This window comes from Subdoligranulum variabile (assembly GCF_025152575.1).
Classification (GTDB): Bacteria; Bacillota; Clostridia; order Oscillospirales; family Ruminococcaceae; genus Gemmiger; species Gemmiger variabilis.
Genome location: NZ_CP102293.1, coordinates 1,706,418 through 1,761,880, shown reverse-complemented (window position 1 = coordinate 1,761,880; position 55,463 = coordinate 1,706,418). Strand labels below are relative to the sequence as shown.

Genomic DNA, 55,463 nt, shown 5'->3' with positions numbered 1-55,463 from the left:
CTCTTTGACTACATCTGCCGGGTACGCCAGGGCAACGGCACCATGCCCCAGGACCCCGTGGCGGTGACCACCATCGTTTCCACCGACATGGCCACCCCCATCGCCGCCAAGTACGGCGTGGAGCTGCGCCGCACTCTGACCGGCTTCAAGTTCATCGGGGAGCAGATCGGCCTGCTGGAGGCGGAAGGCCATGTGGAGCGGTACATCTTCGGCTTCGAGGAGAGTTACGGCTATCTGTCGGGCGGCCACGTGCGGGACAAGGACGGCGTCAACGCCGTCATGCTGGCCTGCGAGGCGGCGGCTTACTACGCCGCCCAGGGCATGAGCCTGCTGGACGCCGTGAACGCGCTCTACGCCGAGTACGGCTGGTACCGCAACGCCCTGCACAGCTTCACCTTTGAGGGCGAGACCGGCATGCACACCATGCAGGGCATCATGGCCCGGCTGCGGGCCCAAGCCCCCGCCGAGATCGCGGGCTATGCCGTCACCGGTGTCACCGACTACGAGGCGGACGGCACCGGGCTGCCAAAAGCCGATGTGCTGGAATACCGGCTGGAAAACGGCGCCAAGCTGATGGTGCGCCCCTCCGGCACCGAACCCAAGGTCAAGGTGTACCTGTCCGCCGTGGCGGAGAGCGCCGAGGCCGCCGATGCCATCAACGCAAAACTGGCCGAGGCAGCCGCCGCCTGGATGCACTGAGCCTTCTGCCCAAAACATAACAGCCCCCGCCGGGGATGACCGGCGGGGGCTGTTTTGGGTTGGTACTCAGACTTTTTTGCGGGGATAACTGCGGCGGCGGCGCGGCGGTTCCTGCCCCGGTTTGGGGGAGTAGGCGTTGTAGTTCAGCAGATACCGCTGGTGGGTGGGCGTGCCGTAGAAGGCCTGCTTGATCCGCTCCAGCAGGGCGGCGTTCTGCCCCGGGGCGCCGCAGACCAGCACCGCGTACTGGGTGTCGCTGTAGCGGGCGGCCACGTCACAGCTGCGCAGGCAGCTGCGCAGCAGTTCCTGGAGCACCTGCATCATCCGCTCGGTCTCGGCGTCGTCCTGTGCCTGCACCGGCACCACCGTCACCAGCAGCAGGAAGACCGGCACGTGATACTGGGCCTGGATGCCCCGCTGCATGCGGTAGATCTGGCCGAAGGTCTCGAAGGAGCAGATCATGGCGCCCCCGGCGTTCTGGGGCGGCAGAGCGGCCATCAGCCGGTTCATGTCGTTTTCCATGTTGCGGTCGGCCTGCCGGGCCTGGCGCCACATGGCGCCCACCCGCCCCGGCTCCGCCGCGTGGTGCAGGCAGCCCACCGAAAGCCCCTGCTGCAGCACCTGCCGGGCTTCCTCCGGGCGGCCCAGGGTCTCCAGGGCCACCACCAGTTCCAGGTAGAGCCGCTCGGCCCGGGGATTCTTCTCGATGGCGCTGCGGCACAGGGTCACCAGCCGCTCGTTCTCGCCGTTCTTCTTGTAGTGCTCCAGCACGTGGATCATCGCGGCCCGGTAGAGCACATGCAGCCGCACGGCGCTGCTCTCCACCCAGGGCTCGTCCGCCGACAGCGGCAGCAGCCGCCCCCGGTAGACCTCCACGATCCGCTCCTCAATGGCCAGGCGCTTGCCGGGGTCCTTCTCCTGCCCGGCCTGCATGACCAGGTCCTCCATGGTGAAGACGTCCACCTCACAGGGCAGGTCGGGGTTCCACTGGTAGCAGCCCCGGCTGGTCAGGATACAATCCTCCAGCACCGTCAGATGCTCCTGGGCGATCATGGTGCGGAACCGGTGCAGGATGGCCCGCAGGGCCATGTCGGGGTTGGCGCTGCGCTCCCCGCCCCACAGGGCGTTGGTCAGCGTGGCATGGGGCACCCGCTCCCCCCGCTGCAGCACCAGATACTGCACCAGCGATGTCGCCTTGCGGGACTGGGCCAGCGCCGCCAGTACCGGCTGCCCGTCCACACGGATCTCAAAGTCGCCCAACATCCGGATCTCTACCTTTGCCATCTGTCCCCTTCACGCCTTCCCGGGCGGACGGAGCACGGGGCCCCACCGCTCATCCTTTTTTTGTGTGGTTCTGTGTATGGGTAAAGTATACCAAGGGATGGCCCGCTTGTCCAGCAAAGGGAGCATGCCGCGGCTCCTTTTTTCGGGGATCAGCTCATATTTATACAAAATATTACTTTTTGTGCAGTTTACCTTTCCGCCGACTGCCGGCCCGCGGCCAGCAGTTTGGTGAGCCAGGCGGGCACCGGGGCGCCCATGGCGGTGGCGTTCTCGGCGATGGAGCCCAGCTCGGTGAAGATGTACCACACCAGGGTGACCGGCAGCACCAGCACGGTGTAGTCCAGCCCCAGCATGGGCAGATGTTCCACCGCCACCCCCAGCACGCAGTCCGCCACGGAGGCCACGATGACCACCAGGATCATGCCGCCCTTGTGCCAGATGCCCGCCCGGGCCACGGCGCTGGACCAGCTGCCTTTGGCGGCTGCGGCGGCGCTGCCGCTGAGCCAGTCCAGCACCATGCAGCCCACCCAGGCCAGGATGAGCCAGCCCAGCCAGCCGAAGGCCGCGCCGAACGCCCCGGCCGCCGTGACCAGCCCGGCCTTGAGCCAGAGAAAGATGTTGTTGTTTTCCAAGGGTTCACCTCCCATCAGACATATTCGCTGCGGTAGAGCCCGGCGTCGGTGAGGCCCAGGGTCCGGCAGTCCCGCAGCAGCGTCCAGGCATCCCCCGAGGACACCGGCCCGATGGTCAGGGTCTGGGTGGTGTGGGCGTCGTCGGCCCAGGCGCTGCGGTAGAGCCCCGCGTCGGTGAGGCCCAGGGTCCGGCAGCGCTGGAGCAGCGTCCAGGCATCCCCCGAGGACACCGGCCCGATGGTCAGCCGCTGGCAGCGGGTCTCCGGCGGGGCGGTCTGGGCCGGGGCAAAGCCGTTGCGCCCCGCCGCCCGGATGAGGGCCGGGTAATCCTTGTAGAGCCGGTTGCAGTCCAGCGAGCTGCCGAAGCCCGGGATGCCCAGGGCATTCCGGCTGCTGTACTGCCAGATGCCGTAGGGCAGCGGGCAGGTGCAGGCGCTGCCGTACTGGGCGGCCCAGACGTCGTAGCAGGCCAGCTCCCGCCAGTTCAGCCGGTTGCGGATGAAGTCGGTGCTGGCGTAGAGGATGCCGTAGTACCCGGCGTCCTCCACCGCCCCCAGGAAGGCCTTGACCAGCGCCGTGCGGCCGGCGTTGTCCAGGGCCAGGATGCCCGGCTCATACTCGATGTCGTAGGCCACCGGCAGTTCGGGGCGCAGGCCGGCCAGCTGCTGCAGGCAGCGGGCGGCCTCCTGGCGGGCGGCGGCGGGGGTGGTGGCGTAGCTGTACCAGTAGGCGCCCCAGTGGACGCCGTGGAGCTCGCAGTTTGCCACGTTGCGTTTGAACTGGGGATCGGTGCCGGCGGTGCCGTAGCCCGCCCGCAGCATGGCGTGGCTGACGCCGGCGTTTTTCACCGCCGCCCAGTCCACCGTCCCCTGCCATTTGCTTACATCAATGGCGGATTCCATACGATTCCTCCCTTCTTATCGCGGACTGGTGGTGAAGCGGTAGGAGAGATAGTTGACCTCCCCCACGTTGATCTTGACCACCAGATGCTGCCCGCTCTGGGCGTAGATGGCGAAGGCGCTGGCGGCAAGGCCGCCCAGCACATCCCCCGACTGGGTCCGGGCGAGGGCGATGCGGGTGGTGCCGCCGTAGGTGAAGGCCACCTCCAGGCCGTCCTTGTCCTGGGGGACGTCCACCGACAGGTAGGCGTAGCTGCCGGTGGGCACCACCCGGGTGGAGGCCTCGTTGGCGGCGGGCGGCGAGGTGGGCAGCTCCGCGCGGTAGAGGACGGTCCATTCGTCGCTGCCGGCGGGGATCTGGGCCACCAGGGCGCCGTAGCCGTCCAGGGTGGCGGTGTCGGGGACGGTGACCCCCTTCTCCTCCAGGGCGGTGCGCAGCGAGGCCTTGGCGGTTTCCAGCCGTTGGATCTGTGTCTGTACACTCATGGGCGTTCCTCCTCAGATGGCGGCCAGGGCTTCCTCGATCTCCCCGCCCAGGGCCACCGTGCCCCCCGAGGTATACCCCGCCGGGATGACCTTGCTGGTGACGGTCAGGCCATCCAGGGAGGCATCCATGGCGCCGTTGTCCGGCATGGTGCCGGTGACCTTGCTGCCCTGCACATAGGCGGTGCGGCCGGCCAGCAGGTCGGCGGCGGCAGCATCGGCGTCGGCGGTGGTGATGTAGTCGTCGGGGATGGGCTCCACCGTGACGGCGGTGAGCACCTTGCCGGCGGTGGGCTGGACGGTCTGCCGGGCCTTGGTGGGGGTGGCGGATTTGGTTTCGGGCACCAGGGACACCGTGCCGCTGCCGCTGTGGAAGCCCTGGGGGATGGTGTAGGAGGGCGCGGAGGCGTCCAGCGTCCTGGACACGGTGCCGTTGTTGGGCATGGTGCCGGTGCGGACGGTGCCGGTGCTGTCCACAAAGACCTTGGCCGCCAGCACGTCGGCCTCGGCGGCGGTGACGGCGGTGACGTCCTGGTAGGCGTCGGGGATGGCCTGCACCGTCACGTCGGACAGACCGTAGTAGCCCTCGTCGGCGGTGACGGCCTGGGGTTTCCGGGTGGGGGTGACGGTCTTGCTCTGGAGGGTGTAGCTGCCGCCCCCCGCCACCCCCGACACCGTGCCGGTGCCGTCGTGGTAGCCCTGGGGGATGGTGTAGGTCTCCCCCTCCCTGACCTGGGCCGATACCGACCCCTGGTTGAGGATGCCGTCAAAATCGGCGGCCAGCTCGTCCAGCCGCTCGGTGCCGGCCGAGATCTTCAGCTCTGCGGCCTTGGTCCGCAGGGTGTTGCGCGCCGCCTGGATGCGGGTGATTTCTGTCTGGATGCTCATGGGAAAACCTCCTTAGATGGTGGCGAGCAGCGCATCGATGCTGCCCACCGTGGTATAGACCGCCGCCGAGGTGACGGGGCGGGTGTTGTCCTGTTCCACGGCGTCGGCGGTATCCACCGAGAGGACGTTGCCCTCGGGGTCCAGCCGGAGCCCCGCGCCGATGATGTACCCGCCGCCGGTGCCGCTGCCGCCCCCCGTGGGATAGGCCCAGACGTTGCCGTCCCGGGTCTTGGTCAGCACCTGGCCGGAATTGCCTGTCGGAGGCACGGCGGTGTCCAGCGCCTGCTGCATCCGGGTGACGTACTGCTCCCACTCGGAGGGCTCGGGGACGGGGGCCTCCCCTTCCACGGGGGCATGGTCGGTGACCAGGTAGGGCAGGTCGGCGGTGATGCGCTGCACCCCCGCCCCGGTGCCGGTGAACACGATGCGCCCCGGCGCCGCCGGGGTCAGGGCGGCGGCAGTGGCGGCGGGCGGCACGTCCACCACCCCGTCCGCCGACACCACCATCCGGGTGCTGCCCGCCGGGGTCACAAAGGTGGCGGTGAGGGCCAGGCCCGCCCACTCCTCGTCGGACTGGATCTGGAGCTGTTCGATGCCGAAGCTGTCCCGGGTGCCCAGGCGCAGCAGCGGGACCGACGCTGCGGCCGTGTAGCCGCTGAGCCGAATCGTCTGCATGGTTCCTCCTTACTCCGCAGGCTGCTGCGGTGTTTCCTGGTTTGCCGGGCGCAGGGCCGCCTGGACGCGCAGCAGGATGTTCTCCAGCGCCAGCGCCTTGACGGCCAGCGGCAGGCAGGAGGCATTGACCGAAGCCAGGATGCCCTCCACCAGGTCTTGTACCAGTTGATTGTCTTCCATGGGGTTCCTCCTTTACGAACTGGTGGACAGCACATAGGCGCCCAGGTTGCCGTCCCACTTCCAGTAGACCTTCTGAATGACGCCGCCGTTGACCCCCAGCTCGGTGATCTGCAGTCGGCCGATGCTGCCGTAATAGGCCTGCACGCCGTGGCTGCCCCGGACGTCCAGACCGCCGGCCAGCCAGCTGACGTTGCCCTCGCCGGAGGTAAGGACCCCCTGTTCGGTGCCGAAGGCGTTGTACAGGTGGATGGAGCCGTCGGTAAGGCCGCCCTGCAGCCGCACCTGGGTGTTGACGGCACCGCTGGCGGCGCGGCCATAGACGTCCAGGATGCCGTAGGGGTTGGCGCTGGCCGACCGGGTGATGATGGTGGTGGGGTAGCTCTGGCCGGAGGAGTCCCGGGCGTAGAAGGCGGCGATGCCATCCGCCAGGTTCACCTGGTTGCCGTTGGCGGCGTTGGAGTAGAACGAACCGGTGATCCGGACGTTGCCCTGGTGGTCCAGCTGGAAGTTGTCGCTGTCCACCACCAGGGAGTTGGCGGCAAAGGTGATGGTGCCGCTCTCGATGGTGACGCTGGTGGCGTCCGCCGCGAACTTGCTGCGGATGTTGCCCTCGGTCACCACGCTCAGGGAGATCTCCTCCACCGACTGTCGGAGCTCGGTGTAGTCCCCCGACAGGGTGCTTGCCTTCACCGAGAGGCCGTCGATGGTGGCTTTCATCTCCAGCATCTTCCCCTGGAGGTTGAGCCGCCCGCTGTTGACGGCGGCCACGCTGTCCCGCCGGGGGTTGCCGGTGGCCTCCAGCCGGGTCTCCGCGGCGGTGCAGACGGCGCTCATGACGCAGACCGTCAGCCGCTGTCCCGCCGGGGTCACCGCCCAGACCAGCTGTCCCGCCGTCACCGGGCAGTCCGCGAAGGCGCTCACCGTGCAGGGGGTGTAGGACGCCCAGCCCGACGCCGCCTCATAGAGGGCCTGGGCCACCGGGCGCAGGGCTGCGTCGGTCTCGGCGGTGAGCAGCAGATTGCCCTGGACGACCAGGGTGTTGGTGCCGTCGGCCTCCTCCGGCCAGACGACCCCCAGGTCGGCGTCGCTCTGGCGGATCTGTACCTTCTGGATGGGGGCGGTCTCGTAGTCCTCGTAGGAAAGTCCGTCCTCCCGGTAGGGCGCCGCCTGTCCCAGCGCCGCCTCCGCCGTGCTGCCGGGGGTCAGGCTGACGCTGCCCCGGGCGTCGGTGTACCAGCCGAAGGCAAGCGCCCCGTCGGCGTTGCAGTGCACAAAGCAGCCCGCCGCCTGGGCGGCCCACTGGAGCAGCTGCCGCCCGGTGAGGCCGTCGGCGTAAAAGGCCTGCACGGAGTAGCTGCCGTTGCGGGGCAGGCCGCCCGCCAGCGGCACCCCGCAGGCGTCGGCCACCTGCTGCACGAAGGCGTCCAGCGTCATGGGGAAATCCCCCTGCCGTTCCCGCAGCCAGGGGGACAGGTCCTGTTCGGTGCGCACCATCCGGTCGTAGGCGGTGAGCCGGTAGAGGTTGCGCTTGCCCCGGGTGGGGGTCTCGGCCACAAAGATGCCCAGCCGGGTGCGGGTCGCACCCTCCACCCGGCAGAGGGTCAGCTCCTGCCCCGCCGTGATGCCGGGGCTCCGGCCCGGTTCCACCCAGAGTTCCGCCTCCAGGGAATCGGCGCAGGCGGAGCCGGGGGTCAGGTCGGTGCCGGCGTTGACGGTGTGGGTCCATTGGAGGCTGCGCAGGGCGTTGCGCCCCGGCACCCCCGAAGAAAGCTCGCTGCCGTCGGGCAGGACGAGCAGATACTGAATCATGGTCCTTCCCTCCTCAGCACTCGATGATGTTGAATTTCAGGTTGCGCCAGCTGCCGTCCCGGGCGCTGCGCCAGGCGATGCTGTAGTTGCTGCAGTAGCAGGTGGTGGTCACCGTCTCGGAGGAGGAGCCCGCCCGGGGATGGGTGAAAGCAAAGGTGGCCTTGCCCGCAAAGAGTCCCACCAGGTAGGCGTACTCGGCGTCGGTGAGGGCGGCGTAGGCGAAGGGCCAGGTGGCCACCTTCTCCCGCACCACCTCCCGGTGCATGACGCCGCTGGCGTCCCGGCCGGAATCGCTGGAATCCAGGTCGGCATAGCTGGGGGTGACGTCGGCGTCCGGCGCGTAGAGGGGCTGGCCGTCGATCTGGAACAAAGGGGTCAGGGTCATACCGTCACACCTCCCCGCTGCAGATTGCTGCGCCGGGTCCAGCGCTGGGCCGCCCGGCCCACCATCTCGTCGGTGAGTTCAATGCCGCCCACCGCTTCCAGCAGATCCCGCAGCAGGGCGGCCAGCGTCTCGAAGCCTGCCATCTGACCGGCCTGGACGTCCGCCATGACACCGGCCACCGCCTGTTCGATGGTGACCAGGGGCGCCTCGATGTTGGTGCCGCTGTGCTGATCGCCCAGCAGCGCCAGGAAGGCCCGGTTGGGCGGGATGACCGCGCCGGAGGCCAGGGCCGGGACCGCCACCGACTGGGCGTAGGCCAGCTGGGGTGCGGCGCTGCGGCCGGTGATCCACTGTCCCGCGGCGGAGAGCGCCCCCGACGCCGCGCTGCCGATGCCCGACAGGGTGTGCCGGAAGCCGTCAAAGACCGCCTGGATGCTCCAGGCCAGATGCTGCAGGGCGGTGAGCAGGCCGTTTATGGCGTTGGTCACGGTGGCTGTGATGGTGTTCCATACGGTGACCACCGTGGTGAGCATGGCGTTCCAGGCGTCGGACCAGCGGCCCTGCAGGACGCTGCTGACGAAGTCGGCCAGCCCCCGCAGGACGGCCAGCAGGGAGGTGACGGCGCCGCTGGCCATGTTCAGGGCGGTGCCCACGGCGGTGCTGACGGCGGCGAAGACCTGGGTGAACACCGGTCCCAGGACGCTGACCAGCCAGGTGAGCAGCGGTGCCAGGATGGTGTTCCAGAGGGTGAGCAGCAGATTGGACACGGCGCCCAGGGCCAGGGTGAGCTGCTGCCACAGCGGGGAGAGGGTCTGGGTCCAGAAGGCGCCCAGCTGGGCCACCAGGTTGGAGAGGACGGGCTGCAGGGTGCCGGACCAGAGGGCCTGGAGCAGGGTGGTCAGGTTCTGGAAGGCCAGGACGATGCCGTCCAGCAGGGGCTGGCCGTAGGCGTCCCAGGCGCTGCGGATGCCGGTCATAAGACCCTGCCAGACGGTGAGCAGCATGGCCAGGGCGGGTTGGAGGATGGTGGCGGAAGCGTCGGCCACCAGGGCGCTGAGCCACTGGAAGGTGTTGCCCGCCACGGTGATGGCGGCGGACAGCGCCCCGCCCACGATGGGGCCGAAGGCCTCCGAGAAGCTGTTCACCACCCCGGGCAGGAATTCGGTGGTCAGATACCGGGCCAGAGGCAGCAGGGTATCGTTCCAGAGGGTGAGGGCGGCGGTGCGCAGGGGTTCCCACACAGCAGCCGCCGCGGCGGACATCTGGTTCCAGGCCCCCTGCCAGGCCGCGATGGCGGGGGCGTAACAGCTTTGCAGGTAGGCCCAGAACCGGGCCCACAGGTCCCGCAGGGATTGCAGCGCCCCCTGCCAGACCGAGAGCTGCTGTTCGGCGGTGTCGGCGGCGGTGTCCTCCTTCCCGGAGGTTTTGCTGCTGCCGCCGCTGCCGGATTTGGACGACGATTTTTCGGTCTCCGGGGCGGCCAGACGGTTGATCTCGTCAAATCTGGCCAGGCTCCGGGTGCTTTTGGCAGCCTGGGAGGCGGTGGCCTGCAGACTTTTGCGCAGGCTGTCCACCACGCTGCGGGCTTCGGCGCCCGCGTCCCCCAGACTGCCCAGGGCAGCGGTGATCTTGTCCAGGGCGCGTTCCACGCTGCTCCCCGACGCCGCCAGCTCCGAGACCTCGTCAAAGGCAATGGTTTGTGCCAATCAGGTTCCTCCTTTCGGGGTCAGGCACCCAGCCGCGCCAGCAGCTGCTGCTTTTCGGCGTCGGCCGCCGGGTCGGGGGCGGGGCGCAGGTCCACGGCGGCGCGGTGGGTGCGGTAAAAATCCAGTTCCCAGGGTTCCAGCTTTTTGCCCCGGCGCAGCTTGTCCCGGATGGCCACCACCGTGGCGAAGGTCCCCTCGCCGATGGCGTCGAACCAGCCCAGGAAGCTCCACCAGTGCAGATAGGGCAGCGCCCGCACATCCTGCCCTGCCGCCCGGCTGATGCCCGCGGCGATGAGGGGCGCATCCTGCTGCCAGTCCATGAGCCGGGGGGTGCCGGCGGCCGGTTCGGGCCGCCCCGCCGCCAGGAACTCGGTGAGGAACCGGGTGGCGGCGGGCCAGTCCTGCCGGGGCATGGCGGCAAAGTCGGGGTAGAACAGCCGCATGGCCACATACCACCGCTCGCCGCGGTCCAGGTCAGGGGCGGCGGTGCCGTCCAGCCAGCGCAGCAGCTCCAGGATATCCCGGAAATCGGTGTGGATCTGGTAGACCCGGTCCTCGATGACGGCCTGCACCGGCAGGCCCCAGGACCCGGTCATGACTGCGCCCGGGCGGCGCGGGCGGCGTCCGCTTCGGCCACGGCGGCGTCGGCGGCGGCCTCCAGATGGCGCTGCGCCCCCTGCTGCAGGATGGGGGTCAGGGCTTCCAGCAGGTTCTGCACCACCCGCTTGCCGTTGGTGCCCACCCCGGCCAGATTCACCCCGCCCAGCACCCGGTCGAAGTCGTTCTCGGCGCCGAAGATGCCGGTGAGCAGCGCCTTGATGCGGCCGTCATACTCGGCCAGCAGGGCCAGCCCCGCCTCGGCGCTCTCGGGGCCGTCGGGCAGGGCGGCCACTTTCTCTTCCAGCTCTTTGTCCAGGGCGGAGAGGGTCTTGCCTGCGTCGAAAAACCGGTGGTAGAGGTTGGGGTCGGCGGGGTTGAAGCGCAGCACGCCGTGGCCGTTGACGGAGAATTCCTCCACACCGGTGTCAATGGTCAGTTGTTTCATGGACCTTCCTTTCTTACAAAAGAAGCGGGGACGGCCGCAGCCGCCCCCGCACAGACGATGGGATGCAGTCCGGGCGGGTCATCTCCCGGGCTGTTGCCCCCTTTGAGCCGTCAGGGTGCTCAGCCCGCAGCCGTAAAAGTCTTGGTGGACGGGTCGAAGGTGCCCTTGGTCTTGACGCCGGTGTAGTGCACATTGAAGGGGATCTGGTAGCCGGTGGTGTCGCCGCCGTAGCTGACGATCTCGATGTAGCACTCCTCCTTGACGGCGGGGTAGGCGCCGTCCTCGTCGCCCCAGAGCTTGACCTCCACCATGTCGGTCTTCAGGTCGTCCAGCACCAGGTCGCCGTCCAGGATGGCCTGGAGCTTTTCAAACAGCGGGTCGCCCTCCTCGGCGTAGTAGGGCGAGACCTCGCCCTGCTTCTGGTAGCTGTCGATGACGATGCTGGTCTCGCCCAGGATGTTGGACTTTTTCTCCACATTGGCGCTGAGCTCGGGGGCGTATTCCTCCAGGTCCCGGCCCAGCCGGACGTAGCTGGCTTCCGGGTCGGTGAACGCCGCATTCAGGTAGTGCGCCATGTATTTGCGTTGGATCTTCATGGGGTATCCTCCTTGTAAACTTCGGTGTACTCCGCCAGCAGGCGGAGGGTGTAGCGGGCGGTGCCGCCGGCGTCGGCGGTCTCAAGACGTCCGTCCTCGGCGCGCAGGGTCTCCCCTTCGGGCAGACCGTTGCCGAAGGCGGGCAGGGCGTGGGCGGCGCTCTGGGCGGCCACCCAGCTTTCCAGGGCCAGCAGCCGCCCGGCGTTCTTCACGGCCCGGGCGTCATCCCCGGGGGGCAGGGGCAGGCAGAGACGCAGAAGGAACTCTGCCCGGCAGCGCAGGCTGACGCCCCCCAGCAGGTTTTCCCTGCGGGTGAGCACCGTGACGCCCCGGGGCCACAGCCCGCCGGTGCCGGGGGCGGGGCCGGCGTTTTCCACCCGGAGGGTCAGGTCCGCCAGGGCGGGCGCCCCGGCCAGAAAGTCCCGCAGCGCCGGCAAAACAGATTCATTCATGGGGCAGTTCCTCCTCAGTTGGTCAGGCTGTGGGCGCCGGTGCCGCCGCCCGTCCACCAGGTACCGGCCTCCACATGGTGGAGTTCGGCGCCGCGGTACATGGGCAGCACGTACTGGACCACCGCCACATCGGCCCGGGCGCCGGGCACGAAGTCCGCCCAGTCGGCCCAGCTCACCTCCGGCCCCTCCCCGGGGCAGAGGCGGTCCCCCGGTTCCAGGGTGTAGTCGGTGCCGTAGCGGGCGGCGGATTCCGGCACCACCAGCAGCAGGACTTCCCCCTGGGTGGTGCCGTCGGCGTCGGGGGTACGGCGGCGGCCGTGCTGCCAGAACACCCCGCGCAGCACGGTGCGTCTGACGCCCAGGGCGTCGGCGTCGCCGCGGTAGACCGTGACGGTCTGGGCAAACAGGCGGCTCTTACGCATGGGGCAGCCACCGCCCGATCTGCAGATAGTACCCGGCCTCGTGCCGGTAGTGGGCGGCCCGCAGGGCCAGGGTGGTGGCGCAGAGTTCCGGCGGGGCGGTGTAGCTTTCGCTGACGCTGCCCACCGTCATGCCGGAAAGGCCCCGGGCTTCGTCCTCCTGGGCGAACTCATACACCGCATCGGCGATGGCGCACAGGGCCATGGCTTCGGCGTTGTCGGGGTCCAGGCCGGGGCGGGGCGCCACGGCGTAGACATCCCGCATCCGGGCCAGTTCCGCCTCCGCCCGCCGGAGAAAGCGCGGGAACTGGGCCTCGGGGATGTCCTCCCCCAGATAGCTCTCGCGGTAGAAGGCGTAATCGGGCATGGGCAGTCCCCCTTACGCTTCCTTGAACTTGGCCAGCACCACCTTGGCTTCGTTGGAGAGCACCGCCACGTAGAATTCGTCGGCGGTGATCTCGGTGGTGCGGGTCTTGGGCTTGCGTTCCGTCTCGATGTTCACGTCCCGCTTGCGGTAGATGGTCAGGGCGGGGATCTCGTCGTCCACCTCGGGGTCGGATTCCAGCTTGACGATGGGGCAGGTGTAGACGCCGCCGGAGAGCGGCACCTTCTTGCTGGGCACCAGCCGGCAGCCGGCGATCATGCCGATCTCGCCGGTGAGGGCCACCCCCGCCTGGTACTTGTCGGCGCTGATGAAGTCGGCGTTCTTGCGCAGCTGGGTGACCTGTTTGGGATGGATGAACATGACCTTGTCGGAGCTGCCCATCTCCTCCTCGAAGAGGTCCACGGCGTCCACGATGCCGTTGTAGCTGATGGTGTTGGCGGAGCCGTCGTAGCTCAGGCTGGCGGTGAGCAGGGCATCCATGCAGTCGTTGTCGATCTTGGCGGCGATGGCCAGGGCCAGCTGGGTGTTGGCTTCGCCCACGGGGTTGCCGTAGCCGGAGAGCACCGCCTCGTCGGTGAGGCCGATGCCCTTCATGGCCTTTTTGATGGTGGCCTTGCGGGTGGAGGTGGTCATCTTTTCGATGGCTACCTCGCCGCCCTCGGCCACATCGTCGGCGTCGCCGATGTAGGTGTAGGCGGGCACCGTGATGGTGTCGCCGGGGACGCCGGCCAGGGTGTCGTCGATCTTGGCGAAGGGGGCCACCCGCAGCTTTTTGGGGATGCGGGCCGAGACCATATCCCCCATGACTTCGGGGTCGATCAGGTCGGAGAGTTTGGTATTCAGATCAGCCATAAATCAGTTTCCTTTCTGTTGCAGGGTGTCAGCGGTCGTTGCCGGGGGTCTGGCGCAGGGCGGCGTAGCCCGCGGGGTCCTCCCGCTTGAGGGCCAGCCGTTCCCGGTAGCCCATCCGTTCAAAGGCATCCCGGTCGGGGGTCACCGGCACGGTGCCGGTACCGGCGGCGTAGGGCGCCGGAGTGGGGTTGTGTTCTTCCATCAGAGGGTTCCTCCTTTCGGCATAAAGCGGTCCCGGATGCGGCGCAGGTCGGCCTCGGTGTCGTGGGGCAGGCCGTAGTACCAGGCCAGGGCCAGTTCGGGGCGGAGCAGCCCGTCCGCCACCAGCTGGCGCTGCTCCTCCCAGACGCGGCTGCGGTCGTAGAGCACGCCGTCGCCCCAGTCGATGGTCAGGGTGACGGGGGCGGCGTCGGCGGCCCGCAGGCCGTAGAGGCCGCCCAGAGCCTGGCAGATGGTCAGGGCGTCCCGGGCGGCGGTTTGCCACATGGCCTGCAGGTCCCGGATGGTCAGGTCGTAGTCCACCGAGGTGGCGGCGATCTCGGTGGCGGTGCGGGGTTCGGCCTCCGCCTCGGTCTCGCTCAGGATACCCCGGCGCAGACCCAGCAGGCTTTCGCACCCGCGCAGCAGGTCCTGCTTGCGGGCCAGATAGCTCTGTTCCCGCAGCGCCGGGCTGTAGACGGTGACCCCTAGGTTGGCCGGGTCGTCGGGCAGCCCCACGAAGAGGTCGTCCTGGAGGGTGCGGCGGCCCCGGGCGTCGGGGCGCAGCAGGTCCTCCGAGGCGAACACCCGGGAGGCGCCGTTGGAAAACTCGTGGTTGAGCTGTTCCTCGCAGCGGGCCAGGGCGTGGAGCAGTCCCGCCGCGGGGGCGTAGATGCTCACGGCGTCGGCGGAGCCGTCCACGCAGTTGGCCAGCGGGGTGCGCAGCACCGCCAGCCCCACCCCCGGCACGCCGGGCAGGAAGAGCTGGGGCACCAGATCGGCGCAGGCGTCCAGGGTGGACAGCGGCACGCAGCGGCCCAGGGCCTGGCCGTTGAGCTCAAAGAGCCGCGTCTCGATGGTGAGACCGTCGGGCCCGGCCACCCGGCGTTCCAGCAGGGCGTAGCGGGTGGCGCCCCGGCTGTGGCATTCCATGGTGCCCACCGCCAGCAGACGGCCGTGGGCGTCCCGGGCCAGGGGGACGTAGCAGTCCCGCCGGATGGGCACAAAATCCAGGGCGCTGCCGGTGAGCACCGGCTTGAGCAGGCACTCCCCGCCGATGAGGGCATACTGCAGGGCCAGTTTGCGCACGGCATCCAGGGCCGCCAGGCTGCCCCGCGTGAAGTCGTCCGCCCCGCCGTCCAGCCGGGCGTCGTACTCGGCAAAGACGGTGCGGCAGAGCTTGGCCACGATGAGGGCGGCCAGCCGCGGGGCGGGGTCCTCGCCGGGGCGGGGCGCGCCGTAGTACAGGTCCAGCCATTCCCGCAGGGCCCCGCGCATTTTGGCCGAGGTCACATCGTGCTTGCCAAAGGCTTGTTCCAGATAGCTTTGCAAAAAATTCTCCTTTCCCGCAAGATGGTGGGCGGTATCCCCCGCCCGCCGCGCCGCGGACCGCGGCGGGCGGGGGCGTACTGGGTGCATGGGGCATCCCTCCTTCCGGTCTGGGGCAAAAATAAAAACCCGCGGCCGGGCCTTTGCCCTCCCACGAGTTTCAACGGTACCATATTACTACTTTAAGTTGTGAATTTCAATGAAATTTCCCGAAGTCTTCGGGAAAGATCAGGAAGCCTTTTCTTCCAGGGACAAGGCCAGCACCCCGGCGCGGTGGATCTGGTAGACGCGGCGCAGCACCACCCCCATGGCGTCGGCGATGTCGCCGTAGCTCTGGCCCAGGATGTAGCGGCGGCGCAGCACTTCCTGCACGTCGGGGGCCTGGACCGCCGCCACCACCTGCATCACCGCAAAGCGGCGCTCCACGCAGTCTTCGATCTGTTGTTCCAGCTTTTTTCTCGTCTCTTCGATACGTTCCACCGCCCGGGGCAGCCGGTCGGTGTCGCTGCCCGCCCCCGGCATGCCGCTCAGACAGGCGGTCACCCGCTCGGCGGCGGCCCGCATCATCTCCAGTTCGCCTTCCAGCATCTGCTCCCGGCGCACCGACGCGCGGTATTGTCCCAGCCACGCGATTTTTTCCTGATAGGTCATGGCGCTCCTCCTTCTAGTCCATATTGATTGGGTGCCGATACACTTTGTTGGTTCTTCCCATCTTAGACCAACAACCGGAAGTTGTCAATACAAAAAACGGGACTGTCCGAAGACAGTCCCGTTTATAGGTCTTATTCAGCACAGGGGCGCCAGCAGGCGCAGGATGGCGCTGTGCAGGGTCCCCAGGAAGCCGGTGCGGCAGTCCTCCAGTCCCACCGGCTCGCACTCCGCTTCGATGGCGGCGAAGTCGGCGCGAATATCCTCCAATACCTTGCCGCCGTAGAGCAGGGCGCTGCACTCGAAGTGGAGGTAGAGGCTGCGGTAGTCCAGATTGACGGTGCCCACGGCGGCCACCCGGTCGTCGCAGAGCCAGGTCTTGGCGTGGAGGAAGCCCGGCACATAGCGGTAGATCTTCACCCCGGCCCGCAGCAGCGAGGGGAAGTAGCTCTTGGTCAGCAGGTAGATGGTGGGTTTGTCGGGGATGCCGGGGGTGTAGATCCGCACATCCACCCCCCGCTTGGCGGCCAGCCGCAGGGCGCTGAGCAGGTCGTTGTCCAGGATCAGGTAGGGCGTGCAGATGTACAGCCGCTGGCGGGCCTGGCTGATGAGTTCCAGGTAGACGTTCTTGGCCACGGTCTCCCGGTCCACAGGGCTGTCGGCGAAGGGCTGTACCAGGCAGTCGGTGGCCACGGGGGCCGCCGGAGGCAGGGTGGCGAAGTCGATGACCTCCCGGGGGTAGTGGGCCTGCCAGAAGGCCAGGAAGATGTTGGCGAAGCTGCGGGCGGCGGGGCCTTCCAGCCGGACGCCGCTGTCCTTCCAGTAGCCGAACCGCACCAGCTTGTTGATGTACTCGTCGGCCAGGTTGACGCCGCCCGTGAAGGCGATCCGCCCGTCGATGACCATGATCTTGCGGTGGTCCCGGTTGTTCATCACCAAATTCAGCAGCGGCACGCACCGATTGAAGGAGAAGGCCCGGATGCCCTCCGCCTGCAGGGTCTCGTCGTAGTTGTGGGGCAAAAGGCTCAGGCAGCCCGCGTCGTCGTAGACCACCCGCACGTCCAGGCCGGCAGCGGCCTTCTGGCGGAGGATCTCGTGGATCTGGCCCCACATCTCCCCCATGCCGATGATGAAGCTCTCCACATAGATGCTGTGCTCGGCCCCCTGCAGGGCGGGCAGCATGTCGGCGAACATGGACTCGCCGTTGGGGTAGTACCGCACGGCGGTGCCGTCAAAGACCGGCGCAGGGGCAAAGTCCCGCACATAGCGGGCGGTCTCGGCGGCCCGGGGATCCCGGTGTTCCAGCGTCTCCTGGGCGGCGGGATCGGCGGTGCGCAGCGGGGCGAACCGCGCCTCCGCCCGCTCGATGCGGTGGCGCAGCCGGATGGCGGGGCGCTTGTCGCCCCAGAGCAGATAGAGCAGTCCGCCCTGCACCGGCATGACGGTGAAGAGGATGAGCCAGCTGATCTTGAATTCCGGCACGGTGGAGTCCTGGCGGATGAGGGCCAGACACATGATGACGCTGAGGGCCAGCCCCACGCCGTTGATCCAGACGGCGTAGTCGCTGAGGCGATAGAACAGGATGAAAAGCCAGACGATCTGGAGGAGCAGCAGCACGCCGGTGACCACCAGACGGCTGAAGATCAAGGAGAGAAGTTTGCGCACCACATGGCGCCAGGTACCTTTATGGCCGGACATAGAAACCTCGATTGCTGAAAAATGAAAACACACCCCGCCCGCGGAGCCGCGGGCGGGGTGTGGACGAATGGGCGAAATCAGGCGCGGCAGGCGTCAATGGCCGCCATGCAGTCATCCATGGACAGGAAGGTCACGGCGCAGTCCGAGCCGATGAACCATCGCTCTTCCCCGTTGCACACGATCTTGCGGATCAGTTTGCCGTGATATTCGGTCTGGATGTAGATTCCGTTAGGCATAGTGGTTTCCTCCCCAAAATATAGTGCAACAGCCGGATGGCTGCCCTATATAAGGGTTGGCCGCGACATGCTCTACATCAAATTATGCCACACTTCGGCCCGGCGTGCAAGTACCAATTCGCCGTTCTTTGCCCCGAAACCGCCCCGATTTTTGGCACAACGCACAAAAGGGGCGCTGCAGCGGGCCGTTTTGGGGCGAAACCGGCCGAAACAAGGCCAAATTTGTAAAAAAAATCTTGCCAGCCGCGTCGGTTTGTGTATAATATAAGGTAGTATATTGCGTGGCGGTGTGTACCGTCGGACTTTTGATACGGACCGGAGGAACTTGACTATGACGAAACTGGAAACGCTGCAGTTAAAGCTGACTGCGACCCGCGTGCGGATGGGCGTGATCGAAGCGACCCACGGCGCCGGGTGCGGCCATCCGGGCGGCAGCCTGTCTGCTGCGGATGTTCTGACATATCTGTACTTCCGTGAGATGCGCATCGACCCCGAACAGCCCCAGGATCCCAACCGGGACCGCTTCGTGCTCAGCAAAGGCCATTGCGCACCCGCGCTGTACGCGGCGCTGGCAGAGCGGGGATTTTTCCCGGTAGCGGACCTGCCCACCCTGCGTCACTCCAACAGCTACCTGCAGGGGCACCCCAACATGAACACCGTGCCCGGTGTGGATATGTCCACCGGCAGCCTGGGCCAGGGCGTTTCGGCCGCCTGCGGCATGGCGCTGGGTGCCAAGCAGCAGGGCAGCGACATCAACGTCTACACCCTGCTGGGCGACGGTGAGATCGACGAGGGTCAGTGCTGGGAAGCCTTCATGTTTGCCAACCACTACAAGCTGGACAACCTCTGCATCATGATCGACGTCAACGGCCTGCAGATCGACGGCGCCACCCGGGACGTGATGAACTCCGAGCCGCTGGACCGCAAGATGGATGCCTTCGGCTTCAACACCATCGTCTGCAACGGCAACTCCTTTGCGGAGCTGGAGCAGGCCTTCAAGATGTTTGATCTGTCCCACGGCAGCGGCAAGCCCACCTGCTTCCTGCTGCGGACCATCAAGGGACAGGGCGTCAGTTACATGCAGAACGCCGTGGAATGGCACGGCAAGGCCCCCAACGACGAGGAATACGAGAAAGCGATGGAAGAGCTGCGCGCAGCCCACGAATCGCTGGAAAAGGAGATCGAGCTCAACAATGGCTGAGATGAAGAAAATTGCGACCCGCGTAAGCTACGGCAACACGCTGGTGGAACTGGCCCGTCAGGGGGCCGACAATCTGGTCGTGTTTGACGCCGACCTCGCCGCCGCCACCAAGACGGAAATTTTCCGCAAGGAATACCCCGACCGCCACTTTGACTGCGGCATCGCCGAGCAGAACATGATCGGCGTGGCCGCCGGCATGAGCACCATGGGCTATGTGCCCTTTGTGTCCAGCTTCGCCATGTTTGCCGCGGGCCGTGCCTTCGAGCAGATCCGCAACACCATCGGCTATCCCCACCTGAACGTGAAGATCGCCGCCACCCACGCCGGTCTGTCGGTGGGCGAGGACGGCGCCTCCCACCAGTGCTGCGAGGACATCGCCCTCATGCGCACCATCCCCGGCATGGTCATCCTGAGCCCCGCCGACGATGTGGAAGCCCGCGCTGCGGTCATCGCCGCCTACAACTACAATGGCCCCGTCTACCTGCGGTTCTCCCGCCTGCCCTCCCCGGTCTTCCATGACCCCGAGACCTACGAGTTCCAGATCGGCAAGGGCGAAAAGCTCACCGACGGCTACGACATCGCGGTGATCTCCACCGGCCTGATGACCAGCGAGGCGCTGCGCGCCGCGGTGCTGGCCAAGCGCCAGGGCATCAGCGTGCGGGTGATCAACATGCCCACCATCAAGCCGCTGGACGAGGAGATCATCCTCACCGCCGCCCGGGAATGCCGCCGCATCATCACCGTGGAGGAGCACAACGTTCTCGGCGGTCTGGGCGAAGCGGTCTGCGGCGTCCTCAGCGAGAAGCTGCCCTGCTATGTCCGCCGCCTGGGCGTCCAGGACCAGTTCGGTCACTCCGGCCCCGCCAACGAGGTGCTGCGTGACTACGGCCTGTCCGCCGAGGCCATCGCCGCCGCGGTGCGGGAGATCGTCCGCCCCGACCACAACACCGACGACAGCGCCAACCAGTAACACACACACCAACGCCCCGGAGCCTTGCGGCCCCGGGGCGTTTTTGTATCACATCTCTTTTTCCAGCCGGATGCGGCAGTATACCGCATACCCCTGCACCAGCAGATAGGCCCCCACCAGCAGCAGGATGACTGTCAAGTCCACCTGCATCAGGGCAAAGACCAGCAGCAGCGCTCCGAACACGAACACCATCAGATCAAAGGCCCTGGCTTTGGCCCGCTGGGCCAGCTGGACGTTGCGCTCGTCCTGGACCTCGATGGCCTGCCGTCGGGCCAGTTCCGGGTCACACTGCAAAGCCTGTCGCTGTACCATCTGTCCGATCCCCTGTCCCAGCAGTCCGGCCCCCACGCCCAGACAGACAAAGGGCAGCGTCCGGGGCACCGGCAGCGTCAGGTGCAGCATCAGGGCCGCAGCCCCCAGCAGCAGAACGCCCAGCACAAGGCAAGCCACGTCTTTCCGATCCTGTTTCATAGCGGTTCCTCCTCGTAGATAAAGATGTCCTCGATCTGCATGCCGAAATACCGTGCAATTTTGAACGCGAGCAAGATGGACGGATTGTAGCGCCCGTTTTCCAGCGAGCCGATGGTCTGCCGGGAAACCGAAAGTGCCGCCGCCAGTTCCTCCTGACGGATGCCCCGGCTTTTGCGGATCTCTTCCAAACGGTTTTTCACAGACTTTCCCTCCCTCCTGCGATTATGGAAAGTTTACTTTCCATTTGCAGTATATCTCATCTGTTGCAAAATGTCAAGCGTACTTTCCATTTTTTCTTCAAAAACCACCCCCGCAGAAATCTGCGGGGGTGGTTGTGTTTTATCCGGCCAGCGCCGCGCCCAGGGCCCGGCAGGCGGTCAGGGTGTCCTCGTCGGGGGACCCCTGGCAGATCACCGGGCCGTCGGCCAGGACAGCGCCGTCGCCGCGGCAGGTCTCCTCCCAGCTTCGCATCCATTCGCCGTCGCCCCAGCCGTAGGAGCCGAACAGTGCCAGCCGCTTGCCCTGCAGCCGGCCCTCACAGGCGGCGAACAGCGGCTCGAACTCGCTCTCCTCCAGCTGCTCACAGCCCATGGACGGGCAGCCGAAGGCCACCCCGTCCAGCTCATCCAGCCGGGCCGCGTCAAAGGCCGACGCCGTCACCAGCGTCACCTCCGCCCCCACATCCCGGGCGCCGTCCGCTACCGCGGCCGCCATGGCCTCGGTGTTGCCGGTGCCGCTCCAATAGACCACTGCAATCTTTGCCATATCCTGTCTTCCTTTCTTGTCAGCCGGCCACCGCCAGCCGCTCCAGGGCGGTGCCCCGGGCCAGTTGGGCCTGGTAGCAGGCGGTGCACCGCCGGTACTGTCCGAAGGTCCGCTGGGCTGCCCGGGGGTCGCCGTAGACCTTCCAGCAGCCCACACACTTGTAGCCGCAGGCCGGGCTCTGGATGAACCCCCGCACGTCCTCCGGCGGGTAACTCAAAAAGAGACCGATCTCGTGGGGGAACTCCTCCGCCTGCCGCAGCCGCTGCATCAAGCGCCCCACACAACGGGTGGGGTCGTCGCAGCAGTAGCCCCGGGGGGCCAGCAGGGCCCGGGCTTCGGGACACTGCAAGTCCCGGGCCAGCCGCGCCGGCCGGTAGAGATAGAGCAGCGCCCGGCCGTCCTGCCAGCGCAGGGGCAGCAGCCGCAGCCCCTTGGGGGTCAGCCGCCGGTTCCAGTGGCGGACGCAGTCCTGCATGGCCCGCTCCCCCGCGAAGGGACAGCGGAACAGACTGCCGGTTTTCAGCCCGGCCAGGGTGGGCGCCCCATGGCGGACCATCAGTTCCTCACACATAGGATGTCTCCTTTCCTCTCGTTCTATAAGTTAGTTTAATCTAACCCTTGTCCAAAAAAGAATCCGGATGAGCGCCGGTACGCTTTGGTTAGTTATCTCTAACGTGTGCACAGTATAGCACACCCCGTCCCCTGCTGTCAAGAGGGGGCGGGGCGGCTTTTATATTCAGGCAGCGGCATCCTGCCGGGGCAGGGTGCGGAAGAATTTGGCCATGGGCAGGCAGCCGGCCAGGTCGGCGATGACCCAGCCGATGGGGATGGACACCCAGATGCCGGCGGCGCCCAGGGCGGGAATGGCGGAGAGGGCGTAGGCCAGCACCACCCGCAGGCCCAGGGAGATGACGGTGAGCACCACCGACATGCCGGGGCGTTCGATGGCCCGGTAGAAGCCGTAGAGCAAAAACAGCAGGGCGATGAGGCAGTAGAAGGCGCCCTCGGTGCGCAGGTACTGGACGCCCACGGCGAGGATCTCGGTCTCCCCGGGCTGGACGAAGATGAGCATCAGCGGCCGGGCAAAGACAAAGACCAGGGCGGAGACCGCCGCGCCGAAGAGCATGCTGACGGCCACGGCGCTGCGGGTGCCGCGGCGGATGCGGGTGTACTGACCGGCGCCGTAGTTCTGGGCGATGAAGGTGGAGAAGGCGTTGCCGAAGTCCTGTACCGGCATGTAGGCGAAGGAGTCGATCTTGACGGCGGCGGCGAAGGCGGCCATGACGGCAGGACCAAAGCTGTTGACCCGGCCCTGGACCATGAGGATGCCGAAGTTCATGATGGACTGCTGGGCGCCGGTGATGAAGGAGAGGCGGAAGACATGGGCGGCGCAGGGGCGGTCCCACCGGGCGTCGGCGCGGGAGAACCGGAGGTCCCGGCGGCTGGCCAGGGCGTAGAGGCAGAGCCCGGCGCCGGAGAGCCACTGGGCCAGGACGGTGGCTCCGGCGGCCCCGGCCACGCCCCAGCCCAGGCCCAGGACGAAGGCGATGTCCAGGACGATGTTGAGCAGGGCGGAGAAGCCCAGGAAGAGCAGTGGCCGCACCGAGTCGCCCACGGCCCGGAGCAGGCAGGCGTAGTAGTTGTAGAGGAAGGTGCCGCCGATGCCGGCGAAGATGACCAGCAGATAGGTGCGCATGAGGCCGCGGACCTCGGCGGGCACCTGGAGTAGCCAGAGGATGGGGTCGATGAGCAGGAAGACGGCGATGTTGAGCACCACGGCGGTGCCGCCGATCATGCAGAGGGAGAGGAAGATCTCCCGGCGCATGCGGGGGGCGTCCCCGCGGCCGAAGGAGATGGACACCGCCACGCCGCTGCCCATGGAGAGGCCCAGCAGGATGGAGGTGAGGAAGGTCATGAGGGTGTAGGCGGAACCCACGGCGGCCAGGGCGTCGGCGCCCACATACCGGCCCACGATGAGGGTATCGGCGATGTTGTAGAGCTGCTGCAGCAGGTTGCCCAGCATCATGGGCAGCGCAAAGCGCAGCAGCGTGGGGGTGATGGGCCCCCGGGTCAGTGATCGGGTCTGCATGGGTATGGTTCCTCCCTGTCTTGGGCGGCTTGCCGCCGCCTTTTCTATGATAGGCCAACGGGGATCGTTCCGCAAGAGGGTGCCGCAAAAAAAGGCGCCGCCCGCAGGCAGCGCCACAGTCCGGGAGGGGCCGCTCAGTCGCGGCGGAACAGATCCCGGGTATAGACTTTTTCTTGGACGTCGTCCAGGCAGCTGTCATAGCGGTTGGCGATGATGGCCTGGCTCTGGGCCTTGAAGGCGGACAGGTCGTTGACAACCCTGCTGCCGAAGAAGGTGGTGCCGTCCTCCAGGGTGGGCTCGTAGATGATGACCTCGGCGCCTTTGGCCTTGATCCGCTTCATGACCCCCTGGATGGAGGACTGGCGGAAGTTGTCGGAGTGGGACTTCATGGTCAGCCGGTAGACGCCCACCACCACCGGGTGTTCCCGGGTCGGGTCGTAGTCGCTGTTGGCCTCGTAGGCGCCGGCGATCTCCAGCACCCGGTCGGCGATGAAGTCCTTGCGGGTGCGGTTGGAGGCAACAATGGCCTCGATGAGATTCTCCGGCACATCGGCATAGTTGGCCAGCAGCTGCTTGGTGTCCTTGGGCAGGCAGTAGCCGCCGTAGCCGAAGCTGGGGTTGTTGTAGTGGTTGCCGATGCGGGGGTCGAGACATACGCCGTCGATGATGTCCCGGGTGTTCAGCCCCTTGGACTCGGCATAGGTGTCCAGCTCGTTGAAGTAGCTCACCCGCAGGGCCAGATAGGTGTTGGCGAAGAGCTTGACGGCCTCCGCCTCGGTGAAGCCCATGAAAAGGGTATCGATGTTCTCTTTGATGGCCCCCTCCTGGAGCAGCCCCGCAAAGACGTGGGCCTTTTCCATCAGGCGCGGGTCGTTTTTGTCGGTGCCCACGATGATGCGGCTGGGGTAGAGATTGTCGTAGAGGGCCTTGCTCTCCCGCAGGAACTCCGGGCTGAAGAGGATATTTTTGCTGCCGGTCTTCCGGCGGATCTGCTCGGTATAGCCCACGGGGATGGTGGATTTGATGACCATGATGGCGTCGGGGTTGGCCTTCATGACCAGGTCGATGACCGTCTCCACCGCCGAGGTATCGAAGAAGTTCTTCTTGCTGTCATAGTTGGTGGGCGCCGCAATGACGACGAACTCGGCATCCCGGTAGGCGGCTTCCGCGTCCAGGGTGGCGGTGAGGTCCAGGGGCTTTTCCGCCAGGTATTTCTCGATGTAGTCGTCCTGGATGGGGGATTCCCGCCGGTTGATCTTTTCCACCTTTTCCGGCAGGATGTCCACCGCCGTCACGTGGTGATGCTGGGCCAGCAGCGTGGCAATGGACAGTCCCACATACCCGGTACCTGCAACTGCAATTTTCATCGTTTTTCCCTCGTCTTTTCGCAAAATCAAACAAGTTTTCCAACGGTCGCCCGGTGGGGCGTCTTTTCCTTTTCAGTTGAACGATATCTCTGTGCGTCCACGGGAGTCCATCCACTGCTGGAACATCAGTACAAACCAAATCTGCCGTTCCCACTGTCCTTTGTGGACAAAATCCGACCACATTTTCTGTACTGCCTCCGCGTTGAGCAGTCCCTGCTGCCGGATCCGAGCGGGATCCAGAAGGCTCTCGGCCCAGGACCGCAGTTCCGGCTCCAGAAGCCATTTTTCGATGGGAATGGAAAAGCCTTTTTTCGGTCGTTCCATCAGTTCCCGGGGCACATAGCGATACAACACTCGGCGCAGTACCTGCTTGCCCACACCGTTCTGGCGCAGATACCCCAAGGGAAGCGACCAGGCAAATTCCACCACATCCCGGTCCAAAAACGGAACACGCGTTTCCAGGGACACCGCCATGGCGGCCCTGTCCACCTTGACCAGAATATCATCCGGCAAATACATCAGCTGGTTCATCAGCATAATGTTGTGGACCTTTTGCGGCATAAAGCCGCTGGGGTATTCACTGTGTGCATAGGGACAGAGCTCATGTTCTCTGGCCAGCGTCAGGGAGTACGGATCCCTTGTCTCCCCACGGACATACAGTTCCTCCGGTGTACGGGCCCCCAGATATTTGGCCATCATCCGCAGCAGATGATTTTTCTGCAGCGGTGTGCGCAGAATTCCCCTGGATATCGGTTCCCACAGTGCATGAGGCACCGTTCTGGACCAGTTCCAGTATCGTTCCACGAAGGTATAGGAATTGTAACCACTGAAAAGTTCATCGCCCGCATCCCCACTGAGGGAAACCGTCACATGTTCCCGGGTCATCCGGCTGACCAGATAGGTGGGGATTTCGGATACATCGGCAAAAGGCTCCCCGTACATCACACCCAGCTGGGGGATCACGGCCTTGGCATCTGCCGGAGATATATACAGTTCTGTGTGTTCCGTTCCCAGGTGGCGGGCAATCTCTTTGGCTTCGGCGGCTTCGTTCAAGCTCCGGGAATCCGTTCCGATGGTAAAGCTTCTGACTGTTCCCTGGTGAACCGCCTGCATCAAAGCAACAATAGCGCTGCTGTCAATTCCCGAGGACAGGAACGCCCCCACCGGCACATCAGCCACCATCTGTTCCCGGATGGCCTCTTTCAGAAGTCGCTCCAGTTCGTCGGCCGCCTCTTCTTCCGTTCCACAGAACAGGTTGGCCTGTCCTTGTCTGGCCACATTCCGGATATCCCAGTACCTTGTCTCAGTCCACTGGTTGTAAGGGCTGCAAACCGTCAGAACAGAACCCGGTTCCAGCTTGTAGATGCCCTCGTAAATTGTATGGGGAGCCGGTATATACCCGTAGGAGAAATAGATGTCCAGCACTTTTCGGTTGATGGGATTCTGGAAGCCATCCAGCACCGAAATACAGCCAAGGTCGGAGGCGAAGACAAAGCTGCCGTTGACCATGCCATAATACAGCGGTTTTTCTCCCATCCGGTCCCGCGCCAGCTGCAGTGTTTTCTCCCGGGTATCGTACACCGCCAGCGCAAACATGCCTTTTGCCAGGCAAAGCGTTTTTTCGATACCATATGCCTCGATTGCTTCCAACAGGACTTCGGTATCGCAGGTACTGCGGAATTCACAGACGTAACCATCTGCCCGGAGTTGCTCTGCCAACGCGCGATGATTGTAGATCTCTCCGTTATAGACGATAACATAACGGCCGCTATGGGAAGTCATCGGCTGGCTGCCCGCTTCCGACAGATCCAGGATGGAAAGCCGCCTGTGTCCCAACACTACCGCGCCATCTTCGGAGCAATAGGTGCCGCCTGCATCGGGGCCTCTATGGAGCATGCGTCGTTTCATATGCTCTATATTTCGGGACCAGTCACCTTTCCAATTGCAAAAACCGGCAATTCCGCACATAGTATCCCTTTCCAGACCTCCGGAGGTCCACTTACTGGCAGGAAGTATCCGCCAGATAGAATTGTTTGTACCATTCCGCAAAGCGGCGCAGGCCGGTGCGCAGCGGCGTGCTAGGCTTGAAGCCGAAATCCCGTTCCAGGGGAGCCGTGTCGGCGTAGGTCACCGGCACATCCCCGGGCTGCATGGGCACCAGTTCCTTGTGGGCCTCAAAGTCATAGTCGGCGGGCAGCACCCCGGCGCGGACCAGTTCTTCCTGCAGGATGGTCACAAAATCCAGCAGATTTTCCGGCTGGTTGTTGCCGATGTTGTAAAGCTTATACGGCGGCACCGGCAGACCGTCGGGGCCGTTTTTCTTTTCCGGCGGTTTCTGCATGACCCGGACCACACCTTCCACAATGTCGTCAATGTAGGTGAAGTCCCTCTGGCAGTGGCCGTAGTTGAAGATCTGGATGGTCTTGCCGGCACGCAGTTTGTCGGTAAAGCCGAAATAGGCCATATCCGGGCGCCCCGCCGGGCCGTAGACGGTAAAAAAGCGCAGTCCCGTACAGGGGATGTTATACAGTTTGGCATAGGCATGGGCCATCAGCTCGTCGGATTTTTTGGTGGCCGCATACAGGCTGACAGGGTTGTCCACCTTGTCGTCGGTGGAATAGGGCACCTTGGTGTTGGAGCCGTAGACACTGGAAGAGCTGGCATAGACCAGGTGTTCCACTCCGGCAGCGCCATCATCGCAGGAATGGCGGCAGGCTTCCAGAATGTTGTAAAAGCCGATGAGGTTGGACTCCACATAGGCATCCGGATTCAGGATGGAATACCGTACCCCCGCCTGGGCCGCCAGATTGACAACGATCTGCGGGCGGTACTGTTCAAACAAACCGGTGACCAGCGCCTTGTCCGCCAGGTTGCCGCGGACGAACACAAAGTTTTCGTACCGGGCAAGTTCCGCCAGACGTGCCTCCTTGATGCGAACGTCGTAGTAATCGTTGACGTTGTCCAGTCCTACCACGCGCACTGTCGGCCCGCCCTGCAACAGGCGTTTGGCCAGATTCGCCCCGATGAAGCCGGCCGCGCCGGTGATCAGGATGGTTTTGTTTTGGAATCGTTCCTTTGCGTCAGCCATATGTTTTCCTTTCTTCCTTGCGGATTTGCCACGGTTTCCCCGTTTACCGCCTGAACAGTCGGATTACCGCGTCACGCTTGATCAAAAGCACCACCACAATCACAGCAAGAATCACATAGCGCAACAGGGTAGTTCGATACAGCAGCAGACAGCTCAGGCAGCACACAGCCGTCAGAAGCAGAATACCACCGACCAGCTTTGTATTGTAAACAAACTTTCCCGTGCTTTGCGCCGTATTGTTGTAAACTTTGGTGGCGACCACCATCTGGGAGATTCCCATTACCATATAAGAGATCATTGTGGTATAAGCCGCCGCGATATAACCGAACTGCTGGATGCCGATATAATTCAGCACCACATTCAATACTGCGGCAACACCGGAGGAAATCATGATAAACTGGGTCTTGCGGTAATAAATCAGCACGTTAGAATACATGTTGGAGACCGCCGTAAAGAACACACCCGCAGCAATGGGCGGCATAATATAAATGGCCTCATAGTATTGCTTTGTGGCCAGAATCTGCACGATTTCCGGTGCCAGCATCGTAGCCAGAAAAGCAATGACGGAGAACAATGCCAAGATACCGGAAGAAGCGGTGCGCAGCTGATCCCGTTTTTCCGGCTTGTCGATATTCTCATACAGATACGGGATAAAGGAGGAGTTGATGGCGGCCCAGACGATCAGGGACAGAGAGCTAACCGTGTACAGGGTGCTGTAAATTCCCACGGCGCTGTTGCCCACCATTTTGCTGATCATAGCCCGGTCCGACGCATCGAGGATCTGGCTGGCGATGGAATTGCCGATCAGCGGCAAGCTCAGGGAAAGGGAGAATCTCCAGTATCTTCCCGAATACAGCGTCCTGCCTTTCCAGAAAATATAGATCCAGAGAACCAGGGACAACGTCAGCGACACCCCATACGTTGCAAACAAACGCACAGCTCCCAGAGACTGTACGCCATTTTCGGCCGCCTTTACCACCGCTCCGATGGCCACTATGCTGGCCACCAGTGCGGACAGGAAAGTGACCAGCCCCGCAATTTTGTATTTATACTCATAGCGCTGTCGCAGCAGCCAGAAATCCTGTGCCGGCGAGAGCAGCATCTGCAGCAAGAGCAGGATCATCAATGCGGTGGGAAGGCCGGTCACCTCGTTCCAAAAGCCGGGCGCTGCCGCATACACCACCATGAGAAGAAGGGCAACCAGCGTCGTCAGACTCAACACAGAGGAAACGTATCGGTTTCTTTCCTTCCCGAATTCCCGCAGAGAAAGCTGAAAGCCCCCCGAAGTAAGCGCCAATGTTCCGAATGTTCCAATGATAGATGCCCATGACTGGTACAAGCTCACAACGCCGATCTGATCCGGGGGCATGATTCTTGTAAAAATAGGGGTTGTGATGATGGCAAGCCCTCGGGAGAACAGTGAAGCCAATGTATATACAATGGAGGCCATCACCCCCGCCGACCATTTTTTCTTAAACAGATTCTTGATTTTCATATCCTCGTTCTTACGCACTGAAAAAGGCGGCAACCTTCCTATACAGCCATCCGTCACGGGGCATGATCATCCAGTGCTTTTGCCACATCTTCCAAATAATTTTCCACAGATATTTTATCGCGGGTGGTATAGGAGACCTGCTGGATCTGTCGGATCTTATCACAGTCAAGTTCCCGGATATCGGTATAACAGAACATATACCGCGGGTCATACAGTTCGTTGTGCACTACCCCCGTATTGTTGGTAATCAACACCTTATTGAACTCCAGCGCCTCATTCACACGCAAAGTGTTTCCGGTACTGCCTTCCTGTATGATTTCCAAAATACATTTTGATTTTGAAATAATTTGCAGACAGTCCTTATAATCCATTGCGTCACAGTAACAAATCTGGTCGGCGTATTGCCGTTTTTCTGTCGGCACCTCTGTGATCCAAAAGCCGCAGCGAAACCCCTGTGCACGCAAAAAATCGTATGCCTGCAAAATTTGCGGCAGACGTTCCTTGGCTTTTGCAATCAAGCAGATATCGTACACCAGTCCCTGATCCGGATACTCCTTCTGCAGCCTGGAATACGGCAGATTATGCTGTTGTAAATGATAGCGCTGTGCATCTCCGCCGTCGAAGGACAAGATTCTGTCCGCCCCTCCCCGCTCCAGCAGTTTCTGCTTTTCCGGGTCAAGGGCCACCAGATCCGTAAAGTAATATACGATTTTGGCCTGGGGGAACCGTTCCCGAATGGCCTGACTGAATCCGAACCGTTCAAAAAAGAGAAGAATATCCAGCAGAACGAAGCAGGGTGTCCTGCCCTCCAGATGCATTTCATCCAGCCGCTGTTCAAGCTGCCGAACCCAGAGCTTCCCCCATATTCCCCGAAAGGGAAGTGGCAAGATCCGGTTCACCTTGGTGGAAAGGTGCATCCGCATCAGAGCTCTGGCTGGCGGCGCAAGAACAATTCCATGGTTATAGGCAGCGTAGGGCAGTTTGTCCGCATCCCGAAAAATATAATCGTATACGCCGCTGCCATACCCAACAATGATGAATTTATAGTTGTCCCGCTTATTATCCATTTTCTCTCCCTTGCGGCCGGTTTGTGGAGGCGAAATCAACCGCATTCCGGCTGGTCCTCTATCTGCTCCAGAAAGGCAATGAGCCTGCGCACCCGCTGTTCTATGGTCAGTCCGGCAGCTGTTGCCCGGGCGCCGGCAGCCAGAGCGCGGCGCCGTTCCGGGTCGGCGGCCAGGGTGTCGATGGCCTTGGCCAGGGCCTGGACATCCATCGGGTCGATGCGAATGGAATTTTCCGGCGTCAGCACATCGTCGTTGAAGGATCCCGTGGAGGAGATAACGGGCAGCCCGCAGGCCAGAGCCTCAATAATGGCATTGCAGCACCCCTCATGGGTGGTGGGCAGCACAAAAAAGTCTGCCGCGTTCAGGTAGGTCGCCACCTGGGCATGGTCCACCCTGCCCGCATGCAGCAGATTCGGGCAGTCCGGGCGTTCGGGGCCATCGCCGATAAAGCAGGCATACACCGGCCGGGCACGGTTGACCTCCGTCAGGGCCTGGCTCACGCGGGCAGCCCCCTTGCGGGCATCGAACGCCCCCACAAACGCAGCCACACAGGCATCCTGGGGCCAGCCCAGCTTCTGCCGGGCCGCCTGCCGGTCCATCGGCGGAAACCGCTGCGGATCGTAACCGTTGGGCAGGATCACATAGGGTTTGCCCTCCTGCTGCAGTCCCAGCTTCAAGGATTCCTCGTAGGATTTGGTGGAGACATAGATCGTACCGGACAATTGATCCAGCATTTTCCGGATTTCCTGCGGCGTAAAGCACTCCTGCACGGCAATTTTGCTTTCCCCGCAGGCGACAAAAAGGGGTTTGGCGTCGTCGAGCAACGACGCCGCCACCCCTGTATGCCAGAAGTGGGCATACAGCAGATCCACGGACTGTTTGCTCACTTGGGTCCTATAGACTTTTCGGGCCGCCCGGATCATCTGATCCAGGTTGAAACGCCCGCCCCTGTTGGACAGGGTGATATACCAGGGCTGCCAGATATCCACCACAGCCCGGCCGGGTTCCACCACATCCTGCCAGTGCCGGGGACGGATCGGCACCTTGTGCATCACGGCCCTGGTCACGCTTTGGGGCGCGATGACGGTACACTGTACCCCCTGCCGGGCCATTTCAGCCACAGTGTTGCGTATAAAGGGCATGAACGGGTCCTGCGGTACAGGATACCCCTCAACAACAAAACAGACATGCATGGCTTCCGGCACTCCTTCGGCAGTTTTCCTCAGCATCCTTCGCACAGGATGTCGGCGATGCGCTCACAGGCGTGGCCATCGCCGTAGGGGTTGGAGGCATGGGCCATCCGTTCGTAGGCGGCGGGGTCCTCCAGCAGGCGCTTGAATTCGCGGTAGATGGTATCTTCCCGGGTGCCCACCAGTTTCAGGGTCCCGGCCTCGATGCCTTCGGGGCGCTCGGTGGTGTCCCGCATGACGAGCACCGGCTTGCCCAGGGAGGGGGCCTCCTCCTGGATGCCGCCGCTGTCGGTGAGGATCAGATAGCTGCGGGCCAGGAAGTTGTGGAAGTCCAGCACATCCAGGGGCTCAATGATATGGAACCGGGCATCATCGCCAAAAATTTCCTTTGCGGTCTGGCGCACCACGGGGTTCATGTGGATGGGGTAAATGACCTTCAGGTCCTCGTGCTCATCCACGATGCGGCGGATGGCCCGGAACATATGGTGCATGGGTTCGCCGAGATTTTCCCGGCGGTGGGCGGTGAGCAGGATCAGGCGGCTGCCGGCGGCCCATTCCAGTTCCGGATGGGTGTAATCCGGCCGCACGGTGGTCTTGAGGGCATCGATGGCAGTGTTGCCCGTCACATAGATGGACTCCGGCTTTTTGCCCTCCCGCAGCAGGTTCCGGCGGGACAGTTCGGTGGGGGCAAAGTTGTACCGGGCCAGGATGCTCACCGCCTGGCGGTTGAATTCCTCGGGATAGGGGGATGCCAGATTATAGGTCCGCAGGCCGGCCTCCACATGCCCCACGGGGATCTGCAGATAGAAGCAGGCCAGGGCGGTGGCAAAGGTGGTGGAGGTATCGCCGTGGACCAGCACCACATCGGGGCGTTCCTGTTCCAGCACCGGTTTGATGCGGTTCAGGATGCTGGTGGTCACATCGAAGAGGGTCTGGCGGTCCTTCATGATGGACAGATCGTAATCCGGCACCACCCGGAAGGCTTCCAGCACCTGGTCCAGCATCTGGCGGTGCTGGCCGGTGACGCAGACCAGCGTCCGGATGCCGGAACGCCCCTTGAGTTCATTGACCAGGGGGCACATTTTGATGGCTTCGGGCCGAGTGCCGAAAACCAGCATGACCTTTTTCATGGAGCAGACCGCCTCTTTCATTTACAGGTGATAGACGCCGGGCAGATGGCAGATGTTGTGGCAGTCCAGAACGATCTTGCCGGCGAGCTTGTCCATGTTGTCCCGGATCTCGTCATGCTTGACCATGATGACCACAAAGTCCACATCTGCCAGGAAGGCATCCAGATCATGGTACTGGTGTTCCACCACGTCCTGCCGGATGAAGGGATCATAGACCTTGAGGGTGGGTGCCAGATGCCGTTCCTGGCTTTCCAGCAGCTGCAGCGTGGGGGATTCCCGCATATCATCCACGTTTTCCTTGTAGGTCAGACCGTACAGGCCCACCCGGCCGATGTCGGTCATTCCCTTTTCCTTCATGATGGTGTGGATGCGCCCCAGCACAAAATCCGGCATGCCGTCGTTGGTTTTCATCGACTCATCGATGACCTTGGCCAGGCTGGGATAATCCCCCACCAGGAACCACGGGTCCACGCTGATGCAGTGGCCGCCCACGCCGGGGCCGGGCTGCAGGATGTTGACCCGGGGATGCATGTTGCAGATACGGATGATCTCGTAGACATCCATGTTGTCATGGCGGCAGATCTTGGCCAGCTCATTGGCAAAGGCGATGTTGACGGCGCGGAAGGTATTTTCCACCACCTTGGTCATCTCGGCGGTGCGGATGTCGGTGACGACGATCTCCCCCTGGCAGAAGGAAGCATAGAGCTTTTTGACCTGTTCGCCGATGTCGCGCTCGTCGGCGCCGATGGTGCGGTTGTTGTGCAGCAGCTCATAGACCATGTTGCCGGGGATGATGCGCTCGGGGGCGTGGACCAGGTGAATGTCCTGGCCGATGCGGAAGCCGTCCGCCTCGATGACCGGCCGCACGAACTTGTCGATGGTGCCGGGGGAAACGGTGGACTCGATGACCACCGTGGCCCCCTTGGGGCAGACTTCCATGACGCTCTTTACGGCAGCCACCACATAGCAGGCGTCCACCTTCTTGCTGAACTTGTCGTAGGGGGTGGGCACCGAGATGATGTAGGTATCGGTCTTCTGATACTCGGTGGTAAAGCGGATGCCGGCCTGCAGGGCGTTCCGGAACAGTTCATCCAGGCCCTTCTCCTTGAAGGTGGTGTGGCCGTGGTTCAGCGTAGCCACCAGTTCGGCATTGTAGTCCGTGCCCACCACTTCCACACCGTGGGAAGCCATCATCAGCGCGGTGGGCAGTCCGATATAACCCAAACCAATTACATTGATCATTTTTTTCTCCTTTGCCTGCTGCCGTCCCTGCCGCGGGGGGATTTACCCGGCGGCCGTCACATTGCCCTCGTCCACACCCTCGGTGCTTTCCGCCTCGAAGAGGATCTTGACGGTGGCGAACATGATTTTGAAGTCCTCGATGATGCTGGGGTTGGCGATGTACATCAGGTCCATCTGCAGCTTATCGTAGGGGGTGGTGTTGTATTTGCCGTAGACCTGGGCGTAGCCGGTAAGGCCGGCCTTGGTCTGCAGCCGGAGTGCGAACTCCGGCAGTTCTTTTTCATACTGGGCGGCGATCTCCGGCCGTTCCGGCCGCGGGCCGACCAGCGACATCTGCCCCGCCAGAATGTTCAGCAGCTGGGGCAGTTCATCCAGACGGCATTTGCGGATGAACCGTCCCACGGGGGTGATGCGGTCGTCGTTTTCTCCGGTGGAAAGGCGGGCGACGCCGTCCTTTTCGGCATCCACCCGCATGCTGCGGAATTTCAGCACCGGGAAGGTTTTTCCGTCCTTGGTCAGGCGGCACTGCTTGTAGAAGACGGGGCCGCCGTCGGTGGCCTTGATGGCGATGGCCACAATCAGCATCACCGGCGAGAGAATCAGCAGTGCCAGCCCGGCGATGATGAGGTCCACCGCCCGCTTCAGGAAGAGGTATTCCGGTGCGGGGTCATAGCGTTCCACCCGCAGGATGGGCAGATGGAACATATGCATCTTTTTGGCGCCGCTCATGATCACATCGCCGATGCGGGGCACCAGGTACATCTGGACATCCTCGGCGATGCAGCGTTTGAGGATGACATTGCGTTCATGGGAATGGATGCCGCACAAAAAGACCACATCCACACCTTCCAGGATGCTCAGGTCCTTGTCCAGGGCGCCGACCACATCGTCCACGGCCACCACGTCGAATTTCTTGCTCAGGCCGTACTGGGAGATCAGGTTCTGCATGCCTTCCCGCTGGTCGTAGATGATGGCGGTGCGCTTGGCCGGGAAGGTGCTGAAATACCAGATATGGGCCGCGCGGCACCACACGGCGGAGAGCAGGATCTGCACGATGATGAGCACGATCATCGGCGGCACGGGGGGGAAGTATTTCATCAGCAGCCAGGTGACGAAGAAGAGGATGCCGTCGGCGATGATGACCGCCAGGCTCTGGGAGGTAACGCTCTCGGAAATACGGTTCAGCGAGATCTGGAATCCGTCGTAGATCCGCCCGTAGGTAACATACAGCACGGCAAACAGCGCGATGATCATCCAGTTGCCCTTGGCAAAATAGGGCGACGCCAGCACGTCCGCGTAGAACAGATACCAGCACGCCGCAAAGGGGATGGTCATCATGGCCACGTTGATGAGCTTGACCACGCGCAGCATGGTTTTTTTGTAGAGCAGTTGATCCATGTTTCTATGTATCCTTCCTTGCGGCCGTGCACAGCCGCAGGTGAGTTTCTTCGGGCAGAAGTTTCCGGGCTTTTGTTTTCTTGCGTTTTTTTACAAGACTTCTTTTTATTATAGTCTTTTCCCCGTATAAAAGCAACCGATTTTGCCAACCCGTCGCCCTTTTGCCGCCCCGGCGGCAGGCCGGGGAGCGCCTTGCGGCGGTCTGCGGCCCGTCGGCGGCTGCCACTATTTGGCGTGCCGGCCGCTCCGGCGGAGGTTCAGCGCCGCTGCTTGCCGGCGCGGTAGGCATCCAGGGAGGCCTGCAGGATCTGCTCGTACTCCCGGGCCTTCTGTTCGTAGTCGTATTCCTGCTTGATGAAGTCACAGGCCTGCCGGGACATCCGGCGGTAGTCCTCCGGAGGCAGGTCCAGCATCTGCTGGAGCTTTTGCCGGAAGTCCTCCACGCTGCCCGACGCAAAGCAGAGGCCGTTGCCGTGGGCATTGCGGTCCACATTGATGTTGTTGTCCTCCGACAGGACGGGCAGGCCGCAGGCCTGGGCGTCGTAGAAGCTCAGGCTGCACTGCTTGGGGAAGACCGCCAGATCGGCGGCCTGGTAGAAGGGAGCCAGATCCATGTAGCGCTGGGTGGGAAAGCGCAGGATCCGGTTTTGGGATGCCTTCAGCAGGGCTTCCACCTCGCGGCCGTATGCATCACCGGCGGTATTGCCCACCACCAGGCAGACCACCGGCCGGCGGGCGGGCAGGGGCTGCTGCAGCGCTTCTGCCAGCAGGCGGCCGCCCTTGGACTCGTCCAGTTTGCCGGCATACAGGAGCACAAAGGCATCGTCGGGGATCTGGTGTTCCCTGCGGAATTTCTGCCGGGCGTCGGCGTCCGGGTGGAACAGCAGCGTGTCCGACCCGAAGGAGATCCACGGGGCCTGCTGCAGCGGGACGCCCAGCACCTGCTCCACGTAGGGATCATCCTGGGTGCGGATGACGGGGATCTGATACCGGATGAGGCGGGGCGCCAGGACCCGGCGGTAGAACCCGTGGAACAGCTTGTTGAACCGGTTCACCGACGCCATGGCCAGCATGTGGCTGTCGGTGACGAAGGCATAGGGCAGATGACCCAGCCGGGCGATAAACTGCATGGCGGAGGCCGTATCGTTATCGTGGGCAAACAGGATGTCGGGCTGCAGGCCGTCCACGGTCCTGCGCAGTTCCGGCGTGAAGATGGCGCGGTTGCTGACGAATCCGTAGATGGGCAGCCGGATGATCTGCACCCCGGTGGTGCGGGTGTATTCCCGGTCGTAGGCTTCGATGTTGTCCACGCCGAAAAAGGCCGCCAGCTGGGGAGGCATGCGGTCGGCGCTGGCGGTCACGATGGTCACTTCATGGCCGTGCTTCACAAAATATTTCGACAGGATGTTGATCTGATACCCGGCATTGGGGTGAAAAAAATCCTCGATCTCCACGATTTTCATAACTACAAACAGGCTCCTTTTTACAGGGCGGCGGGACCGCCGGCCGCGTCGATGGCGTCGTAGGGGATGCAGCAGGACCGGTAGCGGGTGCTGCACAGGGCAAACAGTGCCTCCAGTTCTTCCCAGAGCTGGAGTTCCTCGATCTCCCAGCTGTGTCCCCAGATCATGACCATGGCGTCGTTCCGGGGTTCCTCATACTGCAGCAGTTCCCGCAGCAGGGTGAAATAGGGTTCCCGGCGGCGGGCCCAGACCAGCCGGGCCTCGGGGAAGCTGTGGTTGCGCAGGGCGTTGCCCAGCAGGCTTTTCACCCCGCGGGGGTAGAAGTGCAGCGCGGGCCGGTACAGCGGTCCCCGGTTGCGGAAGCACATGGTATCCGCCGTGCGCACCGTGCGGAAGTAGCGGTACAGGAGCGGCAGCATCTCCCGCTTGTATTTTCCTCCGGGGAGGCAGAAATGGGCGATGGGCTCCCCCAGCACCTCCTGCAGGTAGTTCTGGTTGGCCGAGATCTCCGGCTCGATCTGTTCCGCCGGGATCTGGGTCAGATAGACATGGCTGTGGGTGTGTCCGCCGAAGGCGACCCACGGGGACCGGGCCTGCCGGATCATGGCGGGCGTCAGCACCTCCCGGCCCTCACGGTTGGAGGTGGGCACGAAGAACATGCCGGGCAGCTCGTATTTTTCATGGAGCGCAAACAGTTTCTGATCCTGCAGCGCGCCGTCATCCCAACAAAAGATGATCCGCATGAAGATGCTCCTTTCAGACAGTATCCCGGCCCTGCAGACAGGCCGCCACCCGGTCCAGATCCCCCGGCGCCACCAGGACGGAATCCGGCCGATGGATGGTTTCAGGGGCGCCCCCTGTGGCGTAGGTGATCACCGGGGTGCCGCAGGCCTCCGCCTCAAGATTCACGGTGGGGTAGGTATCCTCATAGGTGGGATTGAAAAAGAAATCCGCCGCCGTATAGATCTGGGCCAGTTCCCGGGCGTTGGCGGTCTTGGGCAGCGCCAGGATCCGGGCGGGCAGCTTCTTCCGCTGCTGTTCGCTGACGCCCACCAGCACCACCTGGTATTTTTCCCCCAGCGCTGCCGCCAGGCGCACGAAGTCCGCCAGGCCCTTTCTCTCGCTCCAGACGTTGGCCACCCCCAGGACGATGACCTTGTCCTGCAGGCCATACCGGGCGCGGAAATCGCCGGGCGTGGGCCGGAAAACGGCAGGATCCACCGTGTTGTATTCCACCGTCACGGGATACTCCTGCAGGAAACTCTGTTTGACCAGGTCCGCCAGCCATTGGCTGGGGGTCTGGATGGTCAGCCGGGGCACCCCGGTAAACGCCGCCTTTTTTCGGGCATAGTTGCGGTCCACATGGCTGATCCCGCTGCATTTGGGATACTGGTCCAGCTGCCGGCAGTGCCGGCAGCCGGTCTTCCATTGTTCGCAGCCCACCGCGGCAAAATGGGTGCAGTGCCCCGTAAAGGCCCAGCAATCGTGCAGCGTCCAGCGCACCGGCGTCTGCGGCCGGCTCTTGAGCCAGGCGAACAGCAGCTCCACCTGGATGTAGTAGCCGTGGAGATTGTGGATCCAGATCAGGTCGGGATCGAACGTATCGGCCCAGGCCAGGAACCGCCGGGTGGGTGCGGCGGAGCCGAAGCCGCACAGGTCGAACAGGCGGGTCTGCAGGGCGTGCAGGCGCACGTCCCAGTCGCCGCCGATGCGCACCCCGTAGTGCTGCCAGCGCTCCGGCACCTGTCCCTTGCGCCCGTAGGCGATGCGGCACTCATGGCCTTCGGCGGTGAGCTTGTCCGCCAGTTCGCAGGTGATGCGGCCGGTGCTGGTGATGCCGCAGACCTCATTGATGAACAGTATCTTCATGGCACATTTCACCCCAGGATGTATTTGGCCGTTTCCAGGGCCAGACGATGAAACCAGTACAGGCGGCTCATACCGTGCTTGCGGTAGATGCTGTAGGTGATATTCACCCGGCGCATCACCTCTTTCCAGGATTTTTGGGTGCTCATGCCGCCAAAGGTAAAGTTGGCGATGACGGCATCCGTGGTGATGACCTTTTTGCCCGCCCGGTAGACCGTAGTGATGTAGTCAAAATCGTCGTACATGCTTTCCAGGGCATAGGGGTACTGCAGCAGGATGCTGCGGCGGCTGAACATGCCGGGATGGCACCAGCCGGATGTGGTCCACAGCCGGCCGATGCGGGCGTGCTTGATCATATCGCCGGAGGCTTTCCGGATGCGGATGCTTCCCCATGCTGCATCATAGCCTTCCCTGCGGTAGAGGTCGGCCATGATCTGTACGGCGTCCTTTTCGTACCAGTCGTCGGCGTTGATCTGGCCCACGATCTCGCCGTGGGCCATCCGGGCGCCCTTGTTCAGGGCGTCGTACATGCCCTTGTCCGGCTCCGAAAGGATGGTCAGGCTGCGCCCCGGCGTCTCGCGGAAGGCCGCCTCATAGCGCCGGGCCACCTCCACCGTGCCGTCCCGGGAGGCGCCGTCCACAAGGATGTATTCGATGTCGTCGTAGCTCTGGTGCAGGACGGACTCGATGGTCCGGGCAATGGTCTTTTCGCTGTTATAGGCCACGGTGATGACGGTCACAAGCATGGTGTTCTTCCTCTCTGCTGTCTGAAGGGCGCCCTGCCGGAGTTTCCGCTTTTCTGCCCGGACGCCGCCATGAACAGTTACTTTAATATTACTGAACCGCCCTGCTCAGTGTCAAGTATTCCCCACAAATTGACCGCCCGGTTTGTGGCAGACTTTGCCGCCTTGAAATAGCCCGGGAAATATGCTAGAATATTTTCATTATTATTATGGGGTTATTGTGCAGCCTGCAGCGCTCTGCCGCCGCCCCGCCCCGGAATAAAACCGCCGCTTGTTACCGCGGCTTGAACAGGGAAGTCAACCGATGAACAAACACAATCGTACTCCGCAGCAGCAGGAGGTCAGCATCAGCCAGCGGCAGAATGCCGAGCTGCTGCTGCTGGACGCCGTACTGCTGATCCTGAACGCCCTTGCCTTCGCCGTATGCTGGTATGCCTATTACGAAAAGCACCTCTACCTGAGTTTTGAGGGCAACGGCAACTATATGGTCATCGGGCTGTTTTTAGCCCTGAACGCCGTTTTTTCCAACGTATATGGCGGCTTCGACCTGCTGACCAGCCGCATCACCGAGCTGATCTACTCCCACATCATCGCCCTGGTGATGACCCACTTTTTTATGTACATGGTTGCCTGGCTGCTGGTGCGCAACCAGGTGCCCTCGCCGGTGCCGCTGCTGCTCTGCCTGGCGGCCTGCAGCCTGATCAGCGCGCTGTGGGCCTATATCAGCTTCCAGCTCACCGACCGCATCGTACCGCCCAAGCGCACCCTGCTGATCTATGACAATCCCGAGGCCTACAAGAACGGCCTGAAGATCGTACAGAAATATACCAGCCGGTTTCAGCTGGCGGGGGAAGCCATAGCCACCCGCCCGACGCCGGAGATCCTGCGCCAGATCGACGACACCCGGGCGGAGGCGGTACTGCTGTGCGGGCTGCGCTCCAGCCAGCGCAACGACATCCTGAAATACTGCGTGGAGCAGGACATCCTGGCCTATGTGCGGCCCAACATCGGGGATCTGTTGCTGAGCAACGCCCACACCTTCCAGATGAACAACCTGCCGGTATTTTTGTGCCAGCGGGCGGCCCCTTCCCTGTTCTACCTGTTTGTGAAGCGTCTGGTGGACATTGTGCTGTCCGGTGCGGCGCTGATCCTGACGAGTCCCTTCATGCTGGCGACGGCCATTGCCATCAAAGCCTATGACGGCGGGCCGGTGCTGTTCACCCAGAAGCGGATGACCATCCACCGCAGGGAATTTCTCATCCACAAGTTCCGCAGCATGAAGGTGGACGCCGACAAGGGGGGCAAGGGCATCGTGACCATGCAGAACGATGACCGGATCACCCCGGTGGGGCGGGTCATCCGTGCCTGCCGGCTGGACGAGCTGCCCCAGCTGTACGACATCTTTGTGGGCAACATGACGATTGTAGGCCCCCGGCCCGAGCGGCTGGAGACCATTGAACTGTACGAAAAAGAGATGCCGGAGTTTGCCCTGCGCCTGCAGGTGAAAGGCGGGCTGACGGGCTATGCCCAGGTGTACGGCAAGGCCAACACCAGCCCCTACGACAAGCTGCAGATGGACCTGATGTACATTGCCCAGCAGGGCATCGTGACCGATCTGAAGATCATCTTTGCCACCATCAAGATCCTCTTCATGCCCGAGAGCACCGAGGGCTTCGAGGAGGAGAAGGACGCCCTTTCCGCCGAGGAGACCAAGGTCTGAGACCCGGAACAGAGAGGATTCTGCCATGAAAATTCTGGTTGTCTGCCAGCACTACTGGCCGGAGCCCTATCCGCTGCCGGATCTTTGCGAAGAGCTGGTGCGCCGCGGGCATTCGGTGGATCTGATCACCGACGTGCCCAACTATCCCATGGGCATCACCTACCCCGAATACCGGCACGGCGCCCGGCGCCGGGAGGTGCACAACGGGGTGCGGATCACCCGCACCTTTACCATCGCCCGGCGGCACAACGCCGTCTTCCGGCTGCTGAATTACTACAGTTACGCGTGGTCCTCCTCGCAGTATGCCCGGCATCTGCGGGAGGACTACGATGTTGTCTTCACCAATCAGACCTCCCCCGTGATGATGAGCAGCGCCGCCTTTGCCTATGCCCGGCGCCACGGCAAAAAGGTGGTCATGTACTGCATGGACCTGTGGCCGGCCTGCCTGGCGGCGGGCGGCCTGGGGGAATCCTCCCCCGTTTACCGGTTCTTTGACCGGGAATCCCGGCGTCTGTACAACCAGCCCGACCGCATTCTCATCACCTCCCGGATGTTCCGGGCCTACCTGGTGGAGCGCCACGGGGTGGACGACGGCAAGATCGCCTACCTGCCCCAGTACGCCGCCGCCCGGTTTGACGCGCTGCCCCCGCCCGCTTCCGGCAAGCAGACGGTGGACCTGATGTTTGCGGGCAACGTGGGGGCCGCCCAGAGCCTGACCACCGTGCTGGAGGCCGCCGCCCTGCTGCGGGACCAGCCGCAGCTGCGCTGGCATATCGTGGGGGACGGTTCGGAGCTGGCGCATCTGCAAAAGCTGGCGGCGGAAAAGCAGCTGGACTGCGTGATCTTCCATGGCCGCAAACCGCCGGAGGAGATGCCCCGCTACTACGCCATGGCGGACGCCATGCTGGTCACCCTGACCGCGGACCCCTTCATCTCGCTGACCCTGCCGGGCAAGGTCCAGACCTATATGGCGGCGGGCAAGCCCATTCTGGCGGCGGCCGCCGGGGAGATCCCCCAGGTGCTGGCAGCGGCCCGGTGCGGCTGGTGTGCCAAGGCGGAAAACGCCGCCGATCTGGCGCAGAAAGTCCGGCAGTTCCTGGCCTGTCCCGACAAGGCGCAGCTGGGCCGCAACGCCCGGGCCTACTACGAGGCCCACTTCACCCGGGACCGCTTCATGGACACCCTGGAGCGGGAGCTGGCCGCCTGCGCCGGCCCCACCCATTCCGATAAAGGCTGCTGTAAGATATGAGTTTGTATATTGTCGTTTGGGGGATTCTGTGCCTGTTCACCGTGAAGGGCGCGGTGGCCCGGGAAAGCCGCACCGCCCGGCAGCTGGCCTTCTGGTTCTGCTTTCTGCTTCTGGCGGCGATGCTGGTGCTGCGCTTCGGGCAGGGCACCGACTACTTTTCCTACCTGGACTATTACTACCGCATGCCGGACACCGGGATCCACGTTCCCGTTCCCGACGTCCACGGCGAGATCGGCTACCAGTTCCTGACCAACGTTTTCCGGCTGCTGCACCTGCCGTTTGAGGCCTGGGTGGCCCTTCTCTCGGTCATCCAGATGGCCTGCCTGCTGCGGTTTCTGCGCCTCTACCACATCGACTGTGTGCTCTCGCTGCTGCTGGCCGTCCCCACCCTGTACCTGACCTATTTTGTATCGGGCCTGCGGCAGGGCGTTGCGGTGGCCGTCTTCCTGGGGATCCTCTTCCCCCTGCTGGAGAAGAAGAACTACCTGGGCTTTGTGGCGGGCACGGTGCTCTGCATGCTCTTCCACGGCGCCTCCGTCGCCTTCCTGGCGGCCCTGGTCGCCCAGAAGATCCGCAAGATCTCCTCCCTGCAGATCTTCACGGTGGTGGCGTGGGCCGCGGGGCTGTTCCTTGCCAGCCCGCCGGTCCAGAGCCTGATCGCCGCCTCGGACAGCTGGGCGATCCGCTACTATCTGCAGGACGCCGACATGAATCCGGCCGCCGCCGCCGAGCGGCTGCTCTTCCTGGTGCTGGTCACCTGGCTGTACGAAAAGCTGCGCCGGCTGGGCAAGACCGGCCCGGTCTTTCTGCTGGCCTACCGCTGCTACCTGATGGCCATGGCGCTGTACGGTCTGCTGATCTGCAACGGCACCACAGCCTCCCGGATGGCCAGCATGATGCGCTATGTGGAGATCTACCTGCTGGCCTGGGCCCTGGGGCAGATGACCCGGTTCAGCCGGTATCTGCTCACGCTGGTGCTGGTGGCGCTGCAGACCTTCATGCTGTGCAAGAACATTCAGACCGCCATCGATCAGGGGGGCTACCGGTCCTCCGTAACGATCCGCAACTTTCCCTATGTGTCGGTGTTCAACGAGGAGGAAATCTTTGCCGTACGGGAGATCGCCCCGGAACTTCTGGACCACCCCGAATGCCGCATTCTTTATGCCAGAAAGGACATCCATCAGCTATGAACAAACCGCAACGTGAACTTGATCTGCAGGAAATCCTGCTCTATCTGTGGCGGCACGCCCTTGTCCTCCTGCTCTGCATGGCCGTTGCCGCCGCACTGGCCGGCCTGACGGTGTACCAAAGCCGGAACCTCCTGCCCTGGCAGGCCACGGCCCTGCTGTCCTTTGATCCCCCCGCCGCCGACCAGGCTTCGGATGCCGGGGACCGGTTTGCCTACTACAACAATTTTGCCAGCACCGCCAACGTCATCGTCCAGAGCGACGAGGTGCTCTCCGCCGTGGCCGACCAGCTCTCGCTGCCGGTCTCCCAGATACAGGGGCACGTCAGTGTGTCGGCTGTCAGCAACAGCGCCTTTCTGCAGCTCAGCGTCACCGGTGCCGACGAGGAGACCACCCGCCGGATCTGCGAAGCGGTCCTGGCGGCAGCCCCCGAAGCCGGCGCCCGGATGACCGATCTGGGCACCCTGCGGGCGGTCTCGGCGGTGACGGTCACCCCGGTATCGGGCAGCAGCCCGGTGAAATCGGCCCTGATCGGCGCGCTGCTCGGGGCCATTCTGGGCATGGCGGTGCTGGTGGCCCTGGAGCTGCTGGACAACAAACTCCACGATGCCGGGGATGTGGCCTACTCCCTGGATCTTCAGGTACTGGGCGTGATCCCCGCCGACGGCAGCAAAGCCGCGGCGCAGCAGGGAGAGGCCTGGCGTGCCGTGCGCACCGCCCTGCCGCAATCCCCTGCCGCTTCGCTGCTGCTGGTGGCCGGCACGGACGAAGCGCCGGTGCTGGCCGACGGGGGGCAGCTGGCCCGGGCGCTGGCGCAGCCTGGTCAGCGGGTGCTGCTGGTGGACGGCGACTGCCGCCATGCCGGCAATGAGCCGGGGCTCAGCGATCTGCTGACCTCGCCGCAGCCTTCCGGCGCCCTGCCGGTCACCGGGCCGGAGGACGGCGTCTGCCGCCTGGCTTTCGGCCACGGGGTGGAAAGTCTGTCCGATCTGCTGGCCGCACCGGCGGCGCAGGAGGTCCTGGCCGAGCTGTGCCGCCGCTATGACCGGGTGGTGGTGGCGGTCCCGTCGGCCGCCAGCCGCGCCGATGCCGCCGCCTGGAGCGGGTTTGCCGCCGGTGCGGTACTGGTGGTCCGCGCGGACCGGACGCCCATCGAGAGCGCCCGCCTGGCCCGGGAGAAACTGTCGGGGACGCCGCTGTGGGGTGCGGTCCTGACTGGCTACGCCTGGGAAAAAGCGCTGCGGCGGGACGGCTACTATTACGCACTGACCAAAGCCGGCCGCTGAGGCGGATGCGATAACAAGGGGAAACAGCCTATGGTTTCAATGCGAAGTCTCTTCGCCTATTTCTGGCAGGACGAGCCGCGGGTCCTGTATTTTGTGTTCTGCTGCATCGTGGTGGTGCTGCTGGCTTTCTGGCTGCGGGACAAGGTAGCCGTCCAGCTGCGCAACAAGATCGTGCTGCCGGCCCTCCTGCTGGTGGTGGTCTTCGGCAATCCGGTTTCGGCCCACATTCTGGTCACCCGGGCGGTGGAGACCCAGTCCCTGCGCTTTTTCTGGCTGATCCCGGTCAGCCTGTTCCTGGCGGTGACCACCGTCTGGCTGATCGGATTTCTGCCGCGGCGGTGGCTCAAGGGGGCGGCAGCCCTGGGGGTAGCGGCGGTGCTGCTGGTTTCGGGGCAGCAGTTCACGGTGCTGCGCTCCTGCTGGGAAAATGTGACCCCCAACTGGTACAAGATCCCGCCGGTGGTGGTGGATCTGAGCGATTTCATTCTGGCCGACGACACCTATGACGACAAGCGTGCCGCCTTTGTTTTTCCGCTGAATCTCTGGGTACGCCAGTACGATTCCGGCATCTTCCTGCTGTTTTCCTGGACCGGCGGCGAGAATCTGGATCTGCGCAAGGCCCTGGACACCGAGAGTGAGGAGCCCATCGACCTGACCGAGGTGGCCGAGCTGGCGGCGGAGGACGACTGCTACTATCTGGTTCTGCCGCGGGAGTGGGACTACACCGGCAGCCTGGAAGGTTCCGGCTACCGGGAAGTCTACGCGGCGGCGGGGATCCCCAACCCCGAGGATCCCGATGACGATTACGGCCGGGAGTATGTGATCTACCGGCTGGAGAAAGGAGCCGCCGATGCTGACCATTCTTAGGACCTGTGCCGCCCTGGCCTTTGCGCTGGGGTTTCTTCCCGCAGGTCTGGGCCGTCTGGCCCTGCCGGGGCAGCGTCCGGCCCTTCGGTATCTCTGCGGTTTTTCCATGAGCCTTGTGCTCTTTGAAATCCTCATGCTGATTTTCCACGCCACCGGGTCCAGTTTCCGGGTCATGGTGGCGCTGTGGTGCCTGGCCTGCGGCCTGGGGGCGCTGGCTGGCTTCCGGAAGTCGGGACGCCTGCCCCGCCCCGGCCCCTTCCGCCGTCCCGACTGGGGGGAGGTGCTGCTGGCCGTGGTGGTCCTGCTGGCGGTGGCGGTCCTTACCCTCAACACCGTCTTCAACACCACCTACAAGAACTGGGATGACCAGACCTACTGCGCCAACGCCGTGGCCACCTGGCAGACCGATGCCATCAACCGGTACACCTTCTATTCCGGCGCCTGGGTGCAGCCCTTTTACCTGATCAAGTACATCGTGGCGGGCTGGCCCAATTACAGCGCCATGCTGGCGGTCCTTTCCGGCGTGCATGCCGCGATCCTTTTCCGCACGATCCTGCCGCTGTTCGAGATCCCGGCCGCCTTTGGGCTGGTCTGGCTGCTGCTGCGCCATTTCTTCCCCCAAAGCCGGAAAAAGGCGCTGCTGGGGCTTTTGTACTATCTGCTGTTCGTGCTGCTGGTGTCGGAGAAGATGACCGGCGTGTGCAGCGAATGGTGGCTGGTGGTCAACTGCTGGACCGGCAAGTCGCTGTCCTTCCATCTCGTCACACCGGCGGTATTGTGGCTGCTGTTCGAGCTGGAATCCCAGACCGAGGCCGCCCGGCGCCGCCCCTACTGGATCGCCCTGTTTTTTGTCAGTGCGGCTTGCTGTACCATCGCCGCCACCATGTTCATGATTTTGCCCATCGAGCTGGGCATCTGGGGCATTTTCTACCTCTGGCGCACCCGCCGCTGGGGAGAGATCCGCAACTTCTGCCTCTGCGTGGCGCCGGCTGTGGTCTGCGCGCTGGCCACGCTGTAAGGCGCCGCCGAAAAATCACCCGCAAAGAAGGATCTGCCCATGAAATACCTGACCTTTTTTTCCACCGAGGAGGAGCGCGCCCTTTGCCTGGGCACCTCGCCGGCCGGGGTCACCAAAAGCCGCTATATGGCGCAGCTGCTGCGGGAGACCGGCCACCCGGTGGAGATCGTAAGCCCCGCCTGGTCCAAATGCGGCCGCTGGCAGCGCTGGAAAGCCTTTGATCTGTCCCTGGACAACGGGATCACGGTGCACCAGCTGGCCACCTTCGGCACGCCGCTGCGCTGGCTGACGCCCCTGCAGTGGGTCCACTCGCTGCTGCAGCTGTTTTTCTACCTGCTGTTCCACACCCGGGCCGGCGAACCGGTACTGGTCTACCACTCCTACTATCTGAGCCTGCCGGTGCTGCTGGCCAGACGGATCAGAAAATTCAAACTGCTTCTGGAAGTGGAGGAGATCTACCAGGATATCGTACCGCTGCCCCGTCTGCTTCAGCGATGGGAAGAGGAAATTATCCAGACGGCCGACGGGTATGTCTTTTCCACCGCCGCCATCGGGGAGCGCATCCATCGTGACGGGATCCCCTTCCTGGTGGTGAACGGTTCCTACCATTGTGAAGAACTTTCCCGGCCGTCCAGCCCGTCGGACGGGAAGATCCACTGCCTGTATTCCGGCACTTTCGACGCCTCCAAGGCAGGGGCCTACCTGGCGGTGGATGCTGCCGCCTTTTTGTCCGACCGGTACTGCATCCACATCAGCGGCTTCGGCACGGAGGAGGAGACCCGGGCGCTGCTGCGTGAGATTCAGCGGATCCAGGCCAAGACATCCTGCGAAATCATCTACGAAGGCTTTCTGGATGATTCTGCCTACCGGCAGTTGCTGGGGAAATGCCAGATCGGCCTGAATACCCAGACGCCGGACCAGCGTTTTTCCAACACCTGTTTTCCCTCCAAGATCCTCGTGTACATGTCTCATGGGCTGCAGGTCGTTTCCGCTGCCAACACGGCGATCACCGCATCCGATGTGGGGGCGCGTCTTACCTATTATAACGCCCAGACCCCGGAAGCGGTGGCCCAGGCGATTCAGCGCGTAAACCCCCGACAGGGCGCAGAAAACGCCCGTTTCGTGCAGCAGCTGCATGCGCAGGCCCGCGCCCGTCTGCAGACCATGCTGGAAGCGCTCTTCTAAACGGTCTTTGTCTGTCCTGGAGGGAGCCCCATCCCCGGATGAACCGCATCGGGCCGGCATCGCTTTTTGGCGATGCCGGCCCGGTGTTTTTCTTATCAGCTTCCCTGCGCCGTCTTTTTCCCGCTGGCCAGAATGGCGCGGTAAACGGCCTCCACGTTCTGGGGCACGATCTTGCCCTTGGTGTGCTGCACCACCTCGGCGCAGGCCGTATCCTCGTAGACGATGACCGGTGTCCCGCAGGAGAGCGCCTCCACGGTGGTCAGGCCAAAGGTTTCCTCCACGCTGGCGTTCACAAAGACATCCGCGGTGGTGTAGATGGACGCCAGTTCTTTCACGTCGCTGGTCTGTTCAATGCCCAGAATCTGGGGCGGCAGCTGCTGGATCTGCTTTTTGGTCAGTCCCACCAGCACAATGGCATAGCGGTCATCCAGCATGCCGGCCAGCCTGACGAAGACATCCAGCCCCTTGCGGTTGCTCCAGGCGGTGGCGACCCCCAGCACCATCACCTTATCCTGCAGGCCGTACCGCTGGCGGAAATCCCCCGGCGTGGGCTTGAATACCTCGGTATTGATCCGGTTGTAGTGCACCTCGATGGGATACGCCCCCAAAAAGCTCTGTTTCACCCGGCTTTCCAGCCAGTGGCTGGGCACGATGAGGGTCATATGCTGCACACCGGTAAAGGCCTGTTTTTTCCGTTCAAAATTGCGGCGGACATCGCTGAATCCGTAGCAGGCGGGGTATTGCCGCAGCTGGGGGCAATGGCGGCATTCGGTCTTCCACTGGTCGCAGCCCACCGCCGTAAAGTGGGCACAGTGCCCCGTAAAGGCCCAGCAGTCGTGCAGGGTCCATTTCACCTGCATGTTGGGATGGCGCTTGATCCAGTCAAACAGCATCTCCACCTGGATGTAGTAACCGTGGATGTTGTGCAGCCACAGCACATCCGGCGCGTACTCCTCCGCCCAGCGCAAAAACCGGGCGGTGGCCTGCCGGCTCCCGAAACCGTGGGTATCCCACAGCCGGGTCTGCAGGGCATGGACCTTGAGGTCCAGATCCCCGCCGATCCGCACCGCATATTTCCGGTATGCTTCGGGGACTTCCTCCACCCGGCCATAGGCGATCTTGCAGGTATGCCCTTCCGCCTCCAGCTGGCGGGCCAGGTCGGTGCAGATCCGCCCGGTACTGCGGATCCCGCAGACCGAATTGATAAAAAGGTATTTCATGGGTTGCTTCCTCTGTGCAGTTGCGCCGGGGGCCGTTCCGCCCGCCTCGTGCTTATTTTCGGATGGTCCTCTTCTCTTCCGCCGGACGTTGCCGGGCCCGGAATCCTACACCGCCCCCGCCGGAGCAGTTTCCGCCCTTCTTGTGCAGGGCCGCACGCCTTTCTTTCACCACAGCAGCGCCGCCCGCTCGGTGCAGAGCTGCTCTGCCCGCCGGCGCACGGTGTCGGCGTCGGGCAGCTGGTCCAGGTCCTGCATGTCCTGTTCCAGTTCCGCCAGCGCCAGAAAGCACATCAGTTCCCGGTTGGGGAAGGCCCGGGCCAGCTGGCTGTGCAGCCACTCACGCAGGCGGGCGTTCTGGTCCTCGGCGTCTTCCTCCTCCCGCCGGTGCAGGCAGTCCTTGGCCTGGACCAGCTGGAAGAGCAGATCGGTATCCGCCGCCCGGACCCGGATCAGTGCCCGCAGCAGCCGCAGTTCGGCCTGCCGCTGGGCTTCCCCGAAGGGGAACATCTTCCGCCGGGCCAGTTCCTCCTGGCGTCTGCGCTCTTTTTTGGTGGTGAACCCGAACCAGGAGATCTGCCGTCCCATCTTGTGCTTCCTTTCCCGGCGCCGCCCGCCGTGGCGGCGCCTTTGTTCTGTTACAGAAAATTATACCCTTTCCGGGCCGTTTTGACAAGGTTTGGCCGCGGTCCTGCCGCGGATCTCCCGGCGCAGGCGGGGCCAGACCACCGCGAAAAAAACCACCGCGCTGAAGGTCGCGCCCAGGAGATCGGAGATGCTGCCCGCGTAGAACACGGCTGCCGCGCCGCCCAGCCGGGGCAGCACCAGAAGGCAGAGGATGTACAGGAGTTTGCGGAATATGGACAGCGGAAAGGCGAACCGGACCTTGCCCATGGCGGTAAGGCTGTCCACCAGGGCGTACTGGACGGCCACGCCGAAGAGGCCGAGGGTGTACCGGCGCAGACAGAGGGAGGCCATCTGCAGGAGGGACGCCTCCCGGAGGAAGAGCCCGGCGAACCAGGCGGGGGCCAGCTGGACGGCCAGTTCCATCAGGCCGATGTAGGCCCCGCAGAGCACAAAGACCCACAGGAAAGCCTGGCGAACGTTTTTCTCCCGGGCGGCGCCGTAGTTGTAGCTGAAGAGGGTGCCGCAGCCGGTGGTGATGCCCTGGGAGGGGCAGAAGACGATGGTGAGGAAGCTCTGGACCACGGTGGCGCAGGTGATCCAGGCATCGCCCTGGGCGCCGCCGTAGCGGCGGAGCACGATGTTGAGCAGGATGATGATGAGGTTGTCCAGCAGGGTGATGAGGAAGGACATGGAGCCGATGGCGACGATGCGGCGGCAGAGGTCTGGCTGCAGGCGGTGCAGCCGCAGGCGGACGGGCATCCGGGGGCGGCGCAGGCAGAGGAGGACGTAGACGGCCATGAGGCACTGGGAGAGGACGGTAGCCGCCGCAGCGCCCCGCACGCCGAGATGCAGCCCGAAGATCAGCACCGGGTCGAGGACGAGGTTGGCCAGGGCGCCCAGCACCACGGCGATCATACCCTGGCGGGCGTAGCCCTGGGCCAGGAGGAACTGGTTCATGCCCACCCCCATCAGGGAGGCCAGGGTGCCCAGGAGGTAGAGGGTGAAGTAGGCGTCGGCGTAGGGGAAGAGGGCGTCGCTGCAGCCCAGCAGATAGAGCAGCGGGCGGCGCAGGGGCAGCAGGGCGGCCGTCACCGCCACGGCGATGCCCGCCAGCAGCCAGAAAGCGTTGCCCAGGGTCTGTTCGGCGCGGCGCTGGTTGCCCTGGCCGAGGCTGATGCTCATGAGGGAGGCGCCGCCGATGCCCACCATGTAGGCGAAGGCGGTAATGGCGGTGAGGGCCGGGGCGCAGATGCCGATGGCGGCCAGGGCCTGTTCGCCGGTACCGGGGATGCGCCCCACGAAGATACGGTCCACGATGCTGTACAAAAGGTTGAAGACCTGCCCGATCATGGCGGGCAGGCCCAGGCGCAGCACCAGGGTGCGCACCGGATATTGTTCCATCAGTTCCTGTGTGGTTCTGTATTCTGCCATAACTACGCCGGCGGTTCGCTGCCCGCCGGCCTTTCCCTCCCCGTTTGTCCGGCGCCGCCGGGGCAGCCGGACCGTATGGTTTCCATCATACTAGAAATTCCGCAAAATGCAAGCAAAAACCCCAGACCGGCCCCGCACCGGAAGAAGCCGACGTCCGGGCGGCTCCAAAAAAGGAAAGCAGCACCCTTCCTTCGGTGCTGCTTTCCTGTATGGTCCGCTCAGTTATCTCCCCGGTGATACCGGATCTTCATATGCTCCGAGGCATTTTTGAGGATCTGGGCCAGAGCCTTGTCGGACTCTTCCTTGACCATCTCGGCGATCCTGCGGTTGGCTTCTTGCAGGATCTCCGCCGGCGCGCCCTGGCGGATCTTCTCGTCGTACTCGTAGAGCAGCTGCTGGCCGCGGTTCATCACGGCGTTCTGATACCGCTCGTCCAGGATCAGGGAACTGCCGAACTGGGCGTCGGTGAGCGCGGCAATGAGCCGGCTGTGCCAGTACATATGGTCGGTGGAGACCGTGTCGGTGGTGCCGCTGAGGTACTTGGGGAACTCCGTCACGTTGGCGTACACCGGGAAGCAGGCCGTGAAGCCGCTGCCGCCCATGGAGAGCCACTCCACGCCCCGGATGGCCTCGGGCAGATCGCCGCGGATCTGCAGGATACCGCAGACATCGCTGTTGGGCACACCGATGGTGCGGTACTTGCCCTTGCAGGGGGCGTTTTTGTCGTAGGGATTGTAGGGCGTTCCCTGATAATAGGATCCCAGCAGATACCGCACATCCTCCACCGTCACCTTGCGCTCCGGCACAAAGGACCAGGGGATGTCGTTGCTCTCGGGGGCGAAGTGGGCGTTCTCCCCGTCCCACTGGTAGGTACGGGGCAGGAAGTACCGGGCCATGAACCAGGCGCGGGGGGTATTGTAGATGTGGTCGGCGTCGGAATGGGAACCGAAGGCCAGCCGCGGGTTGAACTCGGCGCCGGTATCCAGCGCCAGATGGTACTTTTCCACGAATTCCCGCAGATCTTCGGAGCAGAGGTTTTCCTTTTTCTCCCCGTAGGCATCCCCGAAGTCGAAATGGTCCAGGCCAAACTGGTTGGGCATGACCACCACCCGGTCCTCCGGCACCCGCCGGGCGATCCAGTGGTGGCCGCCGATGGTCTCCAGCCACCAGATTTCGTCGGCGTCGGCGAAGGCCATGCCGTTGGGCTCATAGGTGCCGTACTGCTCCAGCAGGGCGCCGGTGCGCAGCACGCCCTCCCGGGCGGAACGGATGTAGGGCAGCACCAGCGTCACCAGGTCCTCCTCCCCGATGCCGCCGGGGACTTCCTTGGTGCCGCGGCCTTTCTTTTCCTGGTACCGCACATAGGGGTCCGCGCCGACGACCCGGGCGTTGCTGGTGATGGTCTCGGTGGCGGTCATGGCCACGTTGGCCTCGTTGATGCCGCAGGCGGGCCAGACGCCGTTGGTCTTGGTCACGTTGGGGCAGTCGGTGTAGCGCAGGGCACCGCCCGGCAGCTCCACCGTCAGGTGCGAGATGACGGTCTTGTAGGTGGCGGCCTTCTCCCGGGCCGGGTGGGTCAGAAGGCGCTTGGCTTCAAAGGCGCCGTCGTCATTGCGGGCAATGATCGTCGAGCCGTCATGGCTGGCTTTTTTGCCCACCAGAATCGTTGTACAGGGCATAGGGTTCTCCTTTTGTATGTAACATCCTTTTTTCTTGCGTACAGCTTTCGCCGCACAGCGAACTTCCTGCAAGCGGGAGCCGTCCAAAAGACGGTTTCTCCTTTTTTGTGCAACATTTATCATAGCACGGGCACCGGACTATTTCCAGTCTCCGGGCGGGATTTTCCCGTCGGCCCGGGCGCCGGGACGCATTAACAATTCTCAAACAATTTTCAAACAATGCGAAAATACACAACCGATAAAATGCCTTTGTGTTTTTCCCTATGCCGGGATTGCTTCCATGAAAAAGCATGGTATATAATACCCCATAACAGATCTTGCTGGGAGGAATCTTTATGGTCCATATTCTTGTGCTGGAAGATGACGCAAAGCTGAACCAGGCGGTCTGCACCTACCTGAATGACAGCGGTTTTTCCGCCAAAGGCTGCCTGTCCGCCCAGGCGGCCTACGACGAGCTGTACAACAATTTGTATGATCTCATTGTCTCCGACATCATGATGCCGGAGGTGGACGGTTTCCAGTTTGCGGAAACCGTGCGGCGGGTAAACCGGACCATCCCCATTCTGTTCATGTCCGCCAGGGACGACCTGCCCTCCAAGCAGCGGGGGTTCCAGCTGGGCATCGACGACTACATGGTCAAGCCTATTGAACTGGACGAGCTGCTTCTGCGCATCCGGGCCCTGCTGCGCCGGGCCCATATCGAGATGGAGCGGCGGCTCACTGTGGGCAACCTGACCCTGGATGCCGACGCCGTCACGGCCACGGTGGCGGGGCAGGAGGTTCCGGTGACCACCCGGGAGTTCAACATCCTCTATAAGCTGTTGTCCTACCCCAACAGGACGTTTTCCCGGGCGCAGCTGATGGACGAATTCTGGGGCGTGGAATCCGAGACCAGCCTGCGGGCGGTGGATGTCTACATCACCAAGCTGCGGGACAAGTTTTCCGGCTGCGACGGTTTTGCCATCAAAACGGTGCGCGGGCTGGGGTACAAGGCGGTGCTGGCATGAGATCCAACGGCAAATTCTCCGACCAGCGGGTGAAACGGGGCTTGTTTCCCCTTTCCACCTTTGTGCTGTTTTTCCTGCTGTTTGCCCTGCTCACCACCCTGCAGATGGTGATGATCGGGCAGGCCATCGACTACAAGAGTCTGCCCGCCAGAAATGTCCTGGCGGTGCTGGTGTTCTGGGTGGCAGCGGCGGTCTGTTCCACCCTGCTCACGGGGCTGGCCATCCGCCGGCATTACCAGAAACCCATCGAGGAATTTTCCGAAGCGGCCCGCAGGGTGGCCGCCGGAGACTTTTCGGTGTATCTGCCCCCCAAGCATCCCATGGATAAAACCACCCACCTGGACGTACTGTTCATGGATTTCAACAAGATGGTGGAAGAACTGGGCAGCATCGAAACGCTGAAAACGGATTTTTTCTCCAACGTCTCCCATGAGATCAAGACGCCCCTGGCGGTGATCCAGAACAACGCCGAGCTCCTGCAGAAAAAGCAGCTGACCGAAGCCCAGCGGCAGGAATGTACCGAAACCATCCTGCAGGCCACCCGGCGGCTGTCCAGCCTCATCACCAACATGCTCAAGCTGAACAAGCTGGAAAAGCAGGTGATCCAGCCGCTGCCCCAGGTGTATGACGTCTGCAATCAGCTCTGCAACTGCGCCCTGCAGTTTGAGAACATCTGGGAGAAAAAGCAGATCGATTTTGAAGCGGAGATCGAGGACCGCGCCCTTCTCTGTGCCGACGAAGGATTGCTGGAACTGGTCTGGACCAATCTGTTGTCCAACGCCCTGAAATTCACCCCGGAGGGGGGCCGTGTCACGCTGGCGCAGACTTCCGACGACCGGGAGATCACCGTCACGGTGGCCGACACAGGCTGCGGCATGGATGAAGCCACCCTGCAGAAAATCTTTGACAAATTCTATCAGGGGGACACCTCCCACGCCACCGAGGGCAACGGCCTGGGCCTGGCGCTGGTACGCCGGATCCTGGAACTGTCGGACGGCACCATCACGGTGACCAGCACCCCCGGCAGCGGCAGCAGCTTTACGGTGAAAATTCCCCGATCCCTTCCTCAGGAGGAGCAGCAAGTATGAATTCCCAGCCGGAAAACACCTATATAGGGTATGAATACAAGGAAATTTCGGTGGCCGCCAAAGACCTTTCCCTCTTTCTGGATGGCTACGAAAACTTCGGCTGGATGCCGGAAGCCCCCCGTCCCGCCGATCCCCGCCGGGGCACGGTGACGCTGCATCTCAAGCGCAACCGGAAGATCATCAACAGGATGGAACTGACCCGTCTGCAGCGGAATTTTGAATGCTGCATGGAGGAGATCCGGCAGATGGAGCGTTCCCCCAAGCAGACCGCCACTGTGTGGGCGCTGGGCATAGCCCTTCTTGGCACGGTGTTCATGGCCGGGTCGGTCTTTGCCGTCACCGGCGAGCCGCCGCGGTATCTGCTGATGACGCTGCTGTCGGTTCCGGGTTTTGCGGGGTGGCTGCTGGCGCTGCCGGTCTACCGCCGGGCCTTCCGGCGGCAGCGCCGGAAGCTGCAGCCCTTTATCGACGCCAAGTACGAAGAAATGTACCAGCTGTGTGAAAAGGGTCATTCCCTGCTGTAAGAAAGCCGATGATGCGAAAAACCGCGCCATCGGCTTTTTCATATTTCTCAAACAAAACCGAAGCAATGGAGAAACAAACCTCCTCTATACTAAAGGCACATCCACGGAAGACGGGGATGCAGACAAGGAGGTTATCCCATGAGCACGTATAAAATGAAGCCCGGCAAGATCGGCAGGACGGTGATCGGCGCCTACAAGAATGTGGAAGAAAAGTTTGTGGACACCTTTCTCACCGAGGACGGCAGCCTGAAAACCGGCGGCATGGCCGGGAAAGTCACCGGTGCCTACCAGAAGGTGGAGGATACCGTGGTGGGCGGTTACAAGAAGGTGGAAGA

58 protein-coding genes (2 of these 58 cut by a window edge) are annotated in these 55,463 nt (G+C 63.4%); 14 read left to right on the top strand and 44 right to left on the bottom strand.

The features are described from left to right. Positions 1-699: the 3' end of a phospho-sugar mutase gene (locus tag NQ490_RS08455; RefSeq protein ID WP_007048272.1), read on the top strand. The gene continues 975 nt to the left of window position 1, outside the view; the window shows 699 of its 1,674 coding nt (coding positions 976-1,674); its start codon lies beyond the left edge, outside the window; it ends in the stop codon at positions 697-699. 66 nt (positions 700-765) lie between these two features. Here NQ490_RS08455 and NQ490_RS08450 read toward each other — a convergent pair whose 3' ends face one another. From NQ490_RS08450 to NQ490_RS08345, 22 genes are all read right to left on the bottom strand, one after another. Next, positions 766-1,983, bottom strand: coding sequence for an AfsR/SARP family transcriptional regulator (locus NQ490_RS08450; protein WP_007048273.1), 1,218 nt, complete (start codon positions 1,981-1,983; stop codon positions 766-768). Between the two features lie 188 nt (positions 1,984-2,171). Then, entirely contained in the window at positions 2,172-2,615 is a 444-nt protein-coding gene (locus NQ490_RS08445; protein ID WP_040918496.1) for a phage holin family protein, read from the bottom strand. Between the two features lie 14 nt (positions 2,616-2,629). Beyond that, positions 2,630-3,517, bottom strand: coding sequence for a glycoside hydrolase family 25 protein (locus NQ490_RS08440; RefSeq protein ID WP_007048276.1), 888 nt, complete (start codon positions 3,515-3,517; stop codon positions 2,630-2,632). 15 nt (positions 3,518-3,532) lie between these two features. Further along, positions 3,533-4,000 carry a hypothetical protein gene (locus tag NQ490_RS08435; protein ID WP_007048277.1) on the bottom strand — a complete coding sequence of 156 codons (468 nt, stop codon included), beginning with the start codon at positions 3,998-4,000 and terminating at the stop codon, positions 3,533-3,535. 12 nt (positions 4,001-4,012) lie between these two features. Beyond that, a complete protein-coding gene (locus NQ490_RS08430; protein WP_007048278.1) occupies positions 4,013-4,885 on the bottom strand; it encodes a hypothetical protein in 873 nt (290 codons plus the stop codon). Positions 4,886-4,897: 12 nt separating this feature from the next. Next, complete coding sequence (locus NQ490_RS08425; RefSeq protein ID WP_007048279.1) at positions 4,898-5,560, bottom strand: hypothetical protein; 663 nt, start codon at positions 5,558-5,560, stop codon at positions 4,898-4,900. A gap of 9 nt (positions 5,561-5,569) precedes the next feature. Beyond that, on the bottom strand, positions 5,570-5,740 hold the full coding sequence (locus NQ490_RS08420; protein ID WP_007048280.1) for a hypothetical protein: 171 nt from the start codon (positions 5,738-5,740) through the stop codon (positions 5,570-5,572). Between the two features lie 12 nt (positions 5,741-5,752). Then, positions 5,753-7,549, bottom strand: a complete 1,797-nt coding sequence (locus NQ490_RS08415) for a hypothetical protein (RefSeq protein WP_007048281.1) — start codon at positions 7,547-7,549, stop codon at positions 5,753-5,755. Positions 7,550-7,562: 13 nt separating this feature from the next. Then, positions 7,563-7,934 (bottom strand): hypothetical protein, encoded by a 372-nt coding sequence (locus NQ490_RS08410; protein WP_007048282.1) that lies wholly within the window; start codon positions 7,932-7,934, stop codon positions 7,563-7,565. Then, on the bottom strand, positions 7,931-9,640 hold the full coding sequence (locus NQ490_RS08405; protein WP_007048283.1) for a hypothetical protein: 1,710 nt from the start codon (positions 9,638-9,640) through the stop codon (positions 7,931-7,933). The genes NQ490_RS08410 and NQ490_RS08405 overlap by 4 nt, the downstream gene beginning before the upstream one ends. A gap of 20 nt (positions 9,641-9,660) precedes the next feature. Beyond that, on the bottom strand, positions 9,661-10,236 hold the full coding sequence (locus tag NQ490_RS08400; RefSeq protein ID WP_259951098.1) for a bacteriophage Gp15 family protein: 576 nt from the start codon (positions 10,234-10,236) through the stop codon (positions 9,661-9,663). Beyond that, positions 10,233-10,685, bottom strand: coding sequence for a hypothetical protein (locus tag NQ490_RS08395; RefSeq protein ID WP_259951097.1), 453 nt, complete (start codon positions 10,683-10,685; stop codon positions 10,233-10,235). Before NQ490_RS08395 ends, NQ490_RS08400 begins: the two co-directional genes overlap by 4 nt. A 119-nt stretch (positions 10,686-10,804) precedes the next feature. Then, positions 10,805-11,281, bottom strand: coding sequence for a hypothetical protein (locus NQ490_RS08390; RefSeq protein WP_007048285.1), 477 nt, complete (start codon positions 11,279-11,281; stop codon positions 10,805-10,807). Beyond that, a complete protein-coding gene (locus NQ490_RS08385; RefSeq protein WP_007048286.1) occupies positions 11,278-11,733 on the bottom strand; it encodes a hypothetical protein in 456 nt (151 codons plus the stop codon). Before NQ490_RS08385 ends, NQ490_RS08390 begins: the two co-directional genes overlap by 4 nt. A gap of 14 nt (positions 11,734-11,747) precedes the next feature. Further along, complete coding sequence (locus tag NQ490_RS08380; protein ID WP_007048287.1) at positions 11,748-12,155, bottom strand: hypothetical protein; 408 nt, start codon at positions 12,153-12,155, stop codon at positions 11,748-11,750. Continuing rightward, positions 12,148-12,519 carry a head-tail connector protein gene (locus tag NQ490_RS08375; RefSeq protein ID WP_007048288.1) on the bottom strand — a complete coding sequence of 124 codons (372 nt, stop codon included), beginning with the start codon at positions 12,517-12,519 and terminating at the stop codon, positions 12,148-12,150. Before NQ490_RS08375 ends, NQ490_RS08380 begins: the two co-directional genes overlap by 8 nt. A gap of 12 nt (positions 12,520-12,531) precedes the next feature. After that, complete coding sequence (locus NQ490_RS08370) at positions 12,532-13,389, bottom strand: N4-gp56 family major capsid protein (protein ID WP_007048289.1); 858 nt, start codon at positions 13,387-13,389, stop codon at positions 12,532-12,534. A gap of 28 nt (positions 13,390-13,417) precedes the next feature. Beyond that, complete coding sequence (locus NQ490_RS08365) at positions 13,418-13,591, bottom strand: hypothetical protein (RefSeq protein WP_007048290.1); 174 nt, start codon at positions 13,589-13,591, stop codon at positions 13,418-13,420. Continuing rightward, positions 13,591-15,006, bottom strand: a complete 1,416-nt coding sequence (locus NQ490_RS08360; protein WP_259951085.1) for a hypothetical protein — start codon at positions 15,004-15,006, stop codon at positions 13,591-13,593. The genes NQ490_RS08365 and NQ490_RS08360 overlap by 1 nt, the downstream gene beginning before the upstream one ends. A gap of 138 nt (positions 15,007-15,144) precedes the next feature. Continuing rightward, on the bottom strand, positions 15,145-15,567 hold the full coding sequence (locus NQ490_RS08355) for a sigma-70 RNA polymerase sigma factor region 4 domain-containing protein (RefSeq protein WP_007047876.1): 423 nt from the start codon (positions 15,565-15,567) through the stop codon (positions 15,145-15,147). Between the two features lie 135 nt (positions 15,568-15,702). Next, complete coding sequence (gene cls / locus NQ490_RS08350) at positions 15,703-17,262, bottom strand: cardiolipin synthase (RefSeq protein WP_007047878.1); 1,560 nt, start codon at positions 17,260-17,262, stop codon at positions 15,703-15,705. 77 nt (positions 17,263-17,339) lie between these two features. Continuing rightward, positions 17,340-17,498 carry a hypothetical protein gene (locus NQ490_RS08345; RefSeq protein ID WP_007047879.1) on the bottom strand — a complete coding sequence of 53 codons (159 nt, stop codon included), beginning with the start codon at positions 17,496-17,498 and terminating at the stop codon, positions 17,340-17,342. A 331-nt stretch (positions 17,499-17,829) separates the two neighbouring features. Here NQ490_RS08345 and NQ490_RS08340 point away from each other — a divergent pair, with 331 nt between their 5' ends. Further along, on the top strand, positions 17,830-18,699 hold the full coding sequence (locus NQ490_RS08340; protein WP_007047881.1) for a transketolase: 870 nt from the start codon (positions 17,830-17,832) through the stop codon (positions 18,697-18,699). Further along, complete coding sequence (locus tag NQ490_RS08335; RefSeq protein ID WP_007047882.1) at positions 18,692-19,669, top strand: transketolase family protein; 978 nt, start codon at positions 18,692-18,694, stop codon at positions 19,667-19,669. The genes NQ490_RS08340 and NQ490_RS08335 overlap by 8 nt, the downstream gene beginning before the upstream one ends. Positions 19,670-19,717: 48 nt before the next feature. Here NQ490_RS08335 and NQ490_RS08330 read toward each other — a convergent pair whose 3' ends face one another. From NQ490_RS08330 to NQ490_RS08245, 18 genes are all read right to left on the bottom strand, one after another. Beyond that, entirely contained in the window at positions 19,718-20,140 is a 423-nt protein-coding gene (locus NQ490_RS08330) for a hypothetical protein (protein WP_007047883.1), read from the bottom strand. Then, entirely contained in the window at positions 20,137-20,340 is a 204-nt protein-coding gene (locus NQ490_RS08325; RefSeq protein WP_007047884.1) for a helix-turn-helix transcriptional regulator, read from the bottom strand. Before NQ490_RS08325 ends, NQ490_RS08330 begins: the two co-directional genes overlap by 4 nt. Before the next feature lie 139 nt (positions 20,341-20,479). Next, entirely contained in the window at positions 20,480-20,905 is a 426-nt protein-coding gene (locus NQ490_RS08320; protein WP_007047885.1) for a flavodoxin, read from the bottom strand. Positions 20,906-20,924: 19 nt separating this feature from the next. Then, positions 20,925-21,476 carry a DUF3793 family protein gene (locus NQ490_RS08315; RefSeq protein WP_007047886.1) on the bottom strand — a complete coding sequence of 184 codons (552 nt, stop codon included), beginning with the start codon at positions 21,474-21,476 and terminating at the stop codon, positions 20,925-20,927. A 165-nt stretch (positions 21,477-21,641) separates the two neighbouring features. Beyond that, positions 21,642-22,994, bottom strand: a complete 1,353-nt coding sequence (locus NQ490_RS08310; RefSeq protein WP_007047887.1) for an MATE family efflux transporter — start codon at positions 22,992-22,994, stop codon at positions 21,642-21,644. A gap of 134 nt (positions 22,995-23,128) precedes the next feature. Further along, complete coding sequence (locus NQ490_RS08305; RefSeq protein ID WP_007047888.1) at positions 23,129-24,361, bottom strand: nucleotide sugar dehydrogenase; 1,233 nt, start codon at positions 24,359-24,361, stop codon at positions 23,129-23,131. Positions 24,362-24,433: 72 nt separating this feature from the next. Further along, entirely contained in the window at positions 24,434-26,269 is a 1,836-nt protein-coding gene (gene asnB / locus NQ490_RS08300; protein ID WP_242655011.1) for an asparagine synthase (glutamine-hydrolyzing), read from the bottom strand. 91 nt (positions 26,270-26,360) lie between these two features. Continuing rightward, positions 26,361-27,449: an NAD-dependent epimerase/dehydratase family protein gene (locus NQ490_RS08295; protein WP_007047890.1), complete on the bottom strand. Its 1,089-nt coding sequence runs from the start codon at positions 27,447-27,449 to the stop codon at positions 26,361-26,363. 43 nt (positions 27,450-27,492) lie between these two features. After that, positions 27,493-28,944 (bottom strand): lipopolysaccharide biosynthesis protein, encoded by a 1,452-nt coding sequence (locus tag NQ490_RS08290; protein WP_007047891.1) that lies wholly within the window; start codon positions 28,942-28,944, stop codon positions 27,493-27,495. A 53-nt stretch (positions 28,945-28,997) separates the two neighbouring features. Further along, the gene (locus tag NQ490_RS08285; RefSeq protein ID WP_040918378.1) at positions 28,998-30,011 is read right to left on the bottom strand and encodes a hypothetical protein; all 1,014 of its coding nucleotides are present in this window, start codon (positions 30,009-30,011) and stop codon (positions 28,998-29,000) included. A 35-nt stretch (positions 30,012-30,046) separates the two neighbouring features. Next, a complete protein-coding gene (locus NQ490_RS08280) occupies positions 30,047-31,204 on the bottom strand; it encodes a glycosyltransferase (RefSeq protein WP_040918380.1) in 1,158 nt (385 codons plus the stop codon). 29 nt (positions 31,205-31,233) lie between these two features. Then, positions 31,234-32,331, bottom strand: coding sequence for a non-hydrolyzing UDP-N-acetylglucosamine 2-epimerase (gene wecB / locus NQ490_RS08275; protein ID WP_040918382.1), 1,098 nt, complete (start codon positions 32,329-32,331; stop codon positions 31,234-31,236). 21 nt (positions 32,332-32,352) lie between these two features. Next, positions 32,353-33,573: a nucleotide sugar dehydrogenase gene (locus tag NQ490_RS08270; RefSeq protein ID WP_007047895.1), complete on the bottom strand. Its 1,221-nt coding sequence runs from the start codon at positions 33,571-33,573 to the stop codon at positions 32,353-32,355. A gap of 42 nt (positions 33,574-33,615) precedes the next feature. After that, positions 33,616-34,971 carry a sugar transferase gene (locus NQ490_RS08265; protein WP_007047896.1) on the bottom strand — a complete coding sequence of 452 codons (1,356 nt, stop codon included), beginning with the start codon at positions 34,969-34,971 and terminating at the stop codon, positions 33,616-33,618. A 257-nt stretch (positions 34,972-35,228) separates the two neighbouring features. Continuing rightward, a complete protein-coding gene (locus tag NQ490_RS08260) occupies positions 35,229-36,434 on the bottom strand; it encodes a glycosyltransferase family 4 protein (RefSeq protein WP_007047897.1) in 1,206 nt (401 codons plus the stop codon). 20 nt (positions 36,435-36,454) lie between these two features. Continuing rightward, positions 36,455-37,177: a polysaccharide deacetylase family protein gene (locus NQ490_RS08255; protein ID WP_007047898.1), complete on the bottom strand. Its 723-nt coding sequence runs from the start codon at positions 37,175-37,177 to the stop codon at positions 36,455-36,457. A gap of 13 nt (positions 37,178-37,190) precedes the next feature. Beyond that, positions 37,191-38,303, bottom strand: a complete 1,113-nt coding sequence (locus tag NQ490_RS08250; protein ID WP_007047899.1) for a glycosyltransferase — start codon at positions 38,301-38,303, stop codon at positions 37,191-37,193. Positions 38,304-38,311: 8 nt separating this feature from the next. Then, positions 38,312-39,046, bottom strand: a complete 735-nt coding sequence (locus NQ490_RS08245) for a glycosyltransferase family 2 protein (protein ID WP_007047900.1) — start codon at positions 39,044-39,046, stop codon at positions 38,312-38,314. A gap of 301 nt (positions 39,047-39,347) precedes the next feature. Here NQ490_RS08245 and NQ490_RS08240 point away from each other — a divergent pair, with 301 nt between their 5' ends. The 7 genes from NQ490_RS08240 to NQ490_RS08210 are packed head-to-tail and all read left to right on the top strand — an operon-like array spanning position 39,348 to position 47,555. After that, complete coding sequence (locus tag NQ490_RS08240) at positions 39,348-40,763, top strand: sugar transferase (RefSeq protein WP_007047901.1); 1,416 nt, start codon at positions 39,348-39,350, stop codon at positions 40,761-40,763. 25 nt (positions 40,764-40,788) lie between these two features. Continuing rightward, positions 40,789-42,012, top strand: coding sequence for a glycosyltransferase family 4 protein (locus NQ490_RS08235; RefSeq protein WP_007047902.1), 1,224 nt, complete (start codon positions 40,789-40,791; stop codon positions 42,010-42,012). Beyond that, on the top strand, positions 42,009-43,202 hold the full coding sequence (locus NQ490_RS08230) for an EpsG family protein (RefSeq protein ID WP_007047903.1): 1,194 nt from the start codon (positions 42,009-42,011) through the stop codon (positions 43,200-43,202). Before NQ490_RS08235 ends, NQ490_RS08230 begins: the two co-directional genes overlap by 4 nt. Further along, positions 43,199-44,485: a Wzz/FepE/Etk N-terminal domain-containing protein gene (locus NQ490_RS08225; RefSeq protein ID WP_259951072.1), complete on the top strand. Its 1,287-nt coding sequence runs from the start codon at positions 43,199-43,201 to the stop codon at positions 44,483-44,485. The genes NQ490_RS08230 and NQ490_RS08225 overlap by 4 nt, the downstream gene beginning before the upstream one ends. Positions 44,486-44,515: 30 nt before the next feature. Beyond that, on the top strand, positions 44,516-45,352 hold the full coding sequence (locus NQ490_RS08220; RefSeq protein ID WP_007047906.1) for a hypothetical protein: 837 nt from the start codon (positions 44,516-44,518) through the stop codon (positions 45,350-45,352). Further along, positions 45,336-46,370 carry a DUF6077 domain-containing protein gene (locus tag NQ490_RS08215; protein ID WP_007047907.1) on the top strand — a complete coding sequence of 345 codons (1,035 nt, stop codon included), beginning with the start codon at positions 45,336-45,338 and terminating at the stop codon, positions 46,368-46,370. The genes NQ490_RS08220 and NQ490_RS08215 overlap by 17 nt, the downstream gene beginning before the upstream one ends. A gap of 39 nt (positions 46,371-46,409) precedes the next feature. Continuing rightward, positions 46,410-47,555: a glycosyltransferase gene (locus tag NQ490_RS08210; RefSeq protein WP_007047908.1), complete on the top strand. Its 1,146-nt coding sequence runs from the start codon at positions 46,410-46,412 to the stop codon at positions 47,553-47,555. Positions 47,556-47,650: 95 nt separating this feature from the next. Here NQ490_RS08210 and NQ490_RS08205 read toward each other — a convergent pair whose 3' ends face one another. The 4 genes from NQ490_RS08205 to NQ490_RS08190 all read right to left on the bottom strand — a co-directional run bounded on the left by NQ490_RS08205 (position 47,651) and on the right by NQ490_RS08190 (position 52,509). Further along, on the bottom strand, positions 47,651-48,775 hold the full coding sequence (locus NQ490_RS08205) for a glycosyltransferase (RefSeq protein ID WP_007047909.1): 1,125 nt from the start codon (positions 48,773-48,775) through the stop codon (positions 47,651-47,653). Positions 48,776-48,940: 165 nt separating this feature from the next. Continuing rightward, a complete protein-coding gene (locus NQ490_RS08200; protein WP_007047910.1) occupies positions 48,941-49,360 on the bottom strand; it encodes a hypothetical protein in 420 nt (139 codons plus the stop codon). A gap of 60 nt (positions 49,361-49,420) precedes the next feature. Beyond that, complete coding sequence (locus tag NQ490_RS08195; RefSeq protein ID WP_007047911.1) at positions 49,421-50,830, bottom strand: MATE family efflux transporter; 1,410 nt, start codon at positions 50,828-50,830, stop codon at positions 49,421-49,423. Positions 50,831-51,048: 218 nt separating this feature from the next. Beyond that, a complete protein-coding gene (locus NQ490_RS08190) occupies positions 51,049-52,509 on the bottom strand; it encodes a C69 family dipeptidase (protein WP_040918384.1) in 1,461 nt (486 codons plus the stop codon). 335 nt (positions 52,510-52,844) lie between these two features. On the opposite strand from NQ490_RS08190, the gene NQ490_RS08185 reads away from it, so the two are divergent. From NQ490_RS08185 to NQ490_RS08170, 4 genes are all read left to right on the top strand, one after another. Further along, a complete protein-coding gene (locus tag NQ490_RS08185) occupies positions 52,845-53,516 on the top strand; it encodes a response regulator transcription factor (RefSeq protein ID WP_007047915.1) in 672 nt (223 codons plus the stop codon). Beyond that, complete coding sequence (locus tag NQ490_RS08180; RefSeq protein ID WP_007047916.1) at positions 53,513-54,604, top strand: HAMP domain-containing sensor histidine kinase; 1,092 nt, start codon at positions 53,513-53,515, stop codon at positions 54,602-54,604. The genes NQ490_RS08185 and NQ490_RS08180 overlap by 4 nt, the downstream gene beginning before the upstream one ends. After that, positions 54,601-55,128, top strand: coding sequence for a hypothetical protein (locus tag NQ490_RS08175; RefSeq protein WP_007047917.1), 528 nt, complete (start codon positions 54,601-54,603; stop codon positions 55,126-55,128). The genes NQ490_RS08180 and NQ490_RS08175 overlap by 4 nt, the downstream gene beginning before the upstream one ends. Before the next feature lie 138 nt (positions 55,129-55,266). After that, positions 55,267-55,463 carry the 5' portion of a hypothetical protein gene (locus NQ490_RS08170; protein ID WP_007047919.1) on the top strand. Its footprint extends 67 nt past the window's final position, so 197 of the gene's 264 nt are visible here — the first part of the coding sequence; its start codon is at positions 55,267-55,269; its stop codon lies beyond the right edge, outside the window.

Bases quoted from the DNA above. Each gene is read 5' to 3' on its own strand.
- NQ490_RS08360 (WP_259951085.1), bottom strand. From the start codon at position 15,006: ATGCACCCAGTACGCCCCCGCCCGCCGCGGTCCGCGGCGCGGCGGGCG.
- NQ490_RS08290 (WP_007047891.1), bottom strand. From the start codon at position 28,944: ATGAAAATCAAGAATCTGTTTAAGAAAAAATGGTCGGCGGGGGTGATG.
- NQ490_RS08230 (WP_007047903.1), top strand. From the start codon at position 42,009: ATGAGTTTGTATATTGTCGTTTGGGGGATTCTGTGCCTGTTCACCGTG.
- cls (WP_007047878.1), bottom strand. From the start codon at position 17,262: ATGTCCGGCCATAAAGGTACCTGGCGCCATGTGGTGCGCAAACTTCTC.
- NQ490_RS08415 (WP_007048281.1), bottom strand. From the start codon at position 7,549: ATGATTCAGTATCTGCTCGTCCTGCCCGACGGCAGCGAGCTTTCTTCG.
- NQ490_RS08215 (WP_007047907.1), top strand. From the start codon at position 45,336: ATGCTGACCATTCTTAGGACCTGTGCCGCCCTGGCCTTTGCGCTGGGG.
- NQ490_RS08225 (WP_259951072.1), top strand. From the start codon at position 43,199: ATGAACAAACCGCAACGTGAACTTGATCTGCAGGAAATCCTGCTCTAT.
- NQ490_RS08260 (WP_007047897.1), bottom strand. From the start codon at position 36,434: ATGAAAATCGTGGAGATCGAGGATTTTTTTCACCCCAATGCCGGGTAT.
- NQ490_RS08315 (WP_007047886.1), bottom strand. From the start codon at position 21,476: ATGTGTGAGGAACTGATGGTCCGCCATGGGGCGCCCACCCTGGCCGGG.
- NQ490_RS08335 (WP_007047882.1), top strand. From the start codon at position 18,692: ATGGCTGAGATGAAGAAAATTGCGACCCGCGTAAGCTACGGCAACACG.
- NQ490_RS08305 (WP_007047888.1), bottom strand. From the start codon at position 24,361: ATGAAAATTGCAGTTGCAGGTACCGGGTATGTGGGACTGTCCATTGCC.
- NQ490_RS08395 (WP_259951097.1), bottom strand. From the start codon at position 10,685: ATGAAACAACTGACCATTGACACCGGTGTGGAGGAATTCTCCGTCAAC.
- NQ490_RS08420 (WP_007048280.1), bottom strand. From the start codon at position 5,740: ATGGAAGACAATCAACTGGTACAAGACCTGGTGGAGGGCATCCTGGCT.
- NQ490_RS08440 (WP_007048276.1), bottom strand. From the start codon at position 3,517: ATGGAATCCGCCATTGATGTAAGCAAATGGCAGGGGACGGTGGACTGG.
- NQ490_RS08385 (WP_007048286.1), bottom strand. From the start codon at position 11,733: ATGAATGAATCTGTTTTGCCGGCGCTGCGGGACTTTCTGGCCGGGGCG.
- NQ490_RS08380 (WP_007048287.1), bottom strand. From the start codon at position 12,155: ATGCGTAAGAGCCGCCTGTTTGCCCAGACCGTCACGGTCTACCGCGGC.
- NQ490_RS08295 (WP_007047890.1), bottom strand. From the start codon at position 27,449: ATGGCTGACGCAAAGGAACGATTCCAAAACAAAACCATCCTGATCACC.
- NQ490_RS08435 (WP_007048277.1), bottom strand. From the start codon at position 4,000: ATGAGTGTACAGACACAGATCCAACGGCTGGAAACCGCCAAGGCCTCG.
- NQ490_RS08245 (WP_007047900.1), bottom strand. From the start codon at position 39,046: ATGCTTGTGACCGTCATCACCGTGGCCTATAACAGCGAAAAGACCATT.
- NQ490_RS08270 (WP_007047895.1), bottom strand. From the start codon at position 33,573: ATGATCAATGTAATTGGTTTGGGTTATATCGGACTGCCCACCGCGCTG.
- NQ490_RS08285 (WP_040918378.1), bottom strand. From the start codon at position 30,011: ATGGATAATAAGCGGGACAACTATAAATTCATCATTGTTGGGTATGGC.
- NQ490_RS08310 (WP_007047887.1), bottom strand. From the start codon at position 22,994: ATGCAGACCCGATCACTGACCCGGGGGCCCATCACCCCCACGCTGCTG.
- NQ490_RS08425 (WP_007048279.1), bottom strand. From the start codon at position 5,560: ATGCAGACGATTCGGCTCAGCGGCTACACGGCCGCAGCGTCGGTCCCG.
- NQ490_RS08185 (WP_007047915.1), top strand. From the start codon at position 52,845: ATGGTCCATATTCTTGTGCTGGAAGATGACGCAAAGCTGAACCAGGCG.
- NQ490_RS08240 (WP_007047901.1), top strand. From the start codon at position 39,348: ATGAACAAACACAATCGTACTCCGCAGCAGCAGGAGGTCAGCATCAGC.
- NQ490_RS08210 (WP_007047908.1), top strand. From the start codon at position 46,410: ATGAAATACCTGACCTTTTTTTCCACCGAGGAGGAGCGCGCCCTTTGC.
- NQ490_RS08390 (WP_007048285.1), bottom strand. From the start codon at position 11,281: ATGAAGATCCAACGCAAATACATGGCGCACTACCTGAATGCGGCGTTC.
- NQ490_RS08450 (WP_007048273.1), bottom strand. From the start codon at position 1,983: ATGGCAAAGGTAGAGATCCGGATGTTGGGCGACTTTGAGATCCGTGTG.
- NQ490_RS08220 (WP_007047906.1), top strand. From the start codon at position 44,516: ATGGTTTCAATGCGAAGTCTCTTCGCCTATTTCTGGCAGGACGAGCCG.
- NQ490_RS08180 (WP_007047916.1), top strand. From the start codon at position 53,513: ATGAGATCCAACGGCAAATTCTCCGACCAGCGGGTGAAACGGGGCTTG.
- NQ490_RS08280 (WP_040918380.1), bottom strand. From the start codon at position 31,204: ATGCATGTCTGTTTTGTTGTTGAGGGGTATCCTGTACCGCAGGACCCG.
- NQ490_RS08175 (WP_007047917.1), top strand. From the start codon at position 54,601: ATGAATTCCCAGCCGGAAAACACCTATATAGGGTATGAATACAAGGAA.
- wecB (WP_040918382.1), bottom strand. From the start codon at position 32,331: ATGAAAAAGGTCATGCTGGTTTTCGGCACTCGGCCCGAAGCCATCAAA.
- NQ490_RS08330 (WP_007047883.1), bottom strand. From the start codon at position 20,140: ATGAAACAGGATCGGAAAGACGTGGCTTGCCTTGTGCTGGGCGTTCTG.
- NQ490_RS08345 (WP_007047879.1), bottom strand. From the start codon at position 17,498: ATGCCTAACGGAATCTACATCCAGACCGAATATCACGGCAAACTGATC.
- NQ490_RS08205 (WP_007047909.1), bottom strand. From the start codon at position 48,775: ATGAAATACCTTTTTATCAATTCGGTCTGCGGGATCCGCAGTACCGGG.
- NQ490_RS08365 (WP_007048290.1), bottom strand. From the start codon at position 13,591: ATGGAAGAACACAACCCCACTCCGGCGCCCTACGCCGCCGGTACCGGC.
- NQ490_RS08430 (WP_007048278.1), bottom strand. From the start codon at position 4,885: ATGAGCATCCAGACAGAAATCACCCGCATCCAGGCGGCGCGCAACACC.
- NQ490_RS08250 (WP_007047899.1), bottom strand. From the start codon at position 38,303: ATGAAGATACTGTTCATCAATGAGGTCTGCGGCATCACCAGCACCGGC.
- NQ490_RS08340 (WP_007047881.1), top strand. From the start codon at position 17,830: ATGACGAAACTGGAAACGCTGCAGTTAAAGCTGACTGCGACCCGCGTG.
- NQ490_RS08200 (WP_007047910.1), bottom strand. From the start codon at position 49,360: ATGGGACGGCAGATCTCCTGGTTCGGGTTCACCACCAAAAAAGAGCGC.
- asnB (WP_242655011.1), bottom strand. From the start codon at position 26,269: ATGAAACGACGCATGCTCCATAGAGGCCCCGATGCAGGCGGCACCTAT.
- NQ490_RS08410 (WP_007048282.1), bottom strand. From the start codon at position 7,934: ATGACCCTGACCCCTTTGTTCCAGATCGACGGCCAGCCCCTCTACGCG.
- NQ490_RS08255 (WP_007047898.1), bottom strand. From the start codon at position 37,177: ATGCGGATCATCTTTTGTTGGGATGACGGCGCGCTGCAGGATCAGAAA.
- NQ490_RS08320 (WP_007047885.1), bottom strand. From the start codon at position 20,905: ATGGCAAAGATTGCAGTGGTCTATTGGAGCGGCACCGGCAACACCGAG.
- NQ490_RS08375 (WP_007048288.1), bottom strand. From the start codon at position 12,519: ATGCCCGATTACGCCTTCTACCGCGAGAGCTATCTGGGGGAGGACATC.
- NQ490_RS08370 (WP_007048289.1), bottom strand. From the start codon at position 13,389: ATGGCTGATCTGAATACCAAACTCTCCGACCTGATCGACCCCGAAGTC.
- NQ490_RS08235 (WP_007047902.1), top strand. From the start codon at position 40,789: ATGAAAATTCTGGTTGTCTGCCAGCACTACTGGCCGGAGCCCTATCCG.
- NQ490_RS08190 (WP_040918384.1), bottom strand. From the start codon at position 52,509: ATGCCCTGTACAACGATTCTGGTGGGCAAAAAAGCCAGCCATGACGGC.
- NQ490_RS08195 (WP_007047911.1), bottom strand. From the start codon at position 50,830: ATGGCAGAATACAGAACCACACAGGAACTGATGGAACAATATCCGGTG.
- NQ490_RS08265 (WP_007047896.1), bottom strand. From the start codon at position 34,971: ATGGATCAACTGCTCTACAAAAAAACCATGCTGCGCGTGGTCAAGCTC.
- NQ490_RS08400 (WP_259951098.1), bottom strand. From the start codon at position 10,236: ATGACCGGGTCCTGGGGCCTGCCGGTGCAGGCCGTCATCGAGGACCGG.
- NQ490_RS08355 (WP_007047876.1), bottom strand. From the start codon at position 15,567: ATGACCTATCAGGAAAAAATCGCGTGGCTGGGACAATACCGCGCGTCG.